Raw genomic sequence first — 57,671 nt, forward strand, 5'->3', positions numbered from 1 at the left:
AAGGGCAACCTTTCGCTTCTTAGAAACTGCTTATCCCATAAACTTCCAGTAAGTGGAGGTTTATTTGCTATGCTTAAAATCAGTATATCAAAAATCTCTTTCCTACAAAACTGTCTATTGACAAAGTATTAGCTGGTTTTTTATTAAGCCCCTGCGAAAGAACAGTAGCGATTGCTGGCAAAGCTAAACAGCTCAGTCCCATGGAATTAGAGCGAAATTACTTCCCTATTCTCATATTCTCCCCATATGTGGATCGTAATCCGCCGATGCTCTCCGAATGATTCAGCCAGATGGCTGCGGCTCAGGTCTTTGCGGTTAATCCTTCTCCCATCCATCCAGGATCACTATCATTTGCATTGCTGGACGAGTTCATTTAAGGCAAATTAATTCCAATACAAGACTATGTCTTTGATTAATCTCGATGGGATTTTTGTATAATCACCATAATTGATTCTTTTTTTAAAGGAGTCATGTGTATAATAGAGAATTATTTAAAATAAAGAAAATACTCGGAGGACATCACTTTGGCGTACAATATTACTAAAAGAGATACATTAAGTAACATTGCTAAAAAGTACAAACTAAGTTCTATTTACGCACAACAAGTCTTTGAAAATATTGTGTATGAAAAAAGAACCAGTCCATACTCACCTCCTATTGGAATCACAAGAGCTATAGATCATTATAATAACTTTGATGTTGAAAAAACATTGCTCGAATCAAGTCATGTTGAGCAACTATATAAAATTTTTGATGAAAGAAGAACTCTTGTTCAATTATCCAGAGTACACTGCATAGATCTTGCTATTCTTCGTGGATCAGTACGCCGGAAATTAGGCGGAAATGTATCAAATTCTATGATTGTTCCCAAAGAAAAGATTGGAATTCTTATTAATGACGCAAAGCAAAAAAAAGATCTATGTAAATCCTACGGGATTATTCCGTGCGATATCGAATTCTTGAATCAAGAAGAAATCAACATACTAATTCGGAAACTAACTTTACATGTTAAAAAACCACAAGTTCTTCCTACACGTTATGTTTACGGAAGGACGCCGAATAGTTCCTTAGGTAAAGGGGGCGTAGGAAAAGAAGATAAGCGAATCCCGCCTCATTCAAGGTACTAGTCATCAAAGTAGTTAAAAAAAATAGGGCCCCAAGGGTTGTATACATACATAACAAAAGCCATTAAAAAACAAGATGAGATCATCCTGATTTTTGGAAACGTCCTGAACGCAGACAATCTGCAGTAAATGTGATTTTTCCGTGATTTTCTGCTTAATCAAGTATTTCAAAAATCCAGAGACACCAATGTATATGCACCCTTTTATGTAATTAAAGGAGTAACCCACCCCATCATCACCGGAGTAACCCACGTCTCAAACGACGAGACTGCAAGCAGAACCCCCGCCATAGCCAAAGTCAGACCTGTGTAGGATAGAAACGGACGGGCTACATTTCTCGTAGTATTCATCAGTACCCTGTTGCGGATAATGCCAAGGGAGAACCCTACTGCAGCTACACTGGTTATAAGAAGAGCAGGAATAACGATCATATTATGGGGAGCAATGGATACCAGGGCAAATAATAACCCCTTCCATGTAAACTGACCTACCAGGCATCCTACTGCAAAGCCGATCAAAACACCCTTTAGAAAATCAAGAATTAAAATACCGGGAAGTCCGATTACCGAAAGTCCAAGCAGCCAAATAAGCCCTAACCATTTAAGATGCAAGCCCGCTACTTCCCAAAACGAATGCCCTTCAAACTCCCCGCCTCCCTCATTAACCGAAACGAAAAAATTGCCTAAATACCGGGATATATCCTGCTGCTGCTCTAGCGTCAATGCATTTACCATCAGAGCTCCAAACACGACCCCCATTAAAAATAATACGGCTACAAAAATATACAACGGCGTTTGATCCTTAAGGCTATGCCGGAACGGCTGAAGCATACGAGGTTCCCTCCTTGTCCATCCTCTCACTAAATGGAGTGATATATAAAGCTATGAACAAGCTGTGTCCCGTATGCGTGTTTCGGAAGTGAAGATTTTACGATTTCGCGACTTTCCCGTATATTCCTCCCCCGCCTGTTTCCAACTGAAGCTTGCCCTCCCGTGCATCACATATTTTAGATGCCAGATCGTCCCCAACAACATGACTTAGATCCTGATAAGAGACCTGATGCAATATGTTCATCTCCGTACCAAAGCTGCCAAGCAGCAGCTCCAGCTTGGCAGGACCAAGACCTGGAATGAACTCAAGCGGAACTTGATAATGATAGAGCGGCCGATTCTCGGGAACCTGTGGGGCGCTCCGATCCCCAATCGAAACTATCCGATCCAGAACGCCTCGAACCAGCTTTGTTTTCCCGCAATAAGGGCAGCGTTCTACTGATACATTTGCCTCATCAATAATGTAATTACAGCTGGAGCAATATGTTCTGTGATATTTGCCAAGACGTGGATTCAGCCCGAAATTTCCTTCCACTTTACGGCCATCAGTGCAAGCTAACGCTTTTACAAATTCACCGTAGGTCGGCTCTGCAAGGACAAGCTTATTATATTCCCTGCCGATTTTCTTCAATGAGTGAGCATCTGAATTAGTCAGATACGTGTAACGATCCAATTCACTGATCCATCCAGCCATTTCGCTATCTGCGCTGAGTCCCAGCTCTACTGCACTAATCAGGTCAGGGTCAAGAACATCCCCAATACGTGGCGCACAGCTGCCATATATGCTTCGGTGAGGAGTGAAAATATGAGCTGGAATGATCATTCCGCCACGTGCGTAAACTTCCTTCTGCAGCTCTTTAGCTGGAGCATAAACCCGTTGTGAGCTCAGATTTACGTTTTTCATTCGTACTTTAAGCCATTGTGTAAAAGATTGCATTGTTTCAAGATACGGGAAAAATGCGAGTAAATGTGCCGGACCCATGCCTGGCTCACGTATTTCAAGTTCGCTGCCAAGCAAGATGGTTGTATTTCTGTAGGAAATCCCCCCGTCTGCTAGCTCTTGCATTTCTCCCTGCTTCAGACAAGTCAGGATATCGTCCTGCACACCTGGAGAATGACAATCGATAATTCCGACAAGCTGAATGCCTTTGCGTTCGGCTGCCTCCCTTGCAATGTTGGCAAAAGTGAGATCGCGGCTGCCGCTAATTTTAACTGGTGCACCTTGTTCAGTACGTCCGATATGGATATGGAGATCGCCATAATACATGTCTAAATTCGGATGATTTGTCATCATAGTCACCTAAGCTTCATTCTTGGTTGCCAGATGCAACTGCCAGTAATACGCCGCTAGAATCGTTTTGGCATCTGCAATTCGGCCTTCACTAATATAACGTTGTGTTTCCTCCAATGTAGCCTCATACACTTCAATAAATTCGTCATCGTCCAAAGCCATCTCTCCGGCAGTCAATTCCTCAGCTAAATACAAATGAATGATTTCGTCGGCAAATCCGGGTGAAGTATAAAAGGAATGCAGATGAGTAATTTTACCGCAAGTGTAGCCTGTTTCCTCCTGAAGCTCTCTCCGGGCGGCTTCCATTGGATCTTCGCCTTTTTCCAGCTTGCCTGCCGGAATTTCCAGCTCACAGCGGCCCATAGCCTGACGGAACTGATCCACGAGCAAAAGTCGACCATCTCTTATTGCGACTACAGCAACAGCGCCTGGATGCTTTACTATCTCTCTTTTTCCTGTGCTTCCGTCTGGAAGCTCTACCGTATCCACCTGCAGAGAAATAACCTTTCCTGCAAAAATATGCTCTGTCGATACCGTTATTTCATTCAATTTATTCGTCATCTTCATCCATCCCATCAATTTAATAAATTTCTTGTCTCAACCTAAGGCATAACTTGTCCAGCCGCTACATAAGGTGTTAATATACAAACCCTTCTAAATAAAGGAGCCCTATCATGATGAAGAGCTATGTTAGAATGAATTCCATCCATTTTCAGGGTAAAGCCTGGCAAATCAAAATGCTTCTCTCCCAGTGGCAAAAAGAAGCTGGTCCCACTGCCAAGGTTATTGACGTGATCCATTCGCGTTATAAAAAATAATGCGAGGTGACTTTGCAATGAATCAAAATGAAGCCATGATCGAACTGCATTTGGAAAGTCTAATTAGAGATGGACAAGCCCGCGCTGCCCTGGAGCTTATTCTGGAGTCGGAACAGAAAGAAAGCTCTAGCCGATCAGCTGATTTCACCCTTAGTTTAACCCAATTGTCCCATTTGTGTCGTCTGCATCTATATATCTGCGATACCTGCGCCCCACACGAGCTTGGACAAGAGATCATGATCTCGGATCTGATCCTTCGTTCCGTTCAATTAGGACTCCTAGATGTAGCAAATACGCTCGCTGGAGATTCGGATATTCATTTACAATGTATTTTGATAAATGCACTATACGGTGAAGGATATATATCCATTGTTAAAGAAAAAATTGCCCCAATCGATCATTCTCTTCTTACTTCAGCTAAAGCACCTTATCGCGAAATCGCCTATATTTATGCAGAAATTCTGCATGATGACGAACGCTACAATGATGCTGCAATCATTTTTGAAGCCTTGGCGGAAGAGACTCCATATATGGCAAAAGCAAGATACGCAGCTTGCTCATGTTACTTGAATGAAACGATGAATTTTTTACTGGCAAGGATCGAGCTGTACCATCCGGGCAAGGATGAGCAAGCTAAAATCTCAAAATATTTAGACGACATTTCCACTACACTGCAAATTATCCACTCAACCCGTTGGCATACTGAATGGTCATTGTCCCAAAGTAAACGCAGCTTATCCGAGCTTCCTGATTCCACTCTTCACTAAAAAGAAAAGTTTATAACAAAACCGCCCGGAGCATTTGTCGCTTACCGGACGGTAAATATAGAACAGTGAATTATACAGATTGCTTAATGATTTCAAGTGCATATTCCGAGATTTTTACAATATCCTCGACCTTGATTCGTTCCGAAGTCGTATGAATATCCTCATACCCGACAGCCAAATTGACGGTAGGTACCCCTAGCCCGTTGAAATTGTTCGCATCGCTGCCACCGCCGGAGCTAAAAGTGTCCCCCGAAAGTCCAAGCTGTCTGGCCGCTTTCTTCGCTTTAACGACCACCTCATCATCATCGCTAAAATGGAATGAAGGGTATGCGACGACACTATGGAATTCTCCTCTAGTATCGTATTCTTTGCATACCAACTCTACAGCATCCTTCATTTCCTGGATTTGCTTGTTCAGTTTATCCTGATTAGTACTGCGTGCTTCAGCATACAGCTTCACATAATCCGGGACAATATTCGTAGCCCCACCGCCTTCAAATTTGCCGATGTTGGCCGTTGTTTCTTCATCAATGCGTCCCAGATTCATACGGGAAATGATCTTTCCGGCTACTTGAATAGCACTGATTCCATCCTCAGGATTAACACCAGCATGAGCCGACTTACCATAAATTTCAATATCGATCTGGGCACGGGACGGAGATGATGTGCAAATCGTTCCAACCTCACCATTAGAATCGATAGCAAAACCGTATTTTGCATCAAGCAGACTTGCATCAATCAATCTGGACCCAATGAGCGCGGACTCCTCACCCGCTGTAATGACGAATTGAATTTGTCCGTGAGGCAGTTGATTTTCATTCACCGTCTGAATAACTTCGAGCAATGCGGCTACACCAGCTTTATCATCTGAGCCAAGAATGGTAGTCCCGTTACTTCTTATCCACCCATCATCACCAATAACAGGCTTGATTCCATTGCCAGGTGCAACTGTATCCATGTGACATGTGAACAGGAAAGGCTCAACCTCCTTACCGTCAATTCCGTTAGACTTCCAGGTCGCGACCAGATTCCCTGCAGCATGCCCTGTTCTTGACATAGAATCGTCCTCAACAACTTCAAGTCCAAGCTCAATGAACTTGGCTTTTAAATAATCCGCAATCTGACGTTCACTTCTCGTCTCACTATCGATTTGTACTAAATCCAAAAATTGTGAGATTACTCTTTCCTTATTAACCACTGGACTTTCCTCACTTTCTTCTGTACGATGATTACGTTAAAATATAGTTTAACTGCAACACTTAATATACCTGAAGGAGATTTGTAACATATGCAGAAAAAATGGTTAAAAATCGTCGTATTTATCATGCTGTTTGCTATGGTAGGTTCTACTCTTCTTGCACTGCTTGAGCCTTTGTTTATTCGTTAATAACAATGCTGCCATTGTATCCGAACACTTCATTAAAATAGGGGATGATGTCACGTGCGGTTTGCTCTACGGTCATCGACTGTCCTGTGACATCTTCCAGCGAAGTTACCCCGTACTGCTGAATACCACACGGAATAATTCCCCGAAACCCTTCGGCTTCAATCCCCGATTTAATGTTAAAAGCAAATCCATGACTCGTAACAAACCCCTTACGATGTCGACATTTATTGAACTTCACGCCGATTGCCGTAATTTTCCTGTCTCCGACCCATACTCCGGTAAATTCCGGTTTTCTAGTGCCAACAACCCCAAAGCTGCTTAAGTAATTTATGATGACCTGCTCAAGCTGTCTTAAATAACCATGCAGGTCAAGTCCCTTCGAACCGTCCAGCCATAACAGCGGGTATCCAACCAATTGTCCAGGCCCATGATAAGTAATATCCCCGCCGCGATCAATTTCAAACACGGAGATCCCTTGCTCACGCAGCTGCTCTGGTCCGAGCAATAGATGCTCAGGATGACGCTGTGAGCCTATTGTATAAGTAGGTGGATGCTGAAGAAGCAGCAGGTGCTCCTGCTGCTGTCCTTCATCAATATCCTTGACCAGCTTCTTCTGTTTGTCCCATGCATCGCCATATTCCATCATAGGAATATATTGAATTTGTAACGGTTGGGTCATGCCGCATCAGCCCTCCAAGGATTAATAGACTTGAGTATCAAGAGAATAACTCTCCATATTATCCTTAACACGCTGCATAAATCTTCCGCAAATGACCCCATCCAAAATACGATGGTCTAACGACAGACATAAATTTGCCATTGAACGCACCGCGAGCATATCATTAATTACGACCGGACGCTTCACAATCGATTCAAATGTTAAAATAGCAGCCTGTGGATAATTAATAATCGGCTGAGTCAAAATAGACCCGAAGGAACCTGTATTATTGATAGTAAATGTGCCGCCCTGCATATCATCAAGTTTTAATTTACCTGCACGTACCTTTGTAGCCAGCTCTTCGATTTCACGAGCAAGACCCGCAATGTTCTTCTGATCGGCTTTCTTAATAACTGGAGTCAGTACCGAATCCTCAGTACCTACCGCAAGCGAAATGTTGATATCCCGCTTCACGATGATTTTATCGACTCCCCATACAGAGTTCATGATAGGATAATCCTTAATTGCACTAACTACTGCCTTCATAAGAAAAGCCAGATACGTCAGGTTTACGCCTTCCTTTTGCTTGAACTCATTTTTGATCTTATTACGAAGCTGCACAAGATTCGTCACATCAACTTCAATCATCATCCAGCCATGTGGAATTTCAGATACGCTCTGACGCATACGCGTCGCAATCGTATTACGAATAGGCGTGACGTCGATAAAATACTCTGAACGATCTCCACCTTCCACTTCGATTGTAGGAATTCGTGGCGTTTCCGTCAGATGTAGGCCTGAATGACGAACTGGCTCGTTAGCAGCCTGATTCAGTACTGCCGGAGCTGCTTGTGCTTGGCTCACAGGCTGAGATACAGGAGCTGCCTGAGGTGCAGATGGAGCTATTGCTTGCGAAGTAGGATGACCTGCCGACCCGCCATTTTCGAGATAAGTTAATACATCCTTACGTGTAATTCGTCCACCTAATCCGGTTCCCTGAATAGTCCGCAAGTCTAGACCATGCTCAGCTGCTAAGGTTTGAACGGCTGGAGAGTACCGACTGCGACTCGCGACATCCTGGGAAATCCCAGCTGCGTTTCCATGATCAACCGCAGTTGTCCCAGTAGAGGAACTGGCAATTGCTGCTGAGCCAGCTGCAGGCGCATCAACTGTGGTTTCAATCCGGCATATTATAGAACCAACCTGAATCTCTTGTCCCTCTTCTGCAAGCAGCTCTCCCATAACTCCATCGAGAGTGGACGGGATTTCCGCATTGACTTTGTCCGTAATGACTTCGCAAATGGGTTCATACTGCTCCACAGCATCGCCCGGCTTTTTCAGCCATTTACCGATCGTTGCTGAGACAAGTGATTCCGCTAACTGAGGCATAACGACATCAATTAATTGTTTGTTGGATGACATTTTCTCACTCACTCCCAAGGTTAATACAGCGCCAATTGAAGCATTGCTTCTTTGACCTTGTCTTTATTTAGCATGAAAAATTTCTCCATAGGCGGACTGATTGGCATAGCTGGCACATCCGGTCCGCACAATCTTTGGATCGGCGCATCCAGCTCGAACAGACATTCCTCAGAAATAATAGCAGCTACCTCTGCCCCAACACCACCGGTTTTGTTATCCTCATGAATAATCAGCACCTTGCCTGTCTTGCGTGTAGACTCGATGATTGCATCACGATCAAGCGGCTGCAGGGTGCGTAGATCCAGAATGTGCGCACTAATTCCTTGCTCATTCTCTAGTTCTTCAGCAGCCTGCATTGCAAAGTGCAGAGGGAGACTATAGCCGATCACCGTGATGTCAGAACCTTCTCTGATGACATTTGCCTTACCGATCGGTACGATGTAATCGTCCTCCGGCACATCTTCCTTGATCAGCTTGTAGCATTTTTTATGTTCAAAAAAAAGTACCGGGTCCGGATCGCGAACAGCCGCCTTAAGTAGCCCCTTCGCATCATATGCTGAATAAGGAGCTACGATTTTAAGCCCCGGAGTACCGAAAAATATCGATTCAGCGCATTGGGAATGATATAATCCACCAAAAATTCCTCCACCGATTGGAGCACGAACGACTAACGGGCAATTCCAGTCATTATTTGAACGATAACGGATTTTAGCTGCTTCACTAATGATCTGATTAGTAGCTGGCAGCATGAAATCCGAATACTGCATTTCCGCAATAGGCTTCATTCCAACCATGGCTGCCCCGATCGCTACACCTGCAATTGCAGATTCAGCAAGAGGTGTATCGATGACACGCTCTTCTCCAAATTGCTCCTGCAGGCCTTTTGTCGTGGTGAATACGCCGCCTTTTACACCGACATCTTCACCAAGTACAAATACATCCTCATCCCGCTCCATTTCCTCTTTCATGGCAAGGCGAATGGCGTCGATATATTCCATAACTGGCATAATTAGACCTCCCCTTCGCTGGCATACACATGCAGCAGCGTATCTTCCGGCTTAGGAAACGGCGCTTGCTCAGCACTCATAATCGCTTCTTTCAATTGCTGTTGAATCTCTCTAAGCAATGACTCTTCCTGTTCTTCACTCCAGAGACCATGATCTATTAAATACTGCTTCATTTTAGGTAAACCATCTTTTTTCCAGTTCTCATCAACTTCCTCTTTGGTACGATAAGCGAGGTCGTTATCCGAAGTGGAATGCGGCGAAAGGCGATACATCATCGCTTCGATCAAAGTAGGACCTTCGCCGCGAACAGCACGTTCACGCGCTTCTTTGACAACACGATAAACTTCAAATGCATCATTGCCATCCACTTGAACTCCAGGGATTCCATAACCAAGCGCACGATCACTTACTTTACCGCCAAGCTGCTTTTTGATAGGTACTGAGATCGCGTATTGGTTGTTCTCACACATTACAATAACCGGCAGCTTCTGAACCCCGGCAAAATTTAATCCCTCATGAAAATCCCCTTGGTTGCTGGACCCCTCGCCAAAGGTTACGAATGAAACGATATCCTTCTTTTTCATTTTAGCAGCGAGAGCTAAGCCTACCGCATGCGGAACTTGTGTCGTTACAGGACTTGATCCTGTGACGATGCGTAGTCTTTTACATCCAAAGTGTCCAGGCATTTGCCGTCCGCCACTGTTTGGGTCCTCCGCTTTTGCAAAAACCGATAGAAACAATTCCTTAAGTGTCATCCCAACCGAGAGTACAAATCCATAGTCTCGATAGTATGGCAGAAAATAGTCCCTCTCACGATCTAACGCAAATGCAGCAGCAACCTGCGCTACCTCTTGACCAATGCCAGATACGTGAAAATTAATTTTTCCAGCCCGCTGAAGCAATAAACTTCGTTCATCGTATTTACGCGCGAGCAGCATATATTTATACATGTCCACCACTTCGGTGTTACTTAATCCGAGCTGCTCATGTTTAGACTTGGTTGAAACTGAACTTTTCGCATTCATGGGAGTTACCTCCTTCATTTGGCACCATCATCTATGACCATGTCCTTATCTTAAAACCTGGTACTAAGACTTGGATTAACCTTATTATAATCCCTTTCACTGCAAAAAGAAAATAATAGTTATATGGAGATGGATTTGCCATCTACGGCTAATGCGGCCTCACCCAAAATTTCAGAAAGTGTTGGATGGGCGAAAACCGCTTGACCAATCTCCCAAGGAGTAGCATCCAGCAATTGCGCCAAAGCAGCTTGTCCGATAAGTTCAGTAACATGTGCCCCAATCATTTGAACGCCAACAATGTCATTGGTCAGTTTATCCGCTACGATCTTCACAAAGCCTTCCTTCTCACCTTGAACCATTGCCTTGCCGATCGCTGAAAATGGAACCTTGCCGATTTTTACTTTAATGCCCCTCTCAACTGCTTCTTTTTCGGTTATCCCAACTGAAGCGACTTCAGGCCGAGTATATACGCAGCGCGGGGTCTGATCAGCCTGATATCCATGGGAAGCTTCGCCCGCCAAATGATTAACAGCCACCAAGCCTTCGTGGCTTGCCGCATGTGCCAATTGCAGCCCGCCAATGCAATCGCCAATCGCATAAATATGTGGTTCTGTCGTCTGCATATGTTCATTGACACGGATATATCCCCGATCCAGAGCGACGTCAGTATTTTCCAGTCCGATATTTTCCAGGTTACCTTGTCTGCCAATGGATACCAGAAGCTTATCACCAGTAAGGATGGTCTGCTTCTCACCCTGAGTCGATGAAATCTGTACTTTATTATCCCTAACTTCAAATGTATCTGGCTGCACCATAGCCCCTGTTACGACAATAATACCCCGACGTTCCAATTGCTTCTGGAGCTCCTTGGCCACTTCCGTATCCTCAGTCGGTAAAAGCTGATTTGCCGCCTCGACAACGGTTACCTTTACACCAAAATCATTTAGCAGTGATGCCCATTCGACACCTATTACTCCCCCTCCTACAATTATCATTGAATCAGGAAGTTCATCTAGCAGAAGTGCTTCATCACTACTAAGCACATACTGTCCATCCGGAGTCAGACCAGGCAAATTACGTGGTCTTGAGCCAGTAGCGATAATCAGGTTCGTTGGAACAACTGTCTCCATCTCACCATCATTTAATTCAACAGCAACTGCACCACTCTTAGGAGAAAAGATCGAAGGCCCAATAACACGTCCAGAACCTTGGATTACAGTAATTTTATTTTTACGCATCAAATATTGAACGCCCTTATGCAATTGATTTACGATTTCCTGTTTTCTCTCTTGAACCTTGGGAAAAACGAGTGACAAGCCGCTGGTTTCAATACCATAGCTCGCACTTTCCTTCATTTGAGCAAATAACTCTGCGCTGCGCAGCAAGGCTTTAGTAGGAATACATCCTCTATGCAAGCATGTCCCTCCCAGCTTATCCTGCTCAATAATAACAACTTCTTTACCTAATTGAGCCGCACGGATTGCTGCCACATAACCGCCAGTTCCGCCGCCTAATACCGCTACATCGCATGAAATTGCCATTAGATTATCTCCACCTATTCTTATTAAAAATACATAATATAATATAATTTGAAACTTTCTAATCATAGCGCTACGTTTATTTTACCTTGTTTTTCACGTAATACAAATAAGGATCAAATAGACAGAATTTCATGAAACGGGTATGATTAAAATCATAACCACATCAGAAAGGAAAGAGCTACATAGATGAAATTAATGATCTCTCGCTTCATCGCCATTATCATTTTAGTTATTCCCGGGATTTTGGCTATGATCGGCTTCCTGAAAATGAAGGATGCTCTATTCCTGTTTATGTCAAGACACGGTGATGATTCGCTTACAAGTATAACATTCGATTGGCTGGATTTTGGAGTAGGACTTATTCTGTTTGTCATTGGGATCGGTTTTCTTGGAGGCTGGATATTTTTCCGGGATCGCAAGCGTAATTATGTTGGTCCCAGATTTCGGAAGAAGACGACCGAGGAACCAACTACTGATCAATAAAATATAATTACAAAAGGACCTTTTCCCTCAAGCATCCAAAATCGAGTGATAAGGTCCTTTCTATTTTTGTTGTACTTACTCATATAGAGCTTCTTTTAATTTGGTAGACATTCTTGGGTGATTCGCCGCATTCACTCGAAGCAGAGTTTTTCGGAGCCTGGCATTTTCTGCATGCAGCTCTTCAACATGCTCGATCAGTTCTTGAATCATAACCTTTTCCTTATCCTGAAGCCCACCATGCTGCAATAACTCTCTAAAAGAATTCAAGTCCAATTGTGGACGATCCGGCATCCTGCTCCCCTCCAGCATTTATAATTATTTTGATCCATTTACGTACACTGTTAATATACCACAGCTGAGTTGCTCTAGAGATATCGGTCACTTTTAGCACAGACTCCTTGATTACATTTGTAGATAAAAGATAATTGCGATACGTTCCAGCAAGCAATCCACTCCCAAGAGCTGGAGTTAATAGCTCCCCATCAATTTCAACAACTAAATTGCCGGTTGTAAATTCGGTCAGCTCTCCGTCTTCATTCCACAGCAACACATCAAAAACGTCACTTGCAGCCTCCTGTTTGTGCTTCTCGTAAACTTGCCTATGGGTCGTCTTATGGTATAAAAAACGATCATTTCGAGACACTGGTGTTTTGGCAAGTACTACAGTTCTTGCTGCAGCCTCTCTATTTTTGCCATGCTGACATGGTGTCATTTCCGGTAATGGCGAGGTTTCTGTAACAATATCTCCGTCTCTGGAAACAAGTAATCTCACTTTATGAACTCCCAGCGGATGGCGCAGAGCAAGATTTTGGAGCTCCTTAACAACCTGTTCCCTTGAAAAAGAGTAATCAAAATATTGGGCCGAATCAGCTAATCTGTGTAAATGCTCGTCCACTAGAAAATACTCACCATCCTCAAGCTTGAGCGATTCCAGCAGCTTGAAATCAGGACTTCGTTCCGTGAGCAATAACGCCTTGGTCAGAACCTCAGCATATTCGTTCTCTGCAGTTGAATCCCATGTGATTCCCCCACCAACACCGTACTCGGCCACGTTTGAAGCATGATCAATTCGTACCGTTCGAATCGCAACGCTAAATAAGGATGATCCATCTGGTTCAACAATTCCGATAGCACCGCAATACACTTCCCGTGGAGTATCCTCCAGCTCTGCAATAATTCCCATCGTACTCACCTTTGGAGCCCCTGTAATAGACCCGCAAGGAAATAATGCCGAGAATATCGCTTCAAGATCCGTATCCTCTTCAATTTCAGCAGTAATCGTAGACGTCATTTGATAGAGCGTATAATATTTTTCTATATCAAACAAATTAGGAACCGACACTGTACCTGTCTTTGCAATCATACCAAGATCGTTGCGTAAAAGATCCGTAATCATGACGTTCTCTGCCTGATTTTTTGCCGATGCCTTCAGCCATTCGCCTTGTCTCTTATCATCTTCAAGCCAAAGTCCGCGTCCTACTGTTCCTTTCATAGGGCGAGTTAGAATTTGATTACCCTTTTTACAGAAAAACAACTCCGGAGAAGCACTAAGAACACTATGACCATCTATCCGCAGAAAAGCATTATAGTCTCCCTGCTGGGCAGCACACAGCTCTTTATACAGTGCATACTCATCACCTTGAAACTGTGCCCGGAGACGAGTCGTATAATTCACTTGATAAGTCTCGCCTCGAGCAATGGCCTCATGAATCCCGCCGATACTAGCATGATACGTATCTTCGCTCTGAGTATGCTTCCATGAAGAAATGCGGAAGTCATCTCCCGCACCTTCAGTTTCCACTATGGTATAACCTTCATATATTCCGAACCAAAGCAGCGGCATGACAGCAGCACCGTTAACCTTATATGATCGATCAAATGCCGGGGCGGCTTCATAAGATACATAACCAACCGCAAAATATCCCTGCTTTACCGCTTCTTGTATCCTTCTTAAGGCAGGTCTAACATCCTGGAGCCCCTTTACGGAGACGATTTCTACCGGGTTTGTAAACGCCCTCTTTAAGCGTTCATTGTATTCATTCTTAAAATCAAGTTCCACATAAGTTGAAGTAAAGCCAGACTCCAATTCGCAACACCCCCTTAGCTATTATAATCGAAACCACAGATAACGAGGTGTCTTTTGTGAGAAAAGATGATAAGACTCTCCAAAGGTACTTCTAAGATGCTTCTCCTCCTGCAGAATCAAACAGTGAAAAGCCACTAAATTCAGTACAGCTACACAGAGCGTCACCCAATTCGGATACATTAGATACAAACCGATAAACATCAAATCAAAGCCAACAAATGCGGGATTACGGCTATATCGATAAACTCCGCTTGTTATAAGTGTCGTTCTTGACGTATCATCGATTCCCACTCTCCACGATGTTCTCATTTGCACCATAGCTATAATAAAAATAGCAACTCCCGCTCCAGTAGCTATGATCCCGATCAAGCTGACAGCTGAGCTTTGAAACATTGTCTTGAACAAAGTATTTCCGAACAAACTATGAAAACACCATACAGCAGCCCAACCAAAAGAGGATAATTTCACAATCATTTCGACGATAGTAACCCCAGCACTTTTGCCTTTTTTGCCAAGGACGTTCGCTTTAATCTGATTTCTTCCTGATAAAATATACAACTTCAAGAAGTAACTGATTACAAATACAAGGAACAGGATAAAGCTTATGAAATTAATAATTACCATTGTTTTCACCGTCCTAACTACGTCTATAGAGATCTCATCAATCTACACTATACAAGCAGCTCTTGATGTCTTATTTGCGGAGTTTCAATCTGAATCGTCGTATGCCCGATATTGAACTTCACTTCTAAAATCTCAATAGCCTCCTGTAAAATACGTTGTTGTCCTGGCTCCTCGCCCGTTACCAAATGACAGCTGAGAGCGTTCATCCCTGAAGTAATGCTCCACACGTGCAGATCATGTACCTCAATGACACCGGAGATTTTCTCAAGCTGGGACTTGATCTCTTCCATATCTACACCATATGGGGTTCCTTCCATAAGCACATGTACAGACTGAGTAATTACTCCCCACGCACCTTTTAGAATCAACAATGCTACAATAACACTTACAATCGGGTCAAAAATATACCATTCAAACACTATCATCACAATCCCGCCAAGAATAGCACCAATCGAGCCGAGCGCATCACCTAGAACGTGTAAATATGCACTTCTCATATTGATATTTCCTTTGACATCCCCTTTTCTCAGAAGAGCCCAAGCACTGGCAAGATTGGCCAACAGACCAATTGATGCAATGATAATCATAGTACCACTCGACACCACCGGAGGTTCCATCAGCCGTCCGTAGGCTTCCCAGATAATAATAGCGGCAATAACAAATAGTGTGACTCCGTTCAACAAGGCAACCAGAATTTCAGTCCGATAGTAACCGTAAGTTTTGCGTGAATTAGCTGCTCTGGATGCAAACCATAGTGCAAATAAACTAAGCACCAACGAACTGGCATCACTTAGCATGTGACCCGAGTCCGACAAAAGAGCCAGACTGTTGGTTACGAGTCCACCAATGAATTCCAATACAGCAATGGAGCCCGTAATCACTAGTGCAATAAGCAGCCCCTTTTTGCCTCCTGATCTGGCTGCATGATGATCATGGCTATGGCCGTGGTGATGTCCATGACTATGGCTGGGATGATGTTCGTCATGATCGTGATTGTGATTATGCATGTTCTCCACCCCTTCTGTGGTCACATTCAGCATGTTCAATTGCTTGGATCAGCAACGAGATGACATGCTCATCATCGCAGCTGTAGTAAAGCGTATTTGCTGATCTTCTGAACTTCACAAGCCTCAAATTTCGCAAAAAACTGAGCTGATGTGAAATAGCGGATTGGGATAAGCTCAAAACCTCCGAAATATGCGATACCGAACACTCTTCCTGAGACAACAAATACAATATCCGAAGCCGTGTTGGATCAGCTAAAGCTTTAAAAATGGATGCTACATTTTGCGTCGTTTCATCACTTAGAAAAGAATGATTACTTTTGTCCATTTATAACAACTCCATTCAAAATTTGATACCTCGTAATTCTGTATATGAGCATATGCTCATATACAGAATATACCTGTACACCGGCTTTGTCAATCAGTGTAATGGAGTCGGTGGAATATTCTTTAACTGCTCAAGGGGAAAGCCTGATGCCTATTTGGGATGCGATGTACGATTGGGGCAAGCAGTATATGGAAAACGTAGTACAGGATAAGGTTACTATTAAAGAAAGTGTTTAAAAACGGGGCTGTCCGTTACGTGGGCTGGAGAAAGTGAAGCATCAAAAACTTATCGAAAATAAAAATCGGGGGCCATAAAAAACTCCTTTACTGGTGATTTACCTGAACCAATAAAGGAGCAAAAAAATATTCATTTACCAAGTAGATATTTATGGGTATAGAATAATTTCCACAAACAAAATCTCTTGCGGTTCCCCTTACTCCTTACCCTTTCAGCTCACCTTATGCTCAATTCTAAGCTTGTCAGCAACCATCGCGATGAATTCAGAGTTCGTGGGCTTCGATTTGCTGATATTGATCGTGTAACCGAACAGGTGCGAGATGCTGTCGATGTTGCCACGGGTCCAAGCTACTTCGATCGCGTGTCGAATGGCACGTTCGACGCGGGAGGGCGTCGTTTTGAATTTCTCAGCGATGGCCGGATACAGAGTCTTCGTAATTGCTCCCAATATTTCGATGTTGTTATAAACCATCGTGATTGCTTCACGTAAGTATTGATATCCTTTAATATGCGCAGGAACGCCAATTTCATGTATGATCGACGTGATGTTTGCATCCAAATTTTTCCCTTTGCCAAGCGGTACAACATTTGACTTCGCAAATGTCTGAGACGTCGTTGAGCTTGACATCTGCACTCCAACAAGTTGACGAATCCGGTTGGCCAGTACCTCCATATCGAACGGCTTCAGGATATAATAAGACGCTCCAAGCTGTACAGCACGCTGTGTGATATTTTCTTGTCCGAAAGCGGTCAGCATAATGATCTTAGGCTGTGGTGACAAATTTATATCACGTAAACGTTCCAACACGCCCAGTCCATCCAAATGTGGCATAATGATGTCCAGTATAAGCACGTCCGGAACTTTAGAAGCGTTGTCGATCATCTCCAGCACTTCTTCACCATTATAAGCAATACCTGAGACGACCATATCGTCCTGCTCCGAAATGTATTCTGCGAGCAAACTTGTAAATTCCCGATTATCATCCGCCAACAACACTTCAATTTTATGCACTGACTACCTTCCTCCTTAGAATTATCAATCTCTTTTCTCTTCTTCCAGAATAAGGATTCGACATCCAAAAGTAAATTCCTTCTGTCGAATTTTATTTTCTTTATTTTTTTTAATAATTAAGTTATAATTATTTATTTACTTACATAAAATGAGATGTTTCAGTCGAATTCGACAATCCATTCAGCAATTTTCTTTGCCAAGGCTATAAACATCATACTTACTATTTAAACCAAATTATTAAACCGAAAACAACATATTGTAACATAAAAATAAAAATCCTAAGGCGTTAACTCGCCTTAAGATTTTGAGATAGCTGATTGCTATTACCTTTAAGGATTCCAGCATCCTGAAGCATCCACTCAATAAAGCATCCATAACCTGAGCGTGGATCGTTAACAAATACGTGTGTTACCGCTCCGATAAGCTTACCGTTCTGTATAATGGGACTACCACTCATGCCTTGAACGATACCGCCTGTTTTTTCCACTAGTCTAGGATCAGTTATCCTTATAACAAGCCCTTTCGTTTCAGGGGCATTTTGTCTCGATACATGAACGATTTCGATTTTAAACCGCTCAACACGTTGTCCTTCAACAACCGTTAATATTTCAGCCGGCCCTTCTTTAACCTCTTCAGCAAAAGCTACAGGAATACCTTCATTATACACACTATGCTCAGGGTTTTGTTCCATTTTGCCAAAAATTCCGAAAGGGGTATTTCGTTCAATATTTCCTAGCGTCTTACCTTCTTTAATAAAGTGAGCTCTTTTCTCTCCCGGTTCTCCACTTTCACTTTTGGAAATGGACGTAACACTGGATTGAAGAATTTGACCGCTTCCCACTACAATTGGAGTTTGAGTATTCATATCTGTAATAACATGACCGAGTGCCCCATAGACACCTTGATCCGGTGCATAGAATGTCAAAGTACCGACTCCCGCTGCAGAATCACGAATGTACAAACCTAATCTCCAAGCCCCATCACTTTTGTCAAAAGCAGGGGACAATGAAGTGGTAAATGTCTGACCTCCACGCTTGTAAGTGAGCTTTAACGGCTTCTTACCTTGACCGGCACGAGCAGCTATGTCAGATACATCCTTTACATCTTTTAACTCAATGCCGTTCATATGCGTGATGAGGTCGCCAATCTGTATTCCGGCAGATTCGCCTGGGGACACTTTCTGGCCTTCGTTAGTGACCTGATGGTGACCTACAACTAAAATACCGGCGGACTTCACTTTAACTCCTATAGTTTGACCGCCGGGAATCACCTTTAAATCGGGGATAACATTCACTTTTACTGTCTTCAGGGGAATTTGTCCGAATAATTTCATGCGAAGCTTGGCTTCTCCACTACTCACAGGTGACAAATTGAGCGGCTCACCGAGCGATACAGTCATCGTTGGTGTAGCCTGTCCGTTAACCATAACTACATCTGGCCGATCAACGCTAACCTTTGCCTGCACAGGTAAAGATAACCTTAATTGCTTACCCTGACCCTGAAACAAGCGAAGTTCGTCCGGAAAAACAGGGAATTGACCATTAGCTGCCGACGTGATAAGTGCACAAAAAGTAAAAGCAGATAAAAGACCGAGCAATCTCTTCCTGAGGTTACGGTTCAATGGCTGTCACGCTCCCTTAACTTCTATCGCTTGACGAAAAGGTGGTCGCCAATTGCGTACCTATAACATACCCCGGGCAAGGTCTTTTATTACTGTTAAACATTGTCCCGATCGTTAAATTGCATCCTTCTGTGCCTTAGCGAGACCGATCATTTCCTGCGCATGATGTAATGTCTTTTCAGTTATTTCTACGCCCCCGAGCATTCTAGCCAATTCCTTAACTCGTCCATCTTCATCCAGTGATTCTACACGAGTCATTGTACGTCCGTCTTCGATGATCTTCTCGATTAAATATTGTTGATCAGCCATACAAGCCACCTGAGGCAAATGAGTAATTGAGAACACCTGACACGTGCTTGACAGTCGGTACAGCTTCTCGGCGATGGACTGTGCCGCTCTGCCACTAACTCCTGTATCCACTTCATCGAAAATAAGTACTGGCACTTCATCATGTCTTGCAAAAATACTCTTCAATGCCAGCATCATCCGTGACAATTCACCACCAGAAGCAATCTTGCTAAGTGGGCGAAGCGGTTCACCTGGATTTGGTGATATCAGAAACTCAGCGTTATCAATTCCATTCTTACCAGGGCGCAGTTTTTTTCCATCCCATTCAATACCATGAACATCCTCATTCAAGGATAGCTTCACCTGAAGTGAGGTTCGTCCCATTTGTAAATCCTTAAGCTCTTGCTCGATTTGAACAGCAAGCTCTTCCGCCTTTACCTTTCGAACGGCGCTAAGCTTAAATGCATCATTCATAAGTTCATCTAATAATTCTTCGCGTTGAGACTCCAATTTTTCGAGCAACTCATCCTTATTCTCAAGCATGTCACTCTCAAGCCGAATTTTCTCATAATATTGCAAAATTCCTTCAACATTATCACCGTACTTGCGGCGCAATGATGAAATAAGATCCAAACGTTCTTCTACCTCTTCCAGTCGCTCCGGATTGAATTCAATGTGCTCACGATATGCTCTCAAACTAAATGCAGCATCTTCAAGTTGATAATACGCGGACTGTAGCTGTTCAAGAAGTGGGGCAATTCCCTTGCTGTCATAGTTCGAAACATCACCCAGGCGAGATACCGCTTTGGCAATAGCTTCAAGTCCTTGATTTCCATATAAGTACTCATATGCTTGTGAGACTGAATCCATCATTTTCTCGCTATGAGATAGCTTGACCTTTTCTTCAGCAAGAAATTCATCCTCACCCGATTTTAATCCTGCTGCTGCAATTTCCTCCAGTTGAAAACGGTACAAATCAAGCATCTGCAGCGCTTGTTGGCTTGTGCTGCGAAGCTCATTCCATTCTTTATTAACCTTGGCAAAGGAGGCATATGTATCCTGATACTTCGCCTTGACTGGTCCGATTATATCAGCACCATAAGCATCAAGAAGTTCTAAATGCCGATCAGGACTCAGCAAAGATTGATGCTCATGCTGACCATGCAAATTGATCAAGCCTTCTCCTACCTCGCGAAGCATCGACAAATTAACGAGCTGTCCATTTATTCTCGCTGTACTTTTTCCTTGCATGCTAATTTCCCGGCGAATAATTAGGGACTCGTCGGAATTTGCGATAATGCCCAATTTCATAAGTGTTGTCCAGACGGAATGATTGCTGGGTAAATCAAAGGAAGCCTCCATCTCAGTCCGCTCACAGCCGTATCGTATTAAATCAGCGGAACCCCGACCTCCTGCAATTAGACCCAAAGCATCGATAATAATGGACTTCCCAGCCCCTGTCTCCCCTGACAATACATGAAAACCGGCATGGAATGTAACATCCACTGACTCCACTACTGCCAAATTCCGAATCGATAAATGGACTAACACAATGGCAACTCCCTTCGCCAAACCAATATAAATTGCTAAGAAATAAATCCTAAAATTTGGTCAATTATAAATTGACTGTACTCTTCATTTCTGCATATCAGCAAAATTGTATCATCACCACAAATGGTTCCGAGCAAGTCTGCCCACTCCATATTATCGATCAGTACAGCCACCGAGTTAGCTGTTCCCGGAAGACATTTCACAACAACGAGGTTGCCGGTGTGATCAATATGAACAAAATTATCAATCAAAGCACGCTGCAGCTTCAAAACCGGATTGTATCTTTGAGCTGTAGGCATTGAATATTTATATCTTCCATCATCTGTAGGAACCTTTATCAACATCAATTCCTTAATGTCCCTTGATACTGTAGCCTGAGTAACCTGAAAGCCAGCTTTGCGGAGCGCTTCCACTAATTCATCCTGAGTTTCAATTTCTTGTCCTGCAATAATTTCACGTATTTTAATATGTCGTTGACCCTTCATAACATCCTCCCAGTCCCTTTAAGAACGATTACTCATCATCATCTGTAGTTAAGGTGATTTCTTTGATCTCTCCGTGGTCTGCATCTACATAAAGAACACCAGCACACTCAGGATAAAGCAGCAGATATGGCAAAAGCTCCTTACGGATACCACTGCCTGTCCATTCGATGCCAGAACGTTCACGAGCCATCCTTACCAAATAGAGTTCCCCGTCCCTCTGGACAATATAGTCGATAAACATACGGCTATGCAACAAGCTGTCATTTACTTTGAAAGTTAGCGGGACCTTCAGCTTATCGCTGACGACTTCATAACCCGCCCTCTCGAGAAGATGCACAGCAGGATGATCCAGAATGACTTCATTCATTTGAAACCCTAATCTGGACCTCAGCGTCAAAGGTTTTCTAACCCAGGTACGAAACGAGCGGTAGCTAATAAAAAACACTATTCCAGCGATAAGCACCATCAGCAATCCGTCCCAGTGTTCCTCCATCGAAATCACCTCAAATGATAATTCGACGCTGGATGCCTACCTCCTGTTCATCGTCACCAACAATTTATTGCAAAGGATGTATATCTCCATTATAGAGAACGTTTGTTCTGTTTTCAATATCCATCCAGACAAAAACCCGTCATTTCGACGGGTTTGTATGAAAAGTATTTGAAGCCTCCTCGACTACTTGCCGAGCTATTTTCTGAATTTCTACCAAGCTTGCCGAAGTTTTCTGTTCTGCCACTACCGGGTCAAGCTCATTATTGGGTTCCAATCCAAGGTGAGCAAGAAACTCAATATTCCCTTCACCACCAGTAATTGGGGAGAACGTCAAGCCCTTTAGCGTATACCCAATACTAATTGCAAAACTGAGCACCGTCTCCAGCACATCCAAATGAACTTTGGGATCACGGACAACCCCGGATTTTCCTACCTTCTCACGTCCTGCCTCAAATTGAGGTTTAATAAGGGCTGCGATATCCGCTGGTCGTTGCAGCAATTCAATTAATGGAGGTAAAATAATTTTTAGCGAAATGAAAGATACATCGATACTGGCAAAGTCAGGCTGAGGACCATCCAGATCACTTGGGGTCATATAGCGGAAATTCGTTCGCTCTTTAACATTTACCCGTTCATCATTTCGTAGCGACCAGTCCAGCTGGTTATAACCTACATCGATCGCGTACACGTAGCTAGCCCCATGCTGCAAAGCGCAATCCGTAAAACCTCCTGTCGAGGAACCGATATCCAGCATCACTCGCTCGTTCATATCGATCCCAAACTGCTTGATTGCCTTCTCCAGCTTCAGGCCACCGCGACTAACATAAGGATGAATGGCGCCCTTTACAGTCAGCGAAATATCCCGTGGTACTTTAGTGCCCGCCTTCTCGATTCTCTCCTGACCTCCAAAAATCAGTCCGGCCATAATCGCTGCTTTCGCTTTTTCACGACTGTCAAAATAGCCCTGCTCAACTAATAGAACATCTATACGTTCTTTGGATACTGACATGAAATTCTCCTGACTAACGGCTATCAAGCCGCCCTATAACTAGGACGGCTTTACCTTTTTGCCGTACGTATATTGTTGTCCGGAGCGATACTCTTGAACTTTACGAACTACTGCTTCAGCCGTAAGGCCAACTTCCTGCAGCTGCTCCTTAATACTTCCATGTTCAATAAAGCGATCCGGAACACCCATCAAACTAATATCTAGACCGGACAGTCCATGCTCTGCAAAAAATTCAAGCACAGCGCTTCCAAGGCTTCCTGCCTGTGAAGCTTCCTCCAGAACAATCATATGATGTCCATGCTGTGCAAGATCAAGAAGCATGTGGTTATCGAGCGGCTTAAGGAAACGGGCATTTACAACAGTAACCGAGGTTCCGTCACGCCGCAATATTTCCGCTGCTTCTTCCGCAACCTGTACCATCGGTCCAACTGCAATAATCGTTGTTCCTTCACCTTCACGAAGCTTCTCCCAGCTTCCGATCCGAATGGTATGCAGTTCCTCATCCAACGGTACACCAAGAACATTAATTCTTGGATAGCGATAAGCGATAGGACCATCATTATAATCTAAAGCTGTTTTCATCATATGACGGAGCTCATTCTCATCCTTCGGCATCATAAGAACCATATTAGGAATATGACGTAAGAATGCAATATCAAACACACCCTGATGAGTTTCACCATCTGCTCCAACAAATCCTGCACGGTCAATTGCAAACATGACGTTCGCATTATGTCGGCAAATATCGTGTACTATTTGGTCATAGGCCCGCTGCATAAACGTAGAATATACAGCAAATACGGGTTTCATTCCTTCCATAGCAAGCGCAGCACACATCGTTGCAGCATGCTGCTCGGCAATACCCACATCGATCATCCGGTCAGGAAAATACTCGGCGAATTTAACGAGACCCGATCCGCCTGGCATTGCAGGGGTCACCGCTATAATCCGTTCGTCCTTCTCCGCAAGCTCAATCAAAGTCTGTCCGAACACTTCAGTATACATCGGATTACCGACTGCCTTCAGCACCTGGCCAGACTCGATTTTGTATGGGGTAATACCATGCCATTTGAAGGAATCCTCTTCGGCGGGAGAATAACCTTTACCTTTTGTAGTGAGGACATGAACCAGCACTGGACCGTTCACATTATTCGCTTGATTGAATGAATCAATTAGTCCAGGTAAGTCGTGACCATCAACTGGACCTAAATACTTAAATCCAAGCTCTTCGAACAGAACTCCAGAGACCATCATGTATTTGAGGCTATCTTTCAGCTTCTCAGCGGTTTTTGCTAACTTGCCGCCTATAGCCGGTATTTTCTTCAGAAGTTGTTCCACTTCGTCCTTGGCACGCAAATAATTGCGATCAGAACGAATTTTCGTTAAATAATTGTGAAGCGCACCGACATTGGGCGCGATAGACATTTCATTATCGTTCAAAACGACCATCAGGTTTTTTTTCTCATGTCCGATGTGATTAAGCGCTTCAAAAGCCATGCCGCCTGTAAGAGCTCCATCTCCGATAATGGCAACAACTTTATTGTTCTCGCCTTTCAAATCACGAGCAAGCGCCATACCCATTGCAGCCGACAAGGAAGTGCTGCTGTGACCGGCCTCCCACACGTCATGCTCACTCTCACAGCGTTTTACAAAACCGCAAAGTCCGTTTTGCTTGCGCAAAGTATCAAACTGATCTTTCCGACCGGTAAGAATTTTATGGACATAAGCCTGATGACCAACATCAAAAATAAACTTATCCTGAGGGCTGTTATAACAATAATGAAGTGCAATTGTAAGCTCAACTACGCCTAAATTGGGTGCAAGATGTCCACCTGTCACCGACAGCTTCTCAATAAGAAATTGACGAATTTCAGCAGCCAGTGGCGTTAATTGCTCTACTGAGTATTTTTTCAAATCACTGGGATCGTTTATTTGTGAAAGCAGCACTCGATTTCCCCGCTTTCCTTGTTTAGTTAGTAATAGCCATTATTATACCACAGACATTTATCATATCGAAATCATCCAAAATTTAATGATCTCTCTTCAGCAAATAATCTGCGATATCCAGCAGCATTTCGGGGTTCGGTATGTCGCCATTAGTGAGCGCGTCTTTAGCGACACGTGTAAGGCGATCCACTTCTGCACGGGAATCCTCAAGTCCGATAAAATATGGATAGGTCACTTTTCCCTGCTTCACATCACTTTGCGTCTTCTTCCCAAGCTTGCTCTCATCCCCAACCAAATCGAGGATATCATCCTGAATTTGAAAAGCCAGACCGATCGCGCGTCCGTAGCACTCAAGTGCTTCAAGCTGCTGCTCAGTCGCTGAAGCAATGCGGCCTCCTGCCTTCAATGAGAACACGATAAGATCCGCAGTCTTGTGTTCATGGATATAACGGAGCTGCTCCAGATCCGTAATGCCCTGTTCACCTTCCATATCAGCAACCTGACCACCTACCATCCCGGATGGCCCAGCATATACTGCCATATCCTCTACAATCGCAAGCACATCAGATGCCGGAACCCCCAAGCGGGCTGTCTGGGCAATGCTGTAGAATGCATGAGTAAGCAAGCCGTCACCTGCCAAAATTGCCATTGCCTCACCGAACACTTTATGATTCGTCAATTTTCCACGACGGTAATCATCATTATCCATTGCCGGCAAATCATCATGTATAAGCGAATAGGTATGTACCATTTCCACAGCGCAGGCGACGGGAAGCGCCACCTCTTGGCTTGCCCCCAGCGACTCCGCCGCAGCAATGACAAGCACTGGTCGTAGACGTTTACCTCCCGCCATTAGAGAGTATTCCATTGAACGCTGCAAATTGTCAGGAACCTCGTGATGGTCAGGAATAATTGCATGAAGCCGATCCCCGACAAGCTGAGCTATTTCCTCGATGTAGCGAGAAAGCGAAGGATTAACCAAGTGAATCGCTCTCCTCTGTCTGTGGTACAAAAGGCTTTTTACTGATGTCTCCGCCTTCTTCCACGATCATTTCGATTTTACGTTCCACCTGTGACAGCTTTTGACCACAGAGCTGGGATAATTGCATTCCTGTCTGAAACAGATCAATCGCTTTCTCTAACGGAACATCGCCATGCTCCAATTGGGATACGACGTCCTCTAATTGCTTCATTGCTTCTTCAAAACTCATTTCCTGTTCCTGCGTCATGCTCTTCCTCAGCTCCTCTTCGCCTCATGCCCCATACTTGGCAATCGAGTTCTCCATCGATAACCTTCACCTTTAACATATCACCAGGTTCAACGTCATCAAGTGATTTTATCAAAGTCTTCTCTTGTTCGTCGTAAATCAAACTATATCCACGTCCCATAACCTTCAGTGGACTTAATGCATCAAGCTGCCTTATCCCAGATGTTAATTGTGAGGATTTCTCTTTCATAATGCCCATCATCGCAGCTCGAAGAAGACGTCCTGCTTCTACATGCCGTTTCTTAGCATACAGTAAGGACTCTTCAGGATGATAGCGAAGCAGACGCTGATGCATTCGTTCATAGGATGCTCGCATCAATTCCTTGCGAGACATCATCCGTCCCTGCAGGCGCGATGCAAGATGATCCAGCCGCTCCGCGTGCTGGATCAAGCTTCGCTGCGGCTGAAGCAGCGCAGGCGAGTTCTGTAAACGACGAAGTCGTTCACGCGCCTGCGACAAGCGGTGCTGCAGCCCTCGCTGCAGCACCTGCTCGGTTTGGCGGAGCTGAGCTTTAAGCTCCGCCATATGCGGCACGGCGAGCTCTGCCGCCGCTGTTGGCGTTGCTGCTCTCAGGTCGCTGACAAAATCGGCGATCGTAAAATCCGTCTCATGGCCTACGGCCGAAATAACCGGAATTTGCGATTCATAGATCGCCCTGGCGACCCCTTCTTCATTGAACGCCCACAGCTCCTCCAGCGAGCCGCCTCCTCGGCCGACGATAAGAACGTCGGCCTCTCCCATCTCATTCAGCGTCCTAATCGCTTTGACGATGGAAAGCGCAGCCCCTTTGCCTTGTACAAGTACTGGGTACAAAATAACCGCAGCCTGTGGATAGCGTCGCTGAAGCGTCGTCAAAATATCACGGACAGCAGCTCCCGTTGGTGATGTCACTACCCCGATCACCTTTGGAAAGCGAGGCAGCGGTTGCTTCCGCTCAACGGCAAAGAGCCCCTCTGCTTCAAGCTTGCCTTTTAGCTGCTCGTAAGCCAGATACAGACTGCCGATCCCATCAGGCTGCATATGCGTCGCATAGAATTGATATTGTCCATCTCGTTCATAGACCGATACATTCCCTCTAGCGATTACCCTTGTTCCTTCTTTCGGAATAAAGGCCAATCGCTGATTATGCGATGCAAACATAATGCTCTTGATCCGACTGTCCGCATCCTTCAGGGTAAAATACATATGCCCACTGGAATGGTGAGTGAAGTTCGAGATCTCTCCCCGAATCCACACCTCAGACAATAAAGTGTCCGATTCCAGCTTCATCCGAATATATCGGTTCAATTCCTTAACGGAGAAAATACGCTGTTCCACGGAGTCGCCCCCTTCTATCCTGCCGCGATCATTTATAGCTATCTGCGTATGCTGCGTAGTAAGACTTTTACGCTTGATCTCTTAATCTTTTGGCAGCGATCAACGTGTTTTGCATCAGCATCGTAATCGTCATTGGACCAACGCCGCCCGGAACCGGAGTAATTGGACCGGAAACTTCCTTCACGCTCTCAAAGTCAACGTCTCCAGCCAGTTTTCCGTTATCCAGACGATTCATGCCTACATCGATTATTACGGCTCCTGGTTTCACATAGGACGCATCTACAAAGTTAGCCCGCCCAATTGCAACTACAAGAATATCAGCCTGCCTGGTTAATTCTTTCATGTTTGCAGTGCGGGAATGACACATCGTAACGGTAGCATTCTCACGTTGAAGCAGTAAGGATACAGGCTTACCCACAATGTTGCTGCGGCCGATAACAACTGCATGCTTTCCGGAAATTTCGATGCCTGTACGTTTGATCAGTTCGATGACTCCCGCTGGAGTACAAGGAAGCAGACTGTCATCACCAATTACCAGATTACCAACATTCACTGGATGAAATCCATCCACATCTTTTTCAACAGCAATTGCATCAATAACTGCTTTTTCGTTAATATGCTTAGGAAGAGGAAGCTGTACAAGAATACCGTGAATATCCTCTTGCTTGTTCAGCTTGTCCACCAGCGCAAGAAGATCGCTCTCGGAAGTGGACTCCGACAAACGATGCACCTCGGAATAGTAACCCAGATCATGACACGCCTTCTCTTTGTTGCGAACATACACTTGTGATGCTGCATCTTCACCAACAAGCACTACTGCCAGTCCAGGTGTAAAACCAAGCTTATTCAAACGTTCAACTTCTTCACGAAGAGCTCCTCTAATATCCTCTGATACCTGTTTTCCATTAATCACTGGTGCTGACATGATTGACATCCTCTCCTTAATTGTTACAAATTTATAATATAAATTATAAGGATAATCTAATGCTTATTGCCACTTTAATCTCAATGTCTGTTAGTTCTTTAGATTTTAGCTTTTAACTGATCTACATCCTGAATCATTTTACCAAGCACACCATTAACAAATTTACCCGATTCAATCGTCCCAAAATGTTTGGCAAGCTCGATAGCTTCATTAACTGCAACCTTACCAGGTACATCATTACGTATAATCATTTCATATACAGCCAGACGCAGCACCTGTCGATCTACCTTTGACAATCGACTAACCTGCCAGCCTTTCAAATAATCACTTAGCAAGCCGTCAATAGCTTCTTTATGGCTCCATGTCCCGTTTACGATTTCCAACACGAAATCACGAGTCGCACCCTCATCTGACAGCTTAACCTCACTCTCGTTGTCACCAGCTGCTTCCATAAGCAGCATCATTACTGCCTCCAAAGCCTCCACTTCATTCATTTCCATATGATACAGACTTTGTACTGCAATTTCTCTTGCTAATCGCCGTTTCATGGATGTCCTCCTTCTTTATTTTGAAGCCTCTATATAACTTAATCCAAATTTGTATTTCTAATCTTCACTATTCCCGTTCTTTAAACACAAACAACCTTATTTAAACAGAAAAAAAACCTGTAGCATGCTACCTCCACAAAATGGGCAAGATGAAACCGAGCTCTTTTTCCGGAGAAAGCATATCACAGGAATCATTTAAAAGGACGCCAACGTGACTCCAGCCACTGCTTCATCTCACTCCAGGGCAGGAGCGTCCCCTGATCCAAATCCTTATATTTGCCGATCGTATAGCCGACATATAACAAGAGCGCGCAAAACAACATATTCCAAAATCCGAAAAACAGATAGATCGGGCATAAAAACACGGCCGCCGCCAATCCTAGCAGGCGTCCCCTGTGACTCTCCCACAATTGTTTCCAGAACACCCTGCTACTCCCTCCTATTCAACACGGCTTTTGATAACCGTTGATTGGACAAGGTTAGCTATATATACAGAGACATTAGAAACAGGTATACCTGTAATCTCCTCGACATAATCATGAACCTGCTTCTGTACTTCCTCAGTTAAGGTCAAGATAGAAGCTTCTCCATCAACCATTGCCCGTACAACAATTTCAAGACCTGCGTCAGTGATCCGTATTCTTGTCTTGACTTCCCTGATGCCGCGAACACGAGTTGCTGCCTTGTAAGACAAATTCTCAATCGTCTCGATTGAAATCTGAATATCCCCGTATTCGGTCCGTTGATCAATAGACGGCAACGAATGACGATCACGTTTCACTGAAATGTAAAAGAAACGGATGCTTAATAAAAATAAAACAGCAGCCACAATAATGGAAACGAGCGTTAGCATCTGTTCATCAGACTCAGTCAACGACAGCGGTAACACGTTACTCAGCAGGAGGATGGCGATAAGGGATAATATTCCAATACTCAAGCTGTACACAAACAGCAAAAGTCTGTCAAAAATTTTGGCCACGACAGAAACAGCCTCCTTATAGGGTAGTCGCGATAAGCCGTTGTACTCGCTTATCTCAAAATTATAGTAAACCCCTGACGCTGGTGGTCGGGGGTTCGTTACCTTGCAATTATTTCACCCTGTGGCTTGGTTCAATCTCTTCATTTTTCTCAGCTGTCTTGAAGATAACGTCGTGAATATGTACATTCACTTCAACCACCGTGAGACCTGTCATCGTCTCAATAGAGCGCTTAACGTTACGCTGAATCTCGGTAGCCACCTCTGGAAGACGATTACCATACTCAACAATAACAGATACATCAACAGCTGCTTCACGTTGGCCTACTTCTACCTTAACGCCCTTGGAAAGATTCTTTCTTCCGAGCAATTCAGCGATTCCGCCAACAAATCCACCGCTCATGCCAGCTACACCTTTAACTTCAACTGTAGCCAACCCTGCAATCACTTCAATAACCTCGGGAGCAATTTGGATCTCACCGATTTCTGTACGTTCAAATTCCGTAGGTAAAGTACTCATATTATTCATCCACCTCTCAATAAGTATGACGCAGTCAACCCTAATTCAGAGACTCCGCACTTATTATAAATACTATATCATTTTGGACTCATTATGACAAACTCCTGTCCTCTAAAAAAGAGACGTCCACATAAAGAAACTCGCAAAAAAGGCCGTACTGATGTATGAAGCCAAACATGATCGGCTTCATACATCAATTTCAACCTCAAGCGAGTTCATCACAAAACTTCTGATAAAAGCTTAAAGCTCGTGTTCTTCCAAAAACTTAATATCAAATGTTCCCTCGACAAAAACAGGATGATCTAATAGCTTCTGATGGAAAGGAATCGTCGTATGAATACCTTCGATAACAAATTCAGATAAAGCACGCTTCATCTTGGCGATAGCTTCTTCACGCGTCGCTCCCCATACGATCAGTTTGGCAATCATCGAATCATAATACGGTGAGATCACATATCCAGGATAAGCCGCACTGTCAACACGAACTCCCGGCCCGCCCGGGGCAAGGTAGAACCCTATTTTGCCCGGTGAAGGCATAAAGTTACGCAATGGATCCTCAGCGTTGATCCGGCACTCAATCGACCAGCCATTCAGTTTAATATCATCTTGTGAAAAAGACAGAGGATTACCTTCCGCTACCGAAATCATTTCCTGTATCAGATCCACCCCGGTAATCATCTCAGTCACCGGATGTTCAACCTGGATTCTCGTATTCATTTCCATAAAATAAAATTTACCGTCCGGACCATATAAAAATTCAAGTGTTCCTGCACCGGAGTAATTTACAGCAAGCGCAGCTCTTACAGCAGCTTCGCCCATTTCCTTACGCTTGTCTGGAGTCATAACAGGACAAGGTGCTTCCTCAACCAGCTTCTGCCGACGACGTTGCACAGAGCAATCACGTTCCCCCAAATAGACGGCGTTTCCGTGCTTATCTGCGATAAGTTGAATTTCAACGTGCTTCATGCCTGTTAAATACTTCTCCAGATACACACCCGCATTACCAAACGCCTTCTGTGCTTCTTGCTGTGCGGTTGCAATTTGCTGAATCAGTGATGTTTCGTCCTCTGCAATACGAATCCCTTTACCGCCACCACCAGCGGTTGCTTTAATAATAACCGGATAACCAATATCACGCGCTACCATTACAGCTTCGTCCAAATCCTCTATAAGTCCGTCTGAACCCGGGATAACTGGAACATTCGCCGTTTTCATCGTCTGCTTCGCTACCGCTTTATCGCCCATTCTAGTAATCGCATCAGGAGATGGACCTATAAATGTGATGTTGCATGAACCGCATATTTCTGCAAAATCAGCATTTTCTGCAAGAAAACCATATCCCGGGTGAATAGCGTCACACTCAGTTAAAGTAGCAACGCTCATTAAATTCGTAAAGTTCAGATAACTGTCTTTGGACAGTGTCGGACCGATGCAGTAAGCTTCATCAGCCAAACGGACATGGAGCGAATCTTTATCGGCCTCCGAATAAACGGCTACAGTTGAAATGTCTAATTCACGGCATGCGCGAATAATTCTAACCGCTATTTCACCGCGATTCGCGATCAATATTTTATGAAATTTCACGTATCTTGATCCTCCTTTAAAAACTCTCTAGCACCTTAACAGGTATAATGGCCGAAGATTACTCCGGCTTCACCAGAAAGAGAGGCTGTCCATATTCGACAAGCTGGCCATTCTCAACTAGAACATTTACGATTTCACCTTTGACTTCAGCTTCAAGCTCATTCATAAGCTTCATAGCTTCGATAATACATACCGTAGTCTTCTCGCCCACACGGTCGCCAATGTTCACAAAAGCATTGGCTTCAGGTGAAGCCGAGCGATAGAAGGTACCTACCATCGGTGATACAATGGTATGTAAGCCTGCAGTTTGATCGACAACAGCTGGTGCATTCGACCCCGCTACAGCTTGACTAGCTGCTTCAACAGGTGAAGGTGCTGCTGTAACAGGCGCAACTGCACTAGCAACTAGTGTTGGTTGGACCTGAACAATTTCACTCTTCCCAGGCTTGCGGATGCTGATCCGGGAACCTTCATTTTCAATTTCAAGCTCATGTACGGACGTTTTGTCCAGAAGTTCAATCAATTCTTTGATTTCATCTAAATTAAACATGTACTAGACACACTCTCCTTCAAGCTTTTCCAAAGCCTTGGCCTTTGCTTCACCATAACTTTATGTATTATATCACAATCGATAAAAATGGAAAGAGTCCAGGAAATCACCTGAACTCTACCAATAATTTCATATCTCTAGGTATTAGAATCTATTGAGTAATGTATTGAACACTGATTTTATCCTGCGATACACCAAGCTCTTTAATGACCAAATCCATAATACCTACGGCATCTTTTGCTTCCAATTTGTCGCTGACTACAAGCACTTTATATTTATTATCCGACTCGGTCACGACAGCATTGGAATATGTTTGCTGAAGCTTTTCTTCGATATCATAAATTTTTTCTTCCTTTTCTTCAAGAGCGCTCAATTCCTTTTGTGCCATAACTGCTTCATCGAGCGTTTTATTCTCATCGTTAATCGCTTGAAGCAATTCATCCTGCTTCTTCATATTCTGTTCAGAACGCTGGAATTGATATGCAGTAAGCGTATCGGCGCCGGAAGAACCCTGATATTCCAGCTGCTTAAGTACATCTTCATCCTTCACAGCTGTATTACTGGTCCCTTCTCCTGTCGCTTTAGCAGAGTTATCCGTTGATGAATTTACATCGGAATCTTTCTTAGAGTCTTTATCAGAGTCTTTATTAGAATTTTTACTAGAATCTTTTGCTCCTTCTTCTGTTGTGCTGCCCGTCTGGTCAGACTTTCCGGCGTCGCTTTCACTTGTTTCGTTTGTAATCACATCGGTACCATTTTCGCTCACCACTTCAGAGAGAATCACTTCATCGTTCTGAGGCAATGCGTCACCTGAAGTGGTCTCTTGAGTATTACCATTTTCCATAGTAGTCACCTTTTGACCTTCTGCCACGGGTGACTTGGATGGATTATCCTCTGTAAACAAGTAGTACGCGGACAACAGCACCATCAAACTGAGCATCGATACAAGCCAAACTGTCTGTCTTTTGGATTTCATACTTAAAATTCCTCCTAAATGTTTTTAGTAATATATGAATTATTGTGACTGCTTACGTGGTACAACCGAGATGCGGTAAGCTGGCACATTCAGACCTTTTTCAACTGCATCCACGATCAGTGATTTAACCGTTTTGTTCTCAGCTCCCTTAGCAACAATCAACACTCCACGCACCTTGGGCTTTATTTTTTTCGTTACGATGGGCTGCTCATTTCCTGAAGATTCATACGTTACAATTTGACCGTCCTTCGTATACTCTGTAATATGCCGTTTTCCCCCGTTTGGATCGGTCTCCTCAGTCAATTCCTGGGTATCTTTCACATTTCGCTGGACGATAACCTCTTCTGTTGAATCAATCGTGACCATCACATCTACAGCACCAACCCCAACTATTTTCTCCAAAATATCCTTCGTCTTGGTCTCAAGGGATAATTCAATTTTGGCAAAAGGGCTCTCGGCTATGTCCTCGGAAAGCGCCGTTACAGGTAAATCCTGCATAACCGGAGGCTCCCTTCCTTCACCTCCAGTATCCACCTTCTTTACGTTCACGAATGAATTAAAAAGCATGATGGCGATCCCAATTAGACCTATAATTAGCAGCAGACGAAATGTCTGTGTTCTTTTTTTACCGTCCGTTCCTTTACCGATCCATTGTTCCAGCTTTTTAAGCCATCCCGGCATTTACATCACCTCCCTATCGATCTTCTATGTCTCTTTTAACACTACAGTCACTGCTTCTCGCGGAACCCCCCATTCCTCGCGCAGTAAGTTTTCTATTTGACGGATTGTTTGATCTTTAGCTTCTTGTAAACTGTCTTTGATGCTTGAATTAGCTGTAATGGAGCTGTTATTAGAAGCATCCGGCGGTATCGCTACAGTAACTTGTACATTCTCGACTGGCTCCACATTATCCACTTTTTTCGGATCATCACTAATTGTCTTGCCATCGGATTCAATATTTGATGGATCACCCATTACAACTTCTACTGCTGTTATTCTCGGTTCTAACTGCTGCTCTGACGATAACTCGCTTGCATTGCTTTTCGAATTCCTTTTGTCGCTCCTTGCGTCGCTTCCGGTTGACAGCTTAACCATGACTCTTACGACAGACTGTCCGGTTTCGTCCTGAATCTGCACCTTCATTTGTCTTGCCGCCTCTTCACCAGTCCATTGCAACGCCTCTGATTCTCTTTGCCTTCTAAGCTCATTACCTTGCTGTAAAATTTGCTGCGTGCTCTGGTTCATCTCCGGGTTGTCCATATCGCTTATATTGTCTGAGATTGCCATTTCCAGCTTCTCTGCCGATTGCATGGACAGAAGTTTCATAACCGGTGACAACAGTGTCAGCAAAATAATGAGACTTACAACAAACTTCACATAACGCTCCATGGAACGATTCGGGAGTAGCAAGTCAATAAAGACGGCGATGAGGACGACAAAAATGATTTCCTTCAGCCATTCGCTCAGTATGGACAAGTTATCGACACCGCCTTGCTATAATCAGTTCAACGCATCATCACTGTAATATTCCCGGCTGATAGCATGATTGTTATTGCCAGAAAAAACATCATTCCAACTGCTGCAAGAGCAGCAAATACATAGAGCATGCTCTTTCCTATAGTTTCCAGGCAACTCACAATCGGTGTATCTCCAAGAGGCTGCATTACTGCTGAAGCAAGGTTAAAAATCAGCGCTAAAGTTAAAATTTTAATTGCGGGAAAAGCGCATAGAAAAAGCAAGATGACTACTCCAACCAAGCCTATCGAGTTTTTGACGAGTAATGATGCTGATATTACGGTATCTGTAGCATCGGCAAACACTTTTCCCACTACGGGAACAAAGTTGCCTGTCAAATATTTGGCTGCCCGCAGCGTTACTCCATCTGTGACTGATCCGGCGATTCCCTTTACTGAAATGACCCCTAGAAAGACGGTTAACAATATTCCCAACAGAGCCATACTTACTGTCCTCAGCAGGTTGGCAAGCTGTGTTAATTTGTATTTATCAGATAACGAACTGACAATATGCAGAACCGCCGAGAAAAACAGCAATGGAAATACTACGGAGTGAATCATCGTACCCACCGTATGCACCATAAATACAACAAGCGGATGCGTAACCGATACAGTAACTACATTTCCCATAGATGCCAGCAGTGTAAATAGCAAAGGAACCATGGCCATCATAAAATCTATCATTCCCGTGATAGCCTCAGTTGCATAAGTAATCGCAACATGGAAGCTGTTAATCGCCAGGATCAAAATCACCATATAGCAGATAGAGTAGGCCACCTTGCTTACCTGCTTCCTCTCAAATGCCGTTTGCAGCGTCTCCAGAATCATACTGAATACTGAAAGAATCACTATGGTAACAAGAATATGACCGTTATAGAGCACCTCGTGCCACATGTATCGCATAAGTCCTGAAAATGCAGATTTCAAAGATAAACTCTGGTCCTTCTGAAGCAACATATCCATGAAGGAGGGGATCTTCTGATCCGGGAAAAAACCTCCGTATTCCTTCATCAGCTTCTGCCAATAAGTCTCCACCTCTCCAGTGGGAAGCTCTTCTGCCTGTGTCTGGAGCCAATAGTTATCTTGAGTTTCGGGTGCTTCCGCATAGATGCGTATCGGCCACATAAGCAGGAGTCCGAAGATGATCATTATCCATGTTTTTTGCTGCCACAATAAATCCCTGCGTTCCATACTCTGTACCACCTATCTACGTCGGCAACAGTTTGAGGACTGTTTCAATAATGATGCTGATAATTGGAATGGCAAGCACCATAATTAGCACTTTACCCGCCAGCTCGATTTTGGAAGCGATGCTTTCCTGCCCGGCATCACGGACAATTTGAGCTCCAAATTCCGCGATATACGCAATTCCAATTATTTTGAGAATCGTCTTTAAATAAATCATTTGAATGCCTGAGGATTCAGCTAACTGCTCCAGAACCTCAATTATCCCGCCAATCTTGCCAACGATGTACAGAAAGATAAGGATTCCTGTACTTGCGGCTATTAAAAAAGCGAATATCGGCTTTTGTTCTTTGATGACCAGAATTAACACCGTCGCCACAAGTCCCAGTCCAACAATCTGAATCATTTCCACAGCCGCTTCACCTACTGAAACAAAAAGATGCTCTTAATTTCCTGAAACAGACTGTCCAAGAGTCGAATGACCATAAATAATACGACAACAAAACCGATCAAAGTCACCCAATGCGCCATATCTTCTTTTCCCATCTGCTTCAGCACCGTATGAATCATGGCGATAATTATTCCAATGCCTGCAATTTGAAAAATAGCGTTCACTTCTATGTTCATTGATTTGGCACCTCGCTATCATTTTCACTGGCGACAATCTGAGCTGGATGGGAAGAAATATCAGTAGAACAAAATAACGATGAACGCACCGCATAATACTCCCAGACTCTTATACATTTTCTCGTAGCGATTTTGTTCTTCACGAGCTATTTCTTCCTCACTTTCAAGCTGCCGGACCGCCGTCGCGATATGGCCAAGCTGGTCCTTGCGATCGCTTGTCCCGAGTGTAAAACTGAGCTGGTGCAATACATCCTTCTCCGCGTTCTTCATCGCAGTGTACTTCCAGCCTGACTGAACGGCCTTTTGCAAGCTTTCCTGCGCTGTCCGATGATGGGGCGAATTCATCCATTTGGCAGCTTCACTCAAGATAAATTGAATCGGCTCCCCGCTCTGCTCTCCAATCCGCAATAGCGCATCAGGAAGCGGAGTGAAACCGTACATGATCTCTGTTTCCAGCCGTCTAAGAGCCAGAATAGTTCTTCGAATTTGGTTGGGCCGCCTAGCATACTCTCTGGACCGTATCCATCCGGCCAACGCTGCAGCTGCGATTACCATAACGGCACCCAGGATTTTAAGCATTAACTTCCCTGCCCTTCGCTTCTCTAGCAGGCCCATCAGGCAATTGAACCCTTCTACGCTTGTCATCCCATAATCTGAACGCCATACCTTGATCAGTCCGCTTTAATACGGCATACATCTGAAAGAAGGAGCACTCCAGCAGCCTGGACATTGCCGGACGAGACGATAAATCATCCACGTTTGAACCGTGTGCTGTAGCAATTACTCGAACTCCTGCATGAAGAGCCTCAGCCAAAGCATCAACATCCTCTGACCGACCAATTTCATCTACGATGAGAACATCCGGTGACATGGACCTGATCATCATCATCATGCCTTCCGCTTTTGGACATCCATCCATCACATCCGTCCTTGGTCCTACATCAAAGCTTGGTACACCACGCTTGCTGCCGGCAATTTCTGACCGCTCGTCAATTATTCCAACCTTCATTCCCGGCCATCTTGCCTCTGGATGCCGCCAAGTCCCACTGCTAATCTGTCTTGCCAGGTCTCGAATTAAAGTGGTCTTACCCTGCTGGGGAGGAGAGAGGATCAGTGTGTGCAGGACACTTTTGTGCTTGAAATCAAGTATCTGCGGCAATAATGTGTTCGCTAAACCCTTGATTTCGCGAGCCAAACGAACATTGTAGCCACTTATGTCCCGTAGATGCTCTACTTTTCCTCCCCCAAGCACTGTCCTGCCGGCAAGTCCAATTCGATGGCCGCCTTCGATCGTAATGAAGCCTTTACGAAGCTCCTCTTCCATCGTGTACAGGGAATGATTGGTAATAAGATCCAGGAGTCGGTTGCATTCCTGCTTGCTTGGCATAAATGCTTTTGCAGCATCCAGGGTCATTCCACCCTCCGATGTGAGATAGCAGAATCGCCCTCCGGCATTAATTTCTAGCGGACGTCCCTCACGGATTCGTATTTCCTCAAGTCCTCCAAATACTGAAGGCGGGAGAGCAGATAACAAAGAGCGGATATTGTCGGGAAATACGGTTAACCAACTAGGGCTCATAGGCGTACCCCCTGAAATCTTTCTCTTATTTTTTAGAATGTTATGCTTATATCTCATTTGTATGCCTGTACTTCATCTTTATGACTGCAAATCTATCATTTCTTCAAAATTCCAATTAAGAGACACGCGACACCGCTGCCGATCCATATGATTTTGCCCCAGGACAGCCTATCAGCCATTCCAGACAGCCCTATCGCCGTAGTGATGATTAAAACGCTTGGTCCAACAAAAGCCAGTGCTGAATTAACCGCCAGCGCCTTATCGACCCGTCCCAGCTTCAACATGAATAGCGCGGCCAAGATCTCAATAGACCCTGATATAATCCTGAGCGACGCCATACTAGTCACAAATTTATCAAGCATGATGTCTTGATTGACCCCCTTCTTGTCCTATTGCACTCTCTAACTTATGCTTGAGAAACTCTATTTAGAAAAGCTTTGTTGAATATTTCTTATCGTTATGTATGATAAAATGTAGTGATCAAACATTAGAATTTCAAAAGTCTTTGTTGTCTATTATTTATATGGGTTAAAGGATATCTGTTTACATTCAATGGAATAGAAGAGGCCTATCACGAAGACTCTATTGTTTCACCGAATGGTGACTATTCAGCTAAAAATTTATTATGAATATTATGGAGGAGCAGCAGGAGTATTCTATTAAAAGGCACTTATACAAACTGTTATTCTAAAGAATAGATAGCAATTAAGGTGTCAGTCCAGTTGACGAGAGGAATACATACGCTGTGTTTGTACGCGTAGATGTGATATTCAGGGAATGAGTGATACAGAGGTATTAGAGGAATTAATTTACCTTGATTTTTTTGAGAAAATGAATTCTAAAATAAGAGTGGGGTGTCACCACGTAGATAAAAATCTACTTATGGGACACCCCAGCTTTATCTTGAACCTGTTCCTATCGACGATCTTTTGGTCCGCCTACAAATACTTGATTTTCAGTATCAAGTCCATATGCTGTATGCAACGCCTTAACAACTTCAGTTAGTTTACCACTGTCGATTACGCAGGAAACCTTAATCTCTGAAGTGCTTACCATTTTAATATTCACATCTAGTTTGGAAATAACGTCGAACATTTGTGCAGCAACGCCTGGATGGCTAACCATACCTGCACCAACGATAGAGATTTTCACCAAATCTTCTTCAGAGGTTACTTCTTCGTAAGGAACATCCCCGCGAATGCTCTCAAGTACCTTCAAAGCACGTTCACGATCAGATAGAGCTACAGTAAAGGAGAAGTCCGCTTTACCACCTTGAACACCGCTCTGTACAATAATGTCTACATCGATTTTGGAGTCTGCCAGTGATCCGAAAACTTTGGCAAGAACTCCAGGGACGTGAGATACTCCTACAATGCTGATGCGTGCTACATTTTTATCGTAAGCGATACCGCTAACTACTACTCCTTGCTCCATGCTCGCTTCCTCCTTAACAACTGTACCTTCATTATGATTAAAGCTCGATCTTACTACGAGACGTACCTGATTATGCTTCGCATACTCAACTGCGCGCGGATGAAGCACCGCTGCCCCCAGGTTTGCCAGCTCAAGCATCTCGTCATAAGAGATCTCATTCAGTTTACGCGCATTTTTCACGATGCGAGGGTCGGTTGAATACACTCCATCGACATCGGTATAAATCTCACAGTAATCTGCAGCTATAGCTGCAGCCAAGGCTACTGCTGTTGTATCTGATCCGCCGCGGCCGAAAGTCGTAATTTCTCCTTCTTCAGTCATCCCTTGGAATCCGGCAACAATAACGATACTTCCTTCCTCCAACGCTCTTTTAACGCGCTCAGGGTGAATATCCGTTATACGTGCTCTTCCAAATTCTGATTCCGTGCGGAATCCGGCTTGCCAGCCTGTAAAAGACACCGCTTTACGGCCAAGTGCATTTATTGCAATGGACAAGAGTGCAATCGAAATCTGTTCTCCTGTCGTCATCAGCATATCCATTTCGCGTGCTGGCGGTTCATTGCTGAGCAATTTCGCCTGATCAATCAAATCGTCGGTCGTATCTCCCATCGCTGATACAACAACTGCAACTTGATGTCCTTCATCCTGTTTCTCAACAATACGCCGGGCAACGCGCTGCATACGCTCTGTATCGCCTACGGAGCTGCCGCCGAATTTCATAACATATAAAGCCAAGTCAGACCCTCCCTAATGTGATCAATCCTTTAAACGCTTTTTAATCAGTAACGCTTTAAACCAGTATAATACGAAAGACCGGAATAAAGTCAATGCTTTTGATGACATTATAAGAAAAACTAAAAAAATGGGGCTGTCCCAAAAGTAGGTTTAGTGTCAAAACTAGAAATAGCGGTGCAAGGAAGACGATCCCTGCACCGCTTGATCCCGCCACACATTCTATGACCGTATCTTATGTGTAATAGTGTCATGCTGCGGAATTCCTGAAATTCCTGCAAATGTGCAGGTTTTGTTTATGTAAAGCCTCTAAATGCCCTAAATTGCTGCAAATGTACAGGCTTTCTCTAACAATTCTCTTCAAACCAGTCTATTCTGAACCTTATTCCTGCATTTTTGCAGGCTTTTGTTCATCCTTTCATGGCTACCTTTAAAAACCTGCATTTTTACATGTTTTTCCTGATATCTTGCCTTTCCACTGCTAAACAAGAAGCGTCCCTCAAAGTTATCTTAGATAACTTTTGGGACGGCCTCCGTACACTTCCACATCATGTGAGAGTAAAAGCACTTGTTACGATCCCGCTCCAGTTCCTACGCGCGCGAGATGTATTTACCTTCGCGAGTATCGATCAGCAATACATCATCTTCATTAATGAAGAGAGGAACCTGTACATTAAGTCCTGTTTCTACCTTAGCGTTCTTCGTAGCACCAGTAGCTGTGTTACCCTTGATACCTGGCTCAGTCTCAACTACTTTAAGCTCAACACTGTTTGGCAGGTTAATCCCAAGAATTTCACCTTGGTAGCTAACGATTTTTACATTCATGTTTTCTTTAAGGAAGTTAAGCTCCCATTTAAGCTGATCCTGAGTCAATGTGAATTGATCATAAGTTTCGTTGTCCATGAAAGCATGGTCTTGTCCACTGGCATACAAATACTGAACATCACGGTTCTCGATCAACGCACGACCGATAGTTTCACCAGCACGGAATGTTTTTTCTACCGTATTACCATTGCGGAGGTTTTTCAATTTGGAGCGTACAAAGGCAGCGCCTTTACCTGGTTTAACATGCTGAAAATCAAGCACCGTAAAAATATCTCCGTCTACCTCGACGGTCAAGCCTGTTTTAAAATCGTTTACTGAAATCACAAAAGAACCTCCTCAAATAGGGTTAACACCATATATTATAAATTTATAATTACCCAAAATCTAAAAACCGCATGCTTATCTAACCGATGACAGTAAATTCCTTAGTTGATACAGTTAAACGGGTATTTCCGTCTTCTGTAATCACTACATCATCCTCAATGCGGACGCCACCAAGCCCTGGAATATAAATCCCCGGTTCAACAGTTACTACCATACCTGGTTTTAGAATTTGATCACTCAGCTTCGATACTCTTGGAGCTTCATGTACCTCCATACCTAGACCATGTCCGGTGCTATGACCGAATTGGTCTCCGTAACCGTAACGTGTAATCACATCACGTGCAAGTGCATCCGCTTCCCGTCCAGTTATGCCCGGACGCAGAAACTCAAGGGTATGAAGCTGTGCTTCCAGAACGATATCATAAATTTCGCGAAGCTTGGCAATGGGTTCACCAATTGCCACAGTGCGCGTAATATCGGAGCAGTAACCGTTCATCAACGCACCAAAATCCATTGTGACCAAATCACCGTTTTGGAGAATGCGATCACTTGCTACACCGTGAGGCAGTGCCGAACGTTCGCCAGAAGCAAGAATGGTATCAAAGGAAGGCGCTGATGCACCATTTTTGCGCATAAACGTTTCCAATTCCAAAGCCATGTCGCGTTCAGATTGCCCAGGCTTAAGTACATTCAGCATGTGAAGGAACGTCCGGTCAACCAAATCAGCTGCCTCCTTCATCAGCTTCAGTTCCACACTATCCTTGTACATTCTGAGTTCTTCAACCAAGCCACTAACAGGAACCAGTTGAACCGGCTTCAGATCCTGCTCATATTTCCGATATGTCGAGAAAACTACATTATCTTCCTCGAACCCAAGCTTGCTCACATTTTGAGAAATTAACAGTTCTTTTATGCTATCGCTCACTGAAGCACCGTGCTCTACAATTTCAAATCCAGTTGCTTGTTCAGCAGCTTGTGTCATATAACGGAAATCTGTCAGTAAATAAGCCTTCTGATGTGTAATTACTACATAACCGGAACTTCCGGTAAAACCCGTCAAATAGCGGCGGTTCACATCACCGGTAATCAATACAGCCTCTATATTCTGAAGCGCCATCGCTTCACGAAGCTGGATAACACGTGTGCTCCCCATAATAAACTCTCCTTCAATATCAAATTACTTTTTTTCCAAATGACGCTTAAGCGCCTGTAATCCAAAATCATACCCTAGCGATCCGAAGCCAGCTATTTGACCTATAGCTACAGGCGCAATGACCGATGTATGACGGAATGCCTCACGAGCATGGATATTGGACAAATGAACCTCTACCGTCGGAATGCTGACCGAAGTGATCGCGTCCCGAAGAGCATAGCTATAATGCGTCAACGCACCAGGATTCATTAAAATGCCATCACAAGCTCCATAGGCAGCATGAATTTTGTCGATGAGCTCACCTTCGTGATTAGATTGAAAAAAAGAAAGGGTTAACCCGAGCCCCTCCGCTTGCTTCTCAAGACGTTTTTCGATATCACTTAACGTCTCCGCCCCGTAAATGCCAGGTTCACGAACGCCAAGAAAATTCAAATTTGGTCCGTTAAGCACCAGAATACGGTACATCGCCGCTCATCCCCATCTCTTAATTATGTTCTAACTACCACTATAATTAAAAATAACCAAAAATAATTTTAACATAGGAATAAGCAAGTTGAGAAGTTTTTTGTTCTTAATTAATGTGACGTCTCAGGCTCCCTCCTTCTTTCATCCGTAAATTCTTCAGCTGTTGTGTAGCCGATAAAGAGTCCCCAGAGCAAATACAGGCAAAATTCACTGATCACTGTATTCGAAGTCAGCTCTCCAATCGGTCGCGTCAATTGGAGCATTGGCTGAGCTAATACAAAAATAATGAGCCACCATACCACTCCGTATACCATGCCGGGCAGAGGTCCTTTTGCTTTTCGAAAAAGAAGAGTATATATGATGGTCGCAATGATGGAAAATACGATAAAAAACAACCATCCTACATAATAACCCGCCTTACTTTGCAAGAAAGTATTCTTAAAGAAAGGCTCCATTAAATATCCTGGAAGTACCGTAGTAAATCTCATGTAATAAAAAAGCCCCTTTACAGCCCCCCATATTAATCCGGCAAAAAAACCAACCTCCAGAGCAAATAACCAAATATTCGTGTGATGTTTCCTTCTGTATACTTGCTGATTCATGGTTGATCTTTCCTTTCATAGCAGCGTAAAATAGCTTCATTCTATATGCAGTTTAGTATGTACAATTCAAAAAAGACTAACCAACTAGAATTTGACCTGAAAGTTCGATACAATGGAAATAATCAAACTAATTACTATACTAGGAAGGTGAAGTTTTTGCCTGAGCAATCCAAACCCAACATTTATGGTGGTCAAGCCGTTATAGAAGGCGTTATGTTCGGCGGCAAATATGTTAACGTAACTGCAGTACGCCGCAAGAACGGAGAGATTACCTTTTTGGAAGTTCCAAAGCAGGATAAAGCATGGGTCAAACGACTTCGCAAAATACCTCTCATCCGCGGTATTGTCAGCATCGTTGATTCCAGTGCCAAAGGGTCCAAACATTTGAACTATGCAGCCGAAGCTATGGCTGATGATGAGATGGAGCCTGAAGAACGTGCCAAACAACAAGATAAAGAAGAATCTAAATGGTCGCTGACAATGATTCTGGGCGTCGCAGTTGTAGGTGTTCTCTCTTTTATTGTCGGAAAACTTATTTTTACGCTTGTACCTGCATTGCTCGAACAATACTTGTTCCAGCATGCATTCAGCAATCAAACTCTGCATTCACTTGTAGAAGGCGTCATCAAGATCGTTCTTTTGCTTTCATATTTATGGATTATTTCTCAGACTCCAATTATCAAGCGTTTGTTCCAATATCACGGTGCAGAACATAAAGTTATTACCGCTTATGAAGCAGGCGAAGAGCTAACTCCTAAAAATGTACAAAAATACAGCCGCCTTCATTATCGCTGTGGCAGCAGTTTTATCATTTTAACGGTCATCGTTGGTATCATTTTATATTCGTTGCCTATTTTCCATTGGGAAAACGTTTGGGAGCGGATGTACATTCGTATTTTACTTCTCCCAATTGTTATCGGATTGTCCTTTGAGCTGCTTCGTATTACTAATGCAGTTCGTGAAATCCCTGTACTCAGATTTCTAGGTTATCCAGGACTATGGTTGCAGCTGCTTACTACCAAAGAACCAAATGACGAGCAAGTAGAAGTATCCATCGCTTCATTCAATCGCATGCTAGAATTGGATGCCAGCCTGGAGGAAAGCAACGGTCTTCTTCTTTCAGAAGCTAGCCATTCTTCTTTAGATCCCGTGAAAGGATGATGAAGGCATGAAAAAACAGACCATCATATTTTGGACTGCGATCCTGCTGGCAGCTTTCGCGATATTAGATGGGCTGTTTCTCAGAGGTGGAATCCATATGAGTTCCATTCTGGTTCCGGTCCTTATATTCGGGATTGTGTTCCTGCTGTACAAATTTCCACCGAAAAAATATCGAAAGAACAATGCTAAAGTCAAGGTTAAGCCATCCGCTCGAACAATGGCCAAAGTTGCAGCTGAACGACGCAATCCCACCAATACGACGACTAAACGAAAACATTATCCTTTTCAGGTCATCGATGGCCAAAAAGGGAAAAGCGACGACGACTATCCAAAGTACCATTAAGCATCAATAACATAATTTATTTAGCCTGCTGATACTTTTTGAACTGCGCTTCGTAATACTGGATGTTCCAGTCTCCGAAGAAGCGATTCCCGGATATTAGACCGGATTCATAAAGCAGCAGGCTTTCTTTCATCATCGCGTAGATTATCTTTAAGATAATCAAGAGGAGCTTATGCTACCCTGCAAGAGTTCTACTGGAAAGCGGAGAATAAGAGGAAGTATACGTCGAAGAAATATCGAGGTGACTAGCTTGAGTTCTAAGCTCATTTAAAGAGCTTGCGCTTGGCATTATCGACATATACCGATCAAATTCAAGGTGTTGGGGATACGGCTTGAAGTTACCTCATGATGTTAAAGGTAATTTTCTCAAAAGGGTACGAGCACACGAGCGAGATGAGTTTTCGAGAATCAAGATATCAATACCAAAGGGAGCGCTTATAGTTGTATTGATATGTACCTAGCTAATATCCACGCTTATTTACCGATTTCAAACTGCGAAAGTTGAGTTAGTTTTAAACATTCTGTAGTAAATTTAATTCGTTAGTTTCTATTCTCTTGTTCATTACACTACATTCAATTATTGGAACATTAAACTTAAAATTTTCATGAGTAGCCAATAAAACAATAGCATTTGCCGAAATTTCTTCAATTATCCTTAATACATCTTCAATATTTTTTTGATCAATAGCTGAAGTAATTTCATCAAATAAATATACATCGGGATTACTTACAATTGCTCTCGCAAAGCATACCCGCTGTATTTGTCCTCCAGAGAAGTTTAAACCCTCGTCATTAATCACAGTATCGTATTGATTTGGCAAATTTATGATTAGTTCATGTAAATTTAGGCGTTTGCATATATTTTCTATATCTTCCAACGGTACATCTCTGTATAAGGATATATTTTCTCGTATTGAAATTGAAAACATGTAGTGGTCTTGTGTGACATAGCTCACTTTATTTCTTAGGTTCTCTTCACTATAACATTTTAATTCTATACCATTTATTAATATTTCCCCAGTATATTCGTCAATTAATTTAGATAATATATTTAATAAGGATGTTTTTCCTGAACCACTTGCACCTTTAATAAGATATATATTATTTTTATAGAAATTAATATTTGTATCTTTGAAAACCTCTATGCTGCTTTGTGTAGTGTGACTTAGATTTTTAATTTCTATTTTTTCAATCTTGTTATATCTTTCTTTGTCATTGACATTCTCAATTTTCCCTATACTTTCAGAATCTACTATCTCACCTACCCTACGTAACGAAACAGATACCTGCTGTATTTTAGAGTTAAGTTTTGACAATAGTAATAGGACACCTTTAAATCTGTCTGAATATTCATTGAATGCTGTCATCATTCCCAAACTAAGCCTTCCGTTAAATATCAAATATATTGCTAAAATTATATTCAAATTGTTTATCAAAAACGTTACAACACCAATGATAACTTGGGTTACTAGTTGAACATTAAACTTCTCTATATTTTTTTCATTAATATCCATAACATTCTTTCTAAACATCTCGTTCCACTTATTTTCAACCTTAAAAATTTTTATTGATTTCAATCCTGATAAGGACTCATATAAAAAAGACATAAAAGAATCATGCATTTTTGTATACTCAATCTCTTTTGATTTGATCATTCTCCCTGAATATATATATATCATGAATGTAATAGGGAATGTTACTATGGTTACAAGTGTTAGTATTGGACTTATATATACCATAAATATTAAAGAAATTATCATACTTATAGTCTGTACTACTAAGTTCATATTATCAAAAAGAATTGAGGAAAAAATTGTCGAATCACTTTCAATGTTATTGACTAATCTCCCTTTGTCAATTTTATAAACCCTTGAATAAGGCATTTCTAAAATTGAGTTAAACAACTCTTCTTTGATATTGAGTTCGACTGAATAACTAAGCTTAATAATCATTTTTTGATTTTTGTAATCTAATACAGTAGAAACTACAAAACATAAGAACATGTAAAGTAAATTCATTTTTATTGTATAAAATGATTTACTTACTATACCATTAATTATGTTCCCGAAGAATAGAGGGAATGCTAATGATAAAACATTCGACATTATCATGATAGATAATATTAACAATATTGCTCTTTTAGGTATATTCAACTTTTTTATAGTATTAAAAAATAGCACAAAATCTTTTTTATAGTCTTTCATTGTGCTACTTCCCTCCATCTTACACAGTATTCAACTATAGTTTATCGGGCAGATTGATAGAAAAACTAGCTTACTACTTAGTTGACTTCATTAATTTCATTTCTTTACAGCTTGATCAAGCACCGCTTGCGCTTCGGACCTTACTGTTGCTATTGCTTTATCAATATTTTTTTGTCCTTTTTCCACAAGTTCTAGTTCTCGACTTAATATCATAGCAAAATCGTTGAAAAATTGATCAGGTAGCTTGTACCAATCATCACTGTGCCTTAGCCACTTTGATTTCAAATGATAGAAAGGCTCTAAACTGGTTCCTTCATAGTCAGTCATATATCCGGATCGACTTAATAACATTTGCTGACTTAACAACAATTCATTAGATTGGGAGCTGACATGGGCATAATCTTCACCGCACACATACTGAATAAATTCCCATGCTGTATCTTGATTGGCAGATGCTTTATTAATGGCGAATATATCACCTGGAGTTACAGCATAGGTTGATGTAGGATCAAGGGGATCGACGGGTCCGGCAGCAATACCGAGTTCAAAGGGTACATTATCTTTCAATTCATGCTTGTAATGATCAATAAATGCTAGCGACAGCACTGATCCCATGTGCATTGCAGAACGCCCCATGAGAAATCGTTGGCTATCATAAAACTCCTCATTCGTTCCACTGGTGAATAATTCATCCATAGAATTAAAGATAGTTCCCGATTGGTCTGCCTCGATAGCGGTCTGAATCAATTTCTTCCATGCATCCGTATCAATGGTCATCTTCATCTTATCTGTATTCACAATCGACAACCCTTCAGCCCGGCTCATCTTGTCAATTAGTGTTACTAGATCTATAGGGGCTTCATACACATCCCCACCGGTATATCCATAAATTCGTGTCTGTTTATCCCCTTCAGTAGGAAAACGACGGGCAAGATCAATGATGTCGTACCAACTTATTCCATCAGATGGGAACTCTACACCATATTTCTTGAACAGATCTTTATTATAAAATATAGCACTGCTCTTGAACGTTGGGGCAAGACCATACAATCTACCATCGCCAATTTCCCTAAGTTGATCAACGAGACCGGGAACGATCCCATCCAGTTTATAGTTGTCTCTAGTGCAAAGCGAATCAAGTTCGGTAAGCATCCCATCATTAATATGATTCTGAAACTCGTGAGCATCCAAAATAAAAATATCTGGCTGTTCTTCACGAATAAACTGTGCATACACCTCTTCCTTCGTCTTATCTCCCATATTCATGTAAATGTCCGCATCACTGATTAATTCCAGTTGGACATGATCATTCAGCGCAGTGAACAAATCTCCATATTGCCGACGGAATAATTCCGAATCCTGATAGATGACCTTTAGCGTAGTCGTCTCTTGATTCTCCTTTGGTTCAATCGGACCCTTAGATTCACTTGTACAACCTACTACTACCAGGCAACTAATAACAAGCAGCGTAAGTACTTGCAACCATGTCTTGTTCATCATCGACTCCTGTCTCTGCTCAACATGCAGCATAGTCATTTAAAAGGTACAGTCTTGAAATCATCCCAATTGACGGTCATGTCTTCCGTTGCCATGCCTTCGTCCAGTTCTCCCCCCTCATTTTTTTCATTTACTTTCCTAGTAAGGTTCGCTTCATCAAGGGCAACTTGCGCATCTCGTTGAATCGTCTGTAGTGCGTCATCGAGGGTTTTTCGAGACTCCTCTACTTGGGTCAATTCACGATACGTAATCTCCTCATATTTTTCTTTGAATTCATCCGTAATAATAATATCATTAGGATCATCATAGTAATTACTTAGCGGCACGGAGGTTAAGTGGTAGAATCCATCTAGGTTAATTCCATAATAACCGCTTGTTTGACCCATGCGTGAAGGTATTCCATTATCAGGCCTTCTCGCCAATTTGCTTGCAACCTCATCACCCTGCATAAACTTCAACAATTCCCATGCAGCATCTACATTAGAGGAATTGGCACGAATCGCATATACATAGTCATTATTCAAGTTCAGATCTCTTGTTATTTCTCGGTTAGACGTATCCACTGGACCAATTACCATACCTACTCTAAAGGGTTTACCCTCGCCTATATAGTTAAGTACGTCATAGACATAGTTGGGATCATCTAACAACATTGCTTGTCGCCCCACAGCAAAAAGTTGCTGTTCATTGAAATCTTCATCCGTGTTATATCCTCCCACGTGGATGGCATTCGTAGATAATGCCGATTGGGCTTGTTGGTACGCTTGCTTCCAGCTCTCTGTATCCATTGTAACTTGCATTGTATCAAGGTTAACTGCCTTCAATCCCATAGAGAAACCGATCATCAAACCTAACTGTCTTAGAGGGCTTTCTTTGTCTAACCCGAAACACGTGAATCCACCATATATCTTAGATTGCTCATCTCCATCAGTAGGAAATCGCCCTGCTAACTCGACAAGTTCTTGCCAAGTCATGCCATCGTGTGGTGGCTCAATATTATATTTATCGAACAGGTCAATATTGTAAAAGATTACTTGTCGCTGGAATGTAGGCGCAAAACCATACAACTTTCCACCGCCTTGCTCCCTAAGAAAGCTGGTGATTGAAGGATAAATCGTGTCGATATTGTAGTGATCCCGCACCACTAGCGGTTCAAGATCTAACAAAAACCCTGCTGCTGACAACCGATTATAATCATCAATACTTAGCTGAAGAACATCCAGTTGTTCTTGTTCGATAGACTGTTGGAGAGCTTGCACATAGTTTGAAGCAGTCTTCTCAAGTTTCATACTTTTGGGTCTAATAAGCTCAATCTTAATCGAACCGTTCTGGGCATGGAACATATCACCATATTTATCATTAAAGTATCTTTTTTCTTTGTCGTGATTCATCACCTTCAACTTTGAAACGTTAGGCTCCGGCAAGCTTGTACAACCTGCCAATCCAATCATAAGTAAACCTATAAGCAGCAAAGATGTTAAATTGAACTTGCTCAAGCTGATTCCCCCTATTTGAAAAACTGATTCAACTTTCCCATAAAGCTCTGAAGCATGATCACATGCGAATGTGCGAAGATTGAATGGCTTCATAATGAAATCCAAATTTATCACATCCTCCACTTTACGGGAAAGTCAAATCAAGACTAACTAATATACCATGTGACTCTTCGTAATAAATTTAAAACATGTGTTTATTAGATCCGTTAGTGTAATTAGCACTCTGGTTATCTGATTTACTAGAACTCCCAGTACAACCACATGAGCATCCGCAGTTTCCCAAGCAAACAAAAGTAGAATCAGCTTGCGACTTAGCATCTATTGTACTGCAGGTACAACCCGCTCTTGGTTGTAAATTATTTACTGTTTTCCCAAATGGATTAATAATATTCATGCAATACCCTCCTCTCTATTTTTTTCACGATTGTGGTAAGCATATCGATTTTACGTGGTAGCTTCGCACATTCGCATATTACGATACTTTCCATTAATCCACGTAAATTCGTTTATATATTAAAGGAAGATTGCTTCCTCTAATAACTAGATAACTGTCCTATCCGTAAAATATTTCATTCAGATACTCTAATGACTCGGGATTCTTTTCTAATATTTCATGATATAATACCAATCTCTGCTCTGTTATGACTCTATATTCTAAGCATTTTTCGTGCCTGTAGGATATATTAATACCATCACGATCATAACATTGCTTATAGCATAGATGGCATATATTAACAGCCCAACAATCATTACAATATTTTGTTGCTTCATTCATAAAGTCATTAATATAGTGTTTATTAATTTTCTCATAGTCTAAGCCTTCATTTATTGTCCCAATGAAAGGGGATGTTCCCATACGTTCACATATTGCAAGTTCACCATTTACTGTTATATATACTCTCCCCACTCCCGGTGTACAGCATCCATTCATAGGGAATTGTTGAACAGGCTCGTCTAAGAGCATTCTATTGTGTATACTAGCTAGAGCTTTATCGTAAGAATCTTTTGATATCAGTTTTTGTTTGTCTATATCACTGATTCCAGAGTTTAATTTATCTACACTCCATTTTATTAGAGGGTCTATTCTCTGCCTTTTCGTCTCACTTAATTGTCTATCTCCCTCTGTACCAACTCCTAAGTAACTAGTCTTTTCGGGAGAAGTAATTTGATAGGATGTTGATAGGCTTGACCCGGCTGGTATATGCTCCGAATTCCTAAAGAAATGTTGTATTTCTTCCAACGTCTCTACACTTGTATCCGCTAAAACTATGTTATAGTTAATGTTGTCTGCAGCTTTTGCACCCTCAGCTTCCACTAACCTCTTCAAACCATGCATGACGATTTGAAATGATCCGTTCCCATTACAAAAGACCCTATTTTGATCATGTATTAATTCCGGCCCATCTAAGCTAACTGTTGTAATATGATGCTCCAAAGACGCCCAATAATTAGCTATTTCCTCAGTAATCAGCGTTGCGTTCGTCGTCATATTGTATACCACTTTTTTATTGTGAAGCTTTATTTTGCAATACTCTATTGTATCCTTTATGATATCGAATCGAAGCAAAGGTTCCCCACCGCAAAAAGTGATATAAACATCTTCTTTGGCTGACCTTGACAATATATCCACTGCCTTCTTCGCAGTATCTAAATCAATATCCTTAGTTCCAAATGTACGGAATCCTGCTTCCCCTTCATGATAAATGCAATATTTGCACCTTAAATTACAACGTTCTGTTACCTCTAATGAAATTAGTTTAGTTTGATTACTGGGTGCATCAACATGACTTAACATCTTCTTAACCGGTGGCATCTGTAGTATGCTCTCACTCTTTACTGCTTCTTCTATCTCTTTTAAACCATTCAACAAATTTTTAGAAGACATCTCTAATTCTAACAATCGATCAAATTCATCCGTATTCCATAGGCATTCTAATATGAGATAGATGTCTTCATTGACCATAAGCACTTTTCCAGTACCAGAATCAAAGAAATAATTATTTTCTGAAGTCTTAAAAGGCTTCCCAAGTCGAGAAAATCTCAAATCCTTCTTCAAATTGGCAAACAGATCTTTAAAACCAAGAATTTCATTAAAATTCTTCGCTGATTCTACTGAATTCTTCATGCAACTCCCTCCAAACTAAATGCCTTATATATAAGTAAGTTCATTTAGATAAGCTAATGACTCAGGATTTTTTTCTAACATTTCATGGTATAGTACCAATGTCTGTTCTGTTTTAACCCTAGTTAATATGCATGATTTATGCCTGTAAGACATATTAATACCATCACTATCATAACACTTAATATAGCATAGATTACATATATTTACAGCCCAACAATCATTACAATATTTCGTTGCCTCGTTCATAAAGTCAGTAATATAATGTTTATTAATTTTCTCATAGTCTAAGCCTTCATTTACTGTCCCAATAAAAGGTGATGGTCCCAACCGTTCACATATCGCAAGCTCACCATTTACTGTAATATATAATCTACGTCCCCCCGGTATACAACATCCATTCATAGAGAATGCTTGAGTAGGTTCGCTTATGAGCATTCTATTGTGTACTCTAGCTAGTTCCTTATCATAAGAATCTTTTGATATTAGTGATTCATTATCTATATCACTCGCACCAGAATTTAATTTGTCTACATTCCACTCTGTTAATGGGTCGAATCCCTTCATTACCGACTCACATAATTGTCTATCTTCCTCTGTACCAACTCCTAAGTAACTCGACTTTTTAGCAGGGGTATTAAGATAGGATGTTGATATTCTTGACCCAGTTGGTATATGCTCCGAATTCCTAAAGAAATGTTGTATCTCTTCCAACGTTTCCACTCTTGCATCAGTTACAACGATGTTATAGCCAATATTGACCGCAGCTTTTGCACCCTCAGCTTCCACTAGCCTCTTTAACCCCCGCATGACCGATTTAAAAGATCCCTTCCCATCACAATAGACTCTATTTTTATCATGAATCCATTCCGGTCCATCTAAGCTAACCAGTGTAGAATGATGCTCCAACGATGCCCAATAATTAGCTATTTCTTCTGTCATCAGCGTTGCATTCGTCGTCATATTATAAAATACTTTTTTATTGTGCAGCTTTACTTTGCTATACTCTATTGTATCCCTCATGATATCAAATCGTAGTAGAGGTTCCCCACCGTAAAAAGTAATATGGACTTCTTCTTTAGTTGATTTTGACAACAGATCCACTGCTTTCTTGCAAGTATCTAAATCAATATCTCTACTTCCAAATGTACGGAATCCTGCTTCCCCTTCATGATAAATGCAATATTTACACCTTAAATTACAACGTTCTGTCATCTCAAATGTAATATGTTCGGTTTGAATATTGGGTGCATCCTTATCGTATAAAACTTCACCATCAAAGATATACATCTTCTCAACTGGTGGCATCTGTAATATGTTCTCACTCTTTACAGCTTCCTCTACTTCTTTTAAGCCATTTAACAATTCCTCAGAAGACATCTCTAGCTCAAACAAACGTTCAAATTCATCAGTATTCCATAAGCATTCTAACACGCGATAGGTGTTTTCATTGACCATAAACACTTTTCCAGTGCCGGAATCAAGAAAGTAATTGCAATTTGAAGTTCTGAAAGGTTTGCCTAGTCTAGAAAATCTCAACCCCTTCTTCAAATTAACAAATAGCTCCTTGAACTTATGAATTTCATTATGATTTTCTGCTACCTTAACTGAGTTACTCATCAAAATTCCTCCTCGTATTATACTTTCAAGCTATCCTCTGCCACTCTTATCTATAGATTGTCTAGCATGTTAGCCCAAAATCAATAAGTATTCGTGAATAACGAGTTTATGACGTAAATAGCGTTAATCATGCAATACATATAAATTTACTACTAATGGATAGTCCATATTTATGCATTTAATACATTTTTTAAATCCTGTTAATTAACCAATAAAAAGGTCCCGTTCGAATTAATCAAAAGATGCTTTCACTATTTGATTCAATAATGTAACCGCATTCAGGAAACGGAAATTGACATTCCTGAAGGAGCTTTTGCTCATGGATTCAACGACAATTACCGTTGGAAAGATGCGTCTTCCTTGGGCTCCTAATCATGGCAATCGGGCAGGAATTAAACTGCATGTCGCCTTCTATCCTGAATATGGACAACCCCAACAGGTGATTGAAAGTATCGGATCTAAACATGACGGTCCGATAGGCGAGGATCGCAAATCCAGACTTTATTCTGGTTGAGGATCGGGCATATGGAAAAATCGAGTAAGGTGAGCAAAAAATGAATGGCGTGACTTAGCTCATCACATTCGAAACACGTGCAATATGGTGCCAATTATATTTATTACAGTTAATTCTCATCGAGTAACCGAGGGAGTATATTGTAGAGGTAATGGGTTATCTAATGAAACCTATAGATGTTAGCAGACTTGCTATATAACTAGTTAAAATTATTGATAAAAGAAATAAACGGAAGATCATCGTGATTGATTGTAATGGTCAATTAACAAAGATCTATCAAAGTGATATCGTTTATATTGAAGCAAGTAACCATTTTGTCATACCACGCCTCTTGATTAATTAAGTGATACAATTCACAATAATATACACCCTCATACATTACCTCCTTTTTTTTCTATATTAATCTATTATAGCATAAAATAACAGGAAATTTATGTATATACTATATTTGTTTTAAACTGATAAGGTTTGGTAAATCTAGCTTGCTGAACGATGTTTTATCAGAAGTTCAGGGCTAGGCGCTCACGAGATAGCATCGTAAAAATTTTGCCTACCATTTCGCTGGAATGAAGTTCCTACTATCTATTCTGTGATCCTGATCAAACAGCCATAATGGAAAATTGCTTAACAATCCGCCATCAACAATATGCAAAAACTGCTCAGAAAACGGTTTACCTTTAGACAGTTTTGGCGGCAGCCTCAGCAGCACTGGATCAAAAAAATATGGTATGTTGTAGCTCATTCGCACTGCTCGAGCAACTTCAAAACCTTTCGACTTAATACTGATCCGTTCCAAATCGTCTGGCAGTACAAGAATTCTGCCACTCGTAATGTCGGAAGCAATAATCCGTAATTTTCCTTTTGGCAAGTTACTAAAAGTACGGATCCCTTTTCTAGTAAAATGCATAGTGCGAGTCCTATCAAAGTTATATTAAAAAAAGCCGATCTTTTCAAAAAATGCGTGAAAGAAGTGTTCAGGAAAATCCCCTTCATCTCATCAGCTCTGTATCCCGCCGCAATAAGTGAAGCTACAATTGACCCTGATGATTGTACCCACGACTCGATGAAAGCAGAATCCCTGCTCTTCAGCAGCTCTCACTGCTCCTGCCAACGAGATTCCTTTAACTCCACCACCCTCAAATACACCATTGATCAACTAATGTGTGAGAACGTATGTACATTCGTATTTTACTTCTCCCAATCGTAATCGGCTTATCCTTTGAGCTGCTTCGTATTACTAATGCAGTTCGTGAAATCCCGGTTCTCAGATATCTGGGGTATCCAGGACTATGGCTGCAATTGCTCACTACGAAAGAACCAAATGACGAGCAAGTAGAAGTATCCATCGCTTCATTCAATCGCATGCTAGAATTGGATGCCAGCCTGGAGGAAAGCAACGGTCTTCTTCTTTCAGAAGCTAGCCATTCTTCTTTAGATCCCGTGAAAGGATGATGAAGGCATGAAAAAACAGACCATCATATTTTGGAACTGCGATCCTGTTGGCAGCTTTCGCGATATTAGATGGGCTGTTTCTCAGAGGTGGAATCCATATGAGTTCCATTCTGATTCCGGTCCTTATATTCGGGATTGTGTTCCTGCTGTACAAATTTCCACCGAAAAAATATCGAAAGAACAATGCTAAAGTCAAGGTTAAGCCATCCGCTCGAACAATGGCCAAAGTTGCAGCTGAACGACGCAATTCCACCAATACGACGACTAAACGAAAACATTATCCTTTTCAGGTCATCGATGGTCAAAAAGGGAAAAACGATGATGACTATCCAAAGTACCATTAAGCATCAATAACATAATTTATTTAGCCTGCTGATACTTTTTGAATTGCGCTTCGTAATACTGAATATTCCAGTCGCCAAAGAAGCGATTACCGGATATTAGACCGGATTCATAAAGCAGCAGGCTTTCTTCTTGTTCAATATCAAACTGTGTCGTTCCTATTCCCAAGGTTGGAATTTTAACCGTCCGATAGCGATTAAACTGCTCAATATACCTCTCGTCATGTGCCGATAGCATCGTCTCCACCAGCGCCTGAAGCATTGAAAACGGACCTTTAATAACATAAGGCTGGTTGCCGTTTTTTCCCACCATTTGAAATCCAACCGTTGGAATGAATTCCCCACTATCCACTCTATGATCGCGGTCAAACAGCCATAGCGGAAAATTACTTAACAGCCCGCCATCAACAATATGCAAAAACTGCTCGGAAAATGGCTTGCCTTTAGATTGCTTTGGCGGTAGCCTCAGCAGCACTGGATCAAAGAAATATGGGATGCTGCAGCTCATTCGCACTGCACGAGCAACTTCAAAGCTTCCAGGCTTTATGCTGATTCGTTCCAAATCATCCGGCAGCACGAGAATTCTACCACTCGTAATGTCTGAAGCAATAATCCGCAATTTCCCTGATGGTAAATCACTAAATGTACGTACCCCTTTTTCAAGTAAAATTTGCCTTATCCACTGTTCCAGCGCTTCACCCGAATATAGTCCTTTTTTTAGTAAAACGCGCAGCGCCGGTCCAACCATAGCTACATTAAAAAATGCCGATCTCTTCAG

At 42.4% G+C, this 57,671-nt stretch carries 60 protein-coding genes and 3 pseudogenes (1 of these 63 running past the window's edge); 11 read left to right on the forward strand and 52 right to left on the reverse strand.

Features of this window, described 5'->3' with window-relative positions:
- The first annotated feature begins 524 nt into the window (after positions 1-524).
- Positions 525-1,127: a hypothetical protein gene (locus BLS49_RS18050; protein ID WP_091233932.1), complete on the forward strand. Its 603-nt coding sequence runs from the start codon at positions 525-527 to the stop codon at positions 1,125-1,127.
- Positions 1,128-1,327: 200 nt separating this feature from the next.
- Here the strand turns inward: BLS49_RS18050 and spoIIM are convergent, their stop codons facing one another.
- The 3 genes from spoIIM to BLS49_RS18065 form a co-directional block, all read right to left on the reverse strand.
- Entirely contained in the window at positions 1,328-1,954 is a 627-nt protein-coding gene (gene spoIIM, locus BLS49_RS18055; protein WP_091233935.1) for a stage II sporulation protein M, read from the reverse strand.
- 97 nt (positions 1,955-2,051) lie between these two features.
- On the reverse strand, positions 2,052-3,248 hold the full coding sequence (locus tag BLS49_RS18060) for an endonuclease Q family protein (RefSeq protein WP_175471465.1): 1,197 nt from the start codon (positions 3,246-3,248) through the stop codon (positions 2,052-2,054).
- A 6-nt stretch (positions 3,249-3,254) separates the two neighbouring features.
- Entirely contained in the window at positions 3,255-3,806 is a 552-nt protein-coding gene (locus BLS49_RS18065) for an NUDIX hydrolase (protein WP_425432162.1), read from the reverse strand.
- A 113-nt stretch (positions 3,807-3,919) separates the two neighbouring features.
- On the opposite strand from BLS49_RS18065, the gene mciZ reads away from it, so the two are divergent.
- The gene (gene mciZ / locus BLS49_RS18070; protein WP_342707216.1) at positions 3,920-4,063 is read left to right on the forward strand and encodes a Z-ring formation inhibitor MciZ; all 144 of its coding nucleotides are present in this window, start codon (positions 3,920-3,922) and stop codon (positions 4,061-4,063) included.
- 17 nt (positions 4,064-4,080) lie between these two features.
- Positions 4,081-4,830 (forward strand): hypothetical protein, encoded by a 750-nt coding sequence (locus BLS49_RS18075; RefSeq protein WP_091233941.1) that lies wholly within the window; start codon positions 4,081-4,083, stop codon positions 4,828-4,830.
- 70 nt (positions 4,831-4,900) lie between these two features.
- On the opposite strand, the gene BLS49_RS18080 is transcribed toward BLS49_RS18075, so the two are convergent.
- Positions 4,901-6,028, reverse strand: a complete 1,128-nt coding sequence (locus BLS49_RS18080) for a M20/M25/M40 family metallo-hydrolase (protein WP_091233943.1) — start codon at positions 6,026-6,028, stop codon at positions 4,901-4,903.
- Between the two features lie 90 nt (positions 6,029-6,118).
- On the opposite strand from BLS49_RS18080, the gene prli42 reads away from it, so the two are divergent.
- Positions 6,119-6,217: a stressosome-associated protein Prli42 gene (prli42, locus tag BLS49_RS18085; RefSeq protein WP_091233946.1), complete on the forward strand. Its 99-nt coding sequence runs from the start codon at positions 6,119-6,121 to the stop codon at positions 6,215-6,217.
- Here the strand turns inward: prli42 and lipB are convergent.
- The 5 genes from lipB to lpdA all read right to left on the reverse strand — a co-directional run bounded on the left by lipB (position 6,207) and on the right by lpdA (position 11,870).
- The gene (gene lipB, locus BLS49_RS18090) at positions 6,207-6,896 is read right to left on the reverse strand and encodes a lipoyl(octanoyl) transferase LipB (protein ID WP_091233949.1); all 690 of its coding nucleotides are present in this window, start codon (positions 6,894-6,896) and stop codon (positions 6,207-6,209) included. The two genes, prli42 and lipB, sit on opposite strands and share 11 nt — an antisense overlap.
- 21 nt (positions 6,897-6,917) lie before the next feature.
- Entirely contained in the window at positions 6,918-8,297 is a 1,380-nt protein-coding gene (locus tag BLS49_RS18095) for a dihydrolipoamide acetyltransferase family protein (RefSeq protein WP_091233952.1), read from the reverse strand.
- Between the two features lie 20 nt (positions 8,298-8,317).
- Positions 8,318-9,304 (reverse strand): alpha-ketoacid dehydrogenase subunit beta, encoded by a 987-nt coding sequence (locus BLS49_RS18100; protein WP_091233955.1) that lies wholly within the window; start codon positions 9,302-9,304, stop codon positions 8,318-8,320.
- 2 nt (positions 9,305-9,306) lie between these two features.
- Positions 9,307-10,329 carry a thiamine pyrophosphate-dependent dehydrogenase E1 component subunit alpha gene (locus BLS49_RS18105; protein WP_091233958.1) on the reverse strand — a complete coding sequence of 341 codons (1,023 nt, stop codon included), beginning with the start codon at positions 10,327-10,329 and terminating at the stop codon, positions 9,307-9,309.
- Positions 10,330-10,448: 119 nt separating this feature from the next.
- The gene (lpdA, locus tag BLS49_RS18110) at positions 10,449-11,870 is read right to left on the reverse strand and encodes a dihydrolipoyl dehydrogenase (protein ID WP_091233961.1); all 1,422 of its coding nucleotides are present in this window, start codon (positions 11,868-11,870) and stop codon (positions 10,449-10,451) included.
- Positions 11,871-12,056: 186 nt separating this feature from the next.
- Here lpdA and BLS49_RS18115 point away from each other — a divergent pair, with 186 nt between their 5' ends.
- Positions 12,057-12,353, forward strand: a complete 297-nt coding sequence (locus BLS49_RS18115) for a DUF2627 domain-containing protein (protein ID WP_091233963.1) — start codon at positions 12,057-12,059, stop codon at positions 12,351-12,353.
- A gap of 75 nt (positions 12,354-12,428) precedes the next feature.
- On the opposite strand, the gene BLS49_RS18120 is transcribed toward BLS49_RS18115, so the two are convergent.
- The 5 genes from BLS49_RS18120 to BLS49_RS18140 are packed head-to-tail and all read right to left on the reverse strand — an operon-like array spanning position 12,429 to position 16,395.
- Entirely contained in the window at positions 12,429-12,644 is a 216-nt protein-coding gene (locus BLS49_RS18120) for a hypothetical protein (RefSeq protein ID WP_091233965.1), read from the reverse strand.
- The gene (pabB, locus tag BLS49_RS18125; RefSeq protein WP_091233968.1) at positions 12,607-14,439 is read right to left on the reverse strand and encodes an aminodeoxychorismate synthase component I; all 1,833 of its coding nucleotides are present in this window, start codon (positions 14,437-14,439) and stop codon (positions 12,607-12,609) included. The genes BLS49_RS18120 and pabB overlap by 38 nt, the downstream gene beginning before the upstream one ends.
- A 21-nt stretch (positions 14,440-14,460) precedes the next feature.
- Positions 14,461-15,063, reverse strand: a complete 603-nt coding sequence (locus BLS49_RS18130) for a methyltransferase family protein (protein WP_091233975.1) — start codon at positions 15,061-15,063, stop codon at positions 14,461-14,463.
- Positions 15,064-15,110: 47 nt separating this feature from the next.
- Complete coding sequence (locus BLS49_RS18135) at positions 15,111-16,070, reverse strand: cation diffusion facilitator family transporter (protein WP_091233978.1); 960 nt, start codon at positions 16,068-16,070, stop codon at positions 15,111-15,113.
- On the reverse strand, positions 16,063-16,395 hold the full coding sequence (locus BLS49_RS18140) for an ArsR/SmtB family transcription factor (RefSeq protein ID WP_091233981.1): 333 nt from the start codon (positions 16,393-16,395) through the stop codon (positions 16,063-16,065). The genes BLS49_RS18135 and BLS49_RS18140 overlap by 8 nt, the downstream gene beginning before the upstream one ends.
- A 98-nt stretch (positions 16,396-16,493) precedes the next feature.
- On the opposite strand from BLS49_RS18140, the pseudogene BLS49_RS18145 reads away from it, so the two are divergent.
- Positions 16,494-16,631, forward strand: a pseudogene (locus tag BLS49_RS18145) (winged helix-turn-helix transcriptional regulator); the annotation flags it as partial.
- 212 nt (positions 16,632-16,843) lie between these two features.
- Here BLS49_RS18145 and spo0A read toward each other — a convergent pair.
- From spo0A to BLS49_RS18300, 31 genes are all read right to left on the reverse strand, one after another.
- Positions 16,844-17,644, reverse strand: coding sequence for a sporulation transcription factor Spo0A (gene spo0A, locus BLS49_RS18150; RefSeq protein WP_091233987.1), 801 nt, complete (start codon positions 17,642-17,644; stop codon positions 16,844-16,846).
- A gap of 286 nt (positions 17,645-17,930) precedes the next feature.
- The gene (spoIVB, locus tag BLS49_RS18155) at positions 17,931-19,265 is read right to left on the reverse strand and encodes a SpoIVB peptidase (RefSeq protein ID WP_091233990.1); all 1,335 of its coding nucleotides are present in this window, start codon (positions 19,263-19,265) and stop codon (positions 17,931-17,933) included.
- Positions 19,266-19,379: 114 nt separating this feature from the next.
- Positions 19,380-21,104: a DNA repair protein RecN gene (gene recN / locus BLS49_RS18160; RefSeq protein WP_091233994.1), complete on the reverse strand. Its 1,725-nt coding sequence runs from the start codon at positions 21,102-21,104 to the stop codon at positions 19,380-19,382.
- Positions 21,105-21,139: 35 nt separating this feature from the next.
- Complete coding sequence (ahrC, locus tag BLS49_RS18165) at positions 21,140-21,589, reverse strand: transcriptional regulator AhrC/ArgR (RefSeq protein WP_091233998.1); 450 nt, start codon at positions 21,587-21,589, stop codon at positions 21,140-21,142.
- Positions 21,590-21,617: 28 nt separating this feature from the next.
- A complete protein-coding gene (locus tag BLS49_RS18170) occupies positions 21,618-22,082 on the reverse strand; it encodes a hypothetical protein (protein WP_091234189.1) in 465 nt (154 codons plus the stop codon).
- Between the two features lie 139 nt (positions 22,083-22,221).
- The gene (locus tag BLS49_RS18175; RefSeq protein WP_091234001.1) at positions 22,222-23,091 is read right to left on the reverse strand and encodes a TlyA family RNA methyltransferase; all 870 of its coding nucleotides are present in this window, start codon (positions 23,089-23,091) and stop codon (positions 22,222-22,224) included.
- A gap of 39 nt (positions 23,092-23,130) precedes the next feature.
- The gene (gene dxs / locus BLS49_RS18180; protein ID WP_091234006.1) at positions 23,131-25,038 is read right to left on the reverse strand and encodes a 1-deoxy-D-xylulose-5-phosphate synthase; all 1,908 of its coding nucleotides are present in this window, start codon (positions 25,036-25,038) and stop codon (positions 23,131-23,133) included.
- Positions 25,039-25,120: 82 nt separating this feature from the next.
- Positions 25,121-26,020, reverse strand: a complete 900-nt coding sequence (locus BLS49_RS18185) for a polyprenyl synthetase family protein (protein WP_091234010.1) — start codon at positions 26,018-26,020, stop codon at positions 25,121-25,123.
- The gene (gene xseB, locus BLS49_RS18190; RefSeq protein WP_091234013.1) at positions 26,013-26,267 is read right to left on the reverse strand and encodes an exodeoxyribonuclease VII small subunit; all 255 of its coding nucleotides are present in this window, start codon (positions 26,265-26,267) and stop codon (positions 26,013-26,015) included. Before xseB ends, BLS49_RS18185 begins: the two co-directional genes overlap by 8 nt.
- Entirely contained in the window at positions 26,239-27,576 is a 1,338-nt protein-coding gene (gene xseA / locus BLS49_RS18195) for an exodeoxyribonuclease VII large subunit (protein WP_425432163.1), read from the reverse strand. The genes xseB and xseA overlap by 29 nt, the downstream gene beginning before the upstream one ends.
- A 115-nt stretch (positions 27,577-27,691) precedes the next feature.
- Positions 27,692-28,549 carry a bifunctional methylenetetrahydrofolate dehydrogenase/methenyltetrahydrofolate cyclohydrolase FolD gene (folD, locus tag BLS49_RS18200; protein WP_091234019.1) on the reverse strand — a complete coding sequence of 286 codons (858 nt, stop codon included), beginning with the start codon at positions 28,547-28,549 and terminating at the stop codon, positions 27,692-27,694.
- A 98-nt stretch (positions 28,550-28,647) separates the two neighbouring features.
- Complete coding sequence (gene nusB / locus BLS49_RS18205; protein ID WP_091234022.1) at positions 28,648-29,097, reverse strand: transcription antitermination factor NusB; 450 nt, start codon at positions 29,095-29,097, stop codon at positions 28,648-28,650.
- A gap of 191 nt (positions 29,098-29,288) precedes the next feature.
- On the reverse strand, positions 29,289-29,522 hold the full coding sequence (locus BLS49_RS18210; protein ID WP_091234026.1) for a DUF2273 domain-containing protein: 234 nt from the start codon (positions 29,520-29,522) through the stop codon (positions 29,289-29,291).
- Positions 29,523-29,536: 14 nt separating this feature from the next.
- A complete protein-coding gene (gene amaP, locus BLS49_RS18215; RefSeq protein WP_091234029.1) occupies positions 29,537-30,076 on the reverse strand; it encodes an alkaline shock response membrane anchor protein AmaP in 540 nt (179 codons plus the stop codon).
- Positions 30,077-30,185: 109 nt separating this feature from the next.
- Positions 30,186-30,593, reverse strand: coding sequence for an Asp23/Gls24 family envelope stress response protein (locus BLS49_RS18220; RefSeq protein WP_091234032.1), 408 nt, complete (start codon positions 30,591-30,593; stop codon positions 30,186-30,188).
- Positions 30,594-30,833: 240 nt separating this feature from the next.
- Positions 30,834-32,177, reverse strand: coding sequence for an acetyl-CoA carboxylase biotin carboxylase subunit (gene accC, locus BLS49_RS18225; protein WP_091234036.1), 1,344 nt, complete (start codon positions 32,175-32,177; stop codon positions 30,834-30,836).
- A 58-nt stretch (positions 32,178-32,235) separates the two neighbouring features.
- Positions 32,236-32,727 (reverse strand): acetyl-CoA carboxylase biotin carboxyl carrier protein, encoded by a 492-nt coding sequence (gene accB / locus BLS49_RS18230; RefSeq protein ID WP_091234039.1) that lies wholly within the window; start codon positions 32,725-32,727, stop codon positions 32,236-32,238.
- A gap of 151 nt (positions 32,728-32,878) precedes the next feature.
- Entirely contained in the window at positions 32,879-33,703 is an 825-nt protein-coding gene (locus tag BLS49_RS18235) for a SpoIIIAH-like family protein (protein WP_091234042.1), read from the reverse strand.
- Positions 33,704-33,742: 39 nt separating this feature from the next.
- Positions 33,743-34,384: a stage III sporulation protein AG gene (spoIIIAG, locus tag BLS49_RS18240; RefSeq protein ID WP_091234045.1), complete on the reverse strand. Its 642-nt coding sequence runs from the start codon at positions 34,382-34,384 to the stop codon at positions 33,743-33,745.
- Between the two features lie 24 nt (positions 34,385-34,408).
- Positions 34,409-35,179 carry a stage III sporulation protein AF gene (spoIIIAF, locus tag BLS49_RS18245; RefSeq protein ID WP_091234049.1) on the reverse strand — a complete coding sequence of 257 codons (771 nt, stop codon included), beginning with the start codon at positions 35,177-35,179 and terminating at the stop codon, positions 34,409-34,411.
- A 29-nt stretch (positions 35,180-35,208) separates the two neighbouring features.
- Positions 35,209-36,342, reverse strand: a complete 1,134-nt coding sequence (spoIIIAE, locus tag BLS49_RS18250; RefSeq protein WP_245742559.1) for a stage III sporulation protein AE — start codon at positions 36,340-36,342, stop codon at positions 35,209-35,211.
- An 82-nt stretch (positions 36,343-36,424) separates the two neighbouring features.
- Positions 36,425-36,814, reverse strand: a complete 390-nt coding sequence (gene spoIIIAD / locus BLS49_RS18255; protein ID WP_091234051.1) for a stage III sporulation protein AD — start codon at positions 36,812-36,814, stop codon at positions 36,425-36,427.
- A gap of 11 nt (positions 36,815-36,825) precedes the next feature.
- Positions 36,826-37,029 carry a stage III sporulation protein AC gene (gene spoIIIAC / locus BLS49_RS18260; protein WP_009225775.1) on the reverse strand — a complete coding sequence of 68 codons (204 nt, stop codon included), beginning with the start codon at positions 37,027-37,029 and terminating at the stop codon, positions 36,826-36,828.
- A gap of 60 nt (positions 37,030-37,089) precedes the next feature.
- On the reverse strand, positions 37,090-37,608 hold the full coding sequence (spoIIIAB, locus tag BLS49_RS18265; RefSeq protein WP_091234054.1) for a stage III sporulation protein SpoIIIAB: 519 nt from the start codon (positions 37,606-37,608) through the stop codon (positions 37,090-37,092).
- On the reverse strand, positions 37,601-38,608 hold the full coding sequence (gene spoIIIAA / locus BLS49_RS18270; protein WP_091234058.1) for a stage III sporulation protein AA: 1,008 nt from the start codon (positions 38,606-38,608) through the stop codon (positions 37,601-37,603). Before spoIIIAA ends, spoIIIAB begins: the two co-directional genes overlap by 8 nt.
- A gap of 95 nt (positions 38,609-38,703) precedes the next feature.
- Positions 38,704-38,970 (reverse strand): YqhV family protein, encoded by a 267-nt coding sequence (locus BLS49_RS18275; RefSeq protein WP_091234060.1) that lies wholly within the window; start codon positions 38,968-38,970, stop codon positions 38,704-38,706.
- Positions 38,971-39,523: 553 nt separating this feature from the next.
- Positions 39,524-40,777 (reverse strand): aspartate kinase, encoded by a 1,254-nt coding sequence (locus BLS49_RS18280; RefSeq protein WP_091234063.1) that lies wholly within the window; start codon positions 40,775-40,777, stop codon positions 39,524-39,526.
- 588 nt (positions 40,778-41,365) lie between these two features.
- On the reverse strand, positions 41,366-41,923 hold the full coding sequence (gene efp / locus BLS49_RS18285; RefSeq protein WP_091234066.1) for an elongation factor P: 558 nt from the start codon (positions 41,921-41,923) through the stop codon (positions 41,366-41,368).
- A gap of 79 nt (positions 41,924-42,002) precedes the next feature.
- Positions 42,003-43,076, reverse strand: a complete 1,074-nt coding sequence (locus BLS49_RS18290) for a M24 family metallopeptidase (RefSeq protein ID WP_091234069.1) — start codon at positions 43,074-43,076, stop codon at positions 42,003-42,005.
- A gap of 24 nt (positions 43,077-43,100) precedes the next feature.
- Positions 43,101-43,541, reverse strand: a complete 441-nt coding sequence (aroQ, locus tag BLS49_RS18295; RefSeq protein WP_091234072.1) for a type II 3-dehydroquinate dehydratase — start codon at positions 43,539-43,541, stop codon at positions 43,101-43,103.
- Between the two features lie 110 nt (positions 43,542-43,651).
- Entirely contained in the window at positions 43,652-44,143 is a 492-nt protein-coding gene (locus BLS49_RS18300; protein ID WP_091234074.1) for a YqhR family membrane protein, read from the reverse strand.
- Between the two features lie 156 nt (positions 44,144-44,299).
- Between BLS49_RS18300 and BLS49_RS18305 the strand changes: the two genes are divergently transcribed.
- Positions 44,300-45,304 carry a DUF1385 domain-containing protein gene (locus BLS49_RS18305; RefSeq protein ID WP_091234077.1) on the forward strand — a complete coding sequence of 335 codons (1,005 nt, stop codon included), beginning with the start codon at positions 44,300-44,302 and terminating at the stop codon, positions 45,302-45,304.
- 7 nt (positions 45,305-45,311) lie between these two features.
- Complete coding sequence (locus tag BLS49_RS18310) at positions 45,312-45,647, forward strand: hypothetical protein (protein WP_091234081.1); 336 nt, start codon at positions 45,312-45,314, stop codon at positions 45,645-45,647.
- 512 nt (positions 45,648-46,159) lie between these two features.
- On the opposite strand, the gene BLS49_RS18315 is transcribed toward BLS49_RS18310, so the two are convergent.
- The 5 genes from BLS49_RS18315 to BLS49_RS18335 all read right to left on the reverse strand — a co-directional run bounded on the left by BLS49_RS18315 (position 46,160) and on the right by BLS49_RS18335 (position 54,586).
- Positions 46,160-47,851, reverse strand: a complete 1,692-nt coding sequence (locus BLS49_RS18315; protein ID WP_175471467.1) for an ABC transporter ATP-binding protein — start codon at positions 47,849-47,851, stop codon at positions 46,160-46,162.
- Between the two features lie 96 nt (positions 47,852-47,947).
- Positions 47,948-49,351 (reverse strand): ABC transporter substrate-binding protein, encoded by a 1,404-nt coding sequence (locus BLS49_RS18320; RefSeq protein ID WP_175471468.1) that lies wholly within the window; start codon positions 49,349-49,351, stop codon positions 47,948-47,950.
- Positions 49,352-49,383: 32 nt separating this feature from the next.
- Complete coding sequence (locus BLS49_RS18325) at positions 49,384-50,958, reverse strand: ABC transporter substrate-binding protein (RefSeq protein ID WP_139173158.1); 1,575 nt, start codon at positions 50,956-50,958, stop codon at positions 49,384-49,386.
- A gap of 439 nt (positions 50,959-51,397) precedes the next feature.
- Positions 51,398-52,969 (reverse strand): radical SAM protein, encoded by a 1,572-nt coding sequence (locus tag BLS49_RS18330; protein ID WP_091234095.1) that lies wholly within the window; start codon positions 52,967-52,969, stop codon positions 51,398-51,400.
- A gap of 24 nt (positions 52,970-52,993) precedes the next feature.
- Positions 52,994-54,586 (reverse strand): radical SAM protein, encoded by a 1,593-nt coding sequence (locus BLS49_RS18335; protein WP_091234098.1) that lies wholly within the window; start codon positions 54,584-54,586, stop codon positions 52,994-52,996.
- Positions 54,587-54,905: 319 nt separating this feature from the next.
- On the opposite strand from BLS49_RS18335, the gene BLS49_RS18340 reads away from it, so the two are divergent.
- On the forward strand, positions 54,906-55,100 hold the full coding sequence (locus tag BLS49_RS18340; RefSeq protein ID WP_091234100.1) for a hypothetical protein: 195 nt from the start codon (positions 54,906-54,908) through the stop codon (positions 55,098-55,100).
- Between the two features lie 595 nt (positions 55,101-55,695).
- On the opposite strand, the pseudogene BLS49_RS18345 reads toward BLS49_RS18340, so the two are convergent.
- A pseudogene (locus tag BLS49_RS18345) lies at positions 55,696-56,256 on the reverse strand (patatin-like phospholipase family protein); the annotation flags it as partial.
- 11 nt (positions 56,257-56,267) lie between these two features.
- Between BLS49_RS18345 and BLS49_RS18350 the strand changes: the two are divergent.
- Positions 56,268-56,552: pseudogene (locus BLS49_RS18350) on the forward strand (DUF1385 domain-containing protein); the annotation flags it as partial.
- A 98-nt stretch (positions 56,553-56,650) separates the two neighbouring features.
- Positions 56,651-56,896, forward strand: coding sequence for a hypothetical protein (locus BLS49_RS18355; RefSeq protein ID WP_342707218.1), 246 nt, complete (start codon positions 56,651-56,653; stop codon positions 56,894-56,896).
- A gap of 16 nt (positions 56,897-56,912) precedes the next feature.
- On the opposite strand, the gene BLS49_RS18360 is transcribed toward BLS49_RS18355, so the two are convergent.
- Positions 56,913-57,671, reverse strand: the 3' portion of a protein-coding gene (locus BLS49_RS18360; RefSeq protein ID WP_091234103.1) for a patatin-like phospholipase family protein. The gene runs 204 nt beyond the window's last position; only the last 759 of its 963 coding nucleotides appear in the window; the start codon falls outside the window, past its right edge; it ends in the stop codon at positions 56,913-56,915.

The organism is Fontibacillus panacisegetis, from assembly GCF_900102215.1.
Classification (GTDB): domain Bacteria; phylum Bacillota; class Bacilli; order Paenibacillales; family Paenibacillaceae; genus Fontibacillus; species Fontibacillus panacisegetis.

What these genes read in the sequence shown, in the direction of transcription:
- spoIIM (WP_091233935.1), bottom strand. Translation starts at nt 1,954, where the DNA reads ATGCTTCAGCCGTTCCGGCATAGCCTTAAGGATCAAACGCCGTTGTAT.
- BLS49_RS18060 (WP_175471465.1), bottom strand. Translation starts at nt 3,248, where the DNA reads ATGATGACAAATCATCCGAATTTAGACATGTATTATGGCGATCTCCAT.
- BLS49_RS18065 (WP_425432162.1), bottom strand. Translation starts at nt 3,806, where the DNA reads ATGACGAATAAATTGAATGAAATAACGGTATCGACAGAGCATATTTTT.
- mciZ (WP_342707216.1), top strand. Translation starts at nt 3,920, where the DNA reads ATGATGAAGAGCTATGTTAGAATGAATTCCATCCATTTTCAGGGTAAA.
- BLS49_RS18075 (WP_091233941.1), top strand. Translation starts at nt 4,081, where the DNA reads ATGAATCAAAATGAAGCCATGATCGAACTGCATTTGGAAAGTCTAATT.
- prli42 (WP_091233946.1), top strand. Translation starts at nt 6,119, where the DNA reads ATGCAGAAAAAATGGTTAAAAATCGTCGTATTTATCATGCTGTTTGCT.
- lipB (WP_091233949.1), bottom strand. Translation starts at nt 6,896, where the DNA reads ATGACCCAACCGTTACAAATTCAATATATTCCTATGATGGAATATGGC.
- BLS49_RS18095 (WP_091233952.1), bottom strand. Translation starts at nt 8,297, where the DNA reads ATGTCATCCAACAAACAATTAATTGATGTCGTTATGCCTCAGTTAGCG.
- BLS49_RS18100 (WP_091233955.1), bottom strand. Translation starts at nt 9,304, where the DNA reads ATGCCAGTTATGGAATATATCGACGCCATTCGCCTTGCCATGAAAGAG.
- BLS49_RS18105 (WP_091233958.1), bottom strand. Translation starts at nt 10,329, where the DNA reads ATGAATGCGAAAAGTTCAGTTTCAACCAAGTCTAAACATGAGCAGCTC.
- lpdA (WP_091233961.1), bottom strand. Translation starts at nt 11,870, where the DNA reads ATGGCAATTTCATGCGATGTAGCGGTATTAGGCGGCGGAACTGGCGGT.
- BLS49_RS18115 (WP_091233963.1), top strand. Translation starts at nt 12,057, where the DNA reads ATGAAATTAATGATCTCTCGCTTCATCGCCATTATCATTTTAGTTATT.
- BLS49_RS18120 (WP_091233965.1), bottom strand. Translation starts at nt 12,644, where the DNA reads ATGCCGGATCGTCCACAATTGGACTTGAATTCTTTTAGAGAGTTATTG.
- BLS49_RS18130 (WP_091233975.1), bottom strand. Translation starts at nt 15,063, where the DNA reads ATGGTAATTATTAATTTCATAAGCTTTATCCTGTTCCTTGTATTTGTA.
- BLS49_RS18135 (WP_091233978.1), bottom strand. Translation starts at nt 16,070, where the DNA reads ATGCATAATCACAATCACGATCATGACGAACATCATCCCAGCCATAGT.
- BLS49_RS18140 (WP_091233981.1), bottom strand. Translation starts at nt 16,395, where the DNA reads ATGGACAAAAGTAATCATTCTTTTCTAAGTGATGAAACGACGCAAAAT.
- ahrC (WP_091233998.1), bottom strand. Translation starts at nt 21,589, where the DNA reads ATGAAGGGTCAACGACATATTAAAATACGTGAAATTATTGCAGGACAA.
- BLS49_RS18170 (WP_091234189.1), bottom strand. Translation starts at nt 22,082, where the DNA reads ATGGAGGAACACTGGGACGGATTGCTGATGGTGCTTATCGCTGGAATA.
- BLS49_RS18175 (WP_091234001.1), bottom strand. Translation starts at nt 23,091, where the DNA reads ATGTCAGTATCCAAAGAACGTATAGATGTTCTATTAGTTGAGCAGGGC.
- xseB (WP_091234013.1), bottom strand. Translation starts at nt 26,267, where the DNA reads ATGACGCAGGAACAGGAAATGAGTTTTGAAGAAGCAATGAAGCAATTA.
- xseA (WP_425432163.1), bottom strand. Translation starts at nt 27,576, where the DNA reads ATGAAGCTGGAATCGGACACTTTATTGTCTGAGGTGTGGATTCGGGGA.
- folD (WP_091234019.1), bottom strand. Translation starts at nt 28,549, where the DNA reads ATGTCAGCACCAGTGATTAATGGAAAACAGGTATCAGAGGATATTAGA.
- nusB (WP_091234022.1), bottom strand. Translation starts at nt 29,097, where the DNA reads ATGAAACGGCGATTAGCAAGAGAAATTGCAGTACAAAGTCTGTATCAT.
- BLS49_RS18220 (WP_091234032.1), bottom strand. Translation starts at nt 30,593, where the DNA reads ATGAGTACTTTACCTACGGAATTTGAACGTACAGAAATCGGTGAGATC.
- accB (WP_091234039.1), bottom strand. Translation starts at nt 32,727, where the DNA reads ATGTTTAATTTAGATGAAATCAAAGAATTGATTGAACTTCTGGACAAA.
- BLS49_RS18235 (WP_091234042.1), bottom strand. Translation starts at nt 33,703, where the DNA reads ATGAAATCCAAAAGACAGACAGTTTGGCTTGTATCGATGCTCAGTTTG.
- spoIIIAG (WP_091234045.1), bottom strand. Translation starts at nt 34,384, where the DNA reads ATGCCGGGATGGCTTAAAAAGCTGGAACAATGGATCGGTAAAGGAACG.
- spoIIIAE (WP_245742559.1), bottom strand. Translation starts at nt 36,342, where the DNA reads ATGTGGCCGATACGCATCTATGCGGAAGCACCCGAAACTCAAGATAAC.
- spoIIIAC (WP_009225775.1), bottom strand. Translation starts at nt 37,029, where the DNA reads ATGAACATAGAAGTGAACGCTATTTTTCAAATTGCAGGCATTGGAATA.
- spoIIIAB (WP_091234054.1), bottom strand. Translation starts at nt 37,608, where the DNA reads ATGCTTAAAATCCTGGGTGCCGTTATGGTAATCGCAGCTGCAGCGTTG.
- spoIIIAA (WP_091234058.1), bottom strand. Translation starts at nt 38,608, where the DNA reads ATGAGCCCTAGTTGGTTAACCGTATTTCCCGACAATATCCGCTCTTTG.
- BLS49_RS18275 (WP_091234060.1), bottom strand. Translation starts at nt 38,970, where the DNA reads ATGCTTGATAAATTTGTGACTAGTATGGCGTCGCTCAGGATTATATCA.
- BLS49_RS18290 (WP_091234069.1), bottom strand. Translation starts at nt 43,076, where the DNA reads ATGGGGAGCACACGTGTTATCCAGCTTCGTGAAGCGATGGCGCTTCAG.
- aroQ (WP_091234072.1), bottom strand. Translation starts at nt 43,541, where the DNA reads ATGTACCGTATTCTGGTGCTTAACGGACCAAATTTGAATTTTCTTGGC.
- BLS49_RS18300 (WP_091234074.1), bottom strand. Translation starts at nt 44,143, where the DNA reads ATGAATCAGCAAGTATACAGAAGGAAACATCACACGAATATTTGGTTA.
- BLS49_RS18310 (WP_091234081.1), top strand. Translation starts at nt 45,312, where the DNA reads ATGAAAAAACAGACCATCATATTTTGGACTGCGATCCTGCTGGCAGCT.
- BLS49_RS18315 (WP_175471467.1), bottom strand. Translation starts at nt 47,851, where the DNA reads ATGAAAGACTATAAAAAAGATTTTGTGCTATTTTTTAATACTATAAAA.
- BLS49_RS18320 (WP_175471468.1), bottom strand. Translation starts at nt 49,351, where the DNA reads ATGATGAACAAGACATGGTTGCAAGTACTTACGCTGCTTGTTATTAGT.
- BLS49_RS18330 (WP_091234095.1), bottom strand. Translation starts at nt 52,969, where the DNA reads ATGAAGAATTCAGTAGAATCAGCGAAGAATTTTAATGAAATTCTTGGT.
- BLS49_RS18335 (WP_091234098.1), bottom strand. Translation starts at nt 54,586, where the DNA reads ATGAGTAACTCAGTTAAGGTAGCAGAAAATCATAATGAAATTCATAAG.
- BLS49_RS18340 (WP_091234100.1), top strand. Translation starts at nt 54,906, where the DNA reads ATGGATTCAACGACAATTACCGTTGGAAAGATGCGTCTTCCTTGGGCT.
- BLS49_RS18355 (WP_342707218.1), top strand. Translation starts at nt 56,651, where the DNA reads ATGAGTTCCATTCTGATTCCGGTCCTTATATTCGGGATTGTGTTCCTG.